Below are 57,330 nucleotides of genomic sequence, written 5' to 3' on the forward strand. Positions count from 1 at the left end.
AGACCCGCTTAGTCAGATTCGTGATTTAAAGCACCCGAACGTTGTGACAACAGGAGACAGTATCTTTAAAGTCATTAAAGATATTCAGCCGGGTTATATTATTCGCGTCGGTAACGCTGTTGTATCGAAAGCAATCAATCAATGGATTAAAACGCAGACAGCACCACAAATTTTAATCCAACCAAGAATTCAGCCTAATACATTTCCGAAAGTGCCGGACTTATTTATCGAAATTACTGCGAATGACTTCTTTAGACAAGTGGCAGAAGAGAAACCAGTCAACAATCAATCATGGATAAAATTCTGGCATACATTAAATGATTTAGTCATCAATCACATTATGCAGCACACACAGACAATATTCGACGAAGGTAGTGCGATGTATCAGATCTTTAAACAAATCAAGAAGAATGAAGTCATTTTCCTGGGCAACAGTATGCCGATTAGAGATTGTGATACATTCTTTACAAACTTTGAAGGTAAACCGTATTGTAATCGTGGGGCAAATGGTATTGACGGTGTAGTGAGTACGGCGCTTGGGATGTCTCGACATAAAAAGGTGACGTTGATAATTGGTGATATCTCATTCTTCCATGATATGAACGGACTTGTTATGCAGAAGATGTTATCAGAATATCACCATTCTCATATGATTAATATTGTAGTGATGAATAATAACGGTGGCGGTATCTTCAGTTATTTACCACAGTATGAAGATAAGAAGCATTTTGAACGTTTGTTTGGCACGCCGCTTAACCTCGATTTTGAACATACTGCAAAGTTGTATGACTTTAAATATAAGAAATTTAATGTATTTGATGACATTACATTACCGAAAGGAAACGGCCATATTATTGAAATCACATCTGATCGAGAAGAGAATTTGAAAGCACACAACGCATTAATTACGTCATTAAAGGCGAAACTCAATGCTGAAATATAAATATTTTAATAGTAATAATGAAAGTCTTATCGTGATGATTCATGGTTTCCTGGGTAGCAGTCAAACCTTTCTACCGGCAAAAGAAAGACTGTTGTATCATACGGATGTGTTATTAGTGGAATGTCCAGGACATGGAGCAGCTTTTAATATTAATGAAACGTGGTCATTTGATTCAATCGCAGCATCGCTTGCACAAACATTAACGCATTATCGAAATCAATATACCAAAATCATTCTGTATGGTTATTCGATGGGTGGTCGCATAGCGCTATATACTGCACTGCATTATTCAGAACTGATCGATAAGCTCGTTATTGAAAGTGCGACGCCTGGAATTGAAGATGAGCAATTAAGAAGAGAACGTATTCAGCAGGATGAAGAACGTAGTAGATGGATAGAATTGGATTACTCAGCTTTTATAGCGCACTGGGAAAAGCTCTCTTTATTTAAAACGTATCATCCGTTAACTGATGGACAACAAACAAGACAGCGTGATATAAGAATGCATCACGAACCAATTGGTATTGCTAAAGCTTTAAGAGAATATGGAACAGGCAGACAACCGAATCTCTGGCCGCTTTTACAAGATTTTAATAAACCAGTCTTATTGCTTACTGGAAGTTTAGATAAGAAGTTTGAATCAATCGCTAAACGTATGGTAGAAGAACTGCCGAATGCACGACATATGATAATTAAAGCGGGCCATACAATTCATGTGGAGAATTTAAAAATATTTGATACAATAATAGTATCGTTTATCAAGGAGGAAAATCATGACTAGAGTTTGGGAAACATTAAAAGAGTATAAAGAAATAAAATATGAATTTTTTGAAGGTATCGCGAAAATTACGATCAACCGTCCGGAAGTTCGTAATGCGTTTACACCGAATACAGTAATGGAAATGATCGATGCATTCTCTCGTGCACGTGATGATCAAAGAGTAGGTGCAATCATCTTAACAGGTGAAGGTGACTTAGCATTCTGTTCAGGTGGAGATCAAAAAGTACGTGGCCATGGTGGTTACGTAGGTGATGACAATATTCCACGTTTAAACGTATTAGATTTACAACGTTTAATCCGTGTTATTCCTAAACCAGTTGTAGCGATGGTTCGTGGCTATGCAATCGGTGGTGGACACGTATTACACATCGTATGTGACTTAACAATCGCTGCTGACAATGCACGTTTCGGTCAAACTGGACCAAAAGTAGGTTCATTTGATGCTGGATATGGTTCAGGTTACTTAGCAAGAATCGTTGGACATAAAAAAGCACGTGAAATATGGTACTTATGCCGTCAATATGATGCGCAGGAAGCATTAGATATGGGCTTAGTGAATACAGTAGTACCTTTAGACAAAATCGAGGATGAAACTGTACAATGGTGTAAAGAGATGTTACAACATTCTCCAACAGCATTACGTTTCTTAAAAGCTGCGATGAACGCTGATACTGATGGACTAGCTGGTTTACAACAATTCGCTGGTGACGCTACATTGCTTTACTACACAAGTGATGAAGCGAAAGAAGGTCGTGACGCATTTAAAGAAAAACGTCAGCCGAACTTCGATCAGTTCCCTAAATTCCCATAAGAAATGATATAAATAAAAATCAGAACAACCGATTGTATTGTACAAATACATCCGGTTGTTCTTTTTTGAGAAGTAATAATATATCAGTATGTTTAATATTTCTGCTATGATAATAGTAATACATAAATAGGACGTGAACGTATGCAGTGGTTAAAAGATGCAGCTGAAAAGTATCCTGAAAAGTTAGCAATAATCTATTCAAATCAATCGGTAACGTATCTAGATTTATTTCATAAAGCGTGTCAGGTAGCTTGCAAGCTTTCTGAGTTAAAATATAAAAGAATTGCGCTACAAGCAGAAAATACATTAGATGATTGTTACATGATCCATGGTGCAATACTCGCCGGTATTGAACTCGTAATGATTAATAAACACTTAACTGAAACAGAAATTCAAATACAAATGGATTCAGTAAATACTGAATTGTTAATTACAAATACTACATTTAAATCGATTCAAACGAAAACTAAATCTTTCATATTAAATAACTTAAATGAACAACCACTTTATCCTGTCGATAATCAACCAAATGATATACTTTCTATCATGTTTACTTCTGGCACGACTGGTGTTCAGAAAGCAGTACCACAACGCTTTATCAATCATTTAGCAAGTGCCGGGAATTGTAAAGCAACATTTACGTATGACCATAATTCAATTTGGCTGGATGTTCTGCCATTGTTTCATATAAGTGGTTTAAGTATATTATTACGTGCAGTGATTGATGGCTGCACTGTCGTATTGCATGAAAATTTTGATGCAAGGCAGATTATAGATGACATTAAAGAAAAAGAAATCACGCATCTCTCGCTTGTCCCTCAAACTTTAGAACGTCTCTTAAGACAAGGACTTAACCAGCAATATGCCCTTCAAGCCATACTGATTGGTGGCGCTAAATTAGATGATCGTTTACTTATTCAGGCACGAAGTGCAGCGCTACCTATTTATACATCGTTTGGTATGACTGAAACATGTTCACAGATGATTACAGCAACACCACAAGATATCGAGAAGTATCCGAAAAGTGTCGGCCAGGTAAATCAAAATATCCAATTATTTAATGTAGTGAATCAGGTCGGCGAAATTGGCGTACGTGGGGATAATGTGATGCACGGCTATCTCTATCCTGAAAGTGCAAATCAAGAAGTATTCATAGATGGATTTTTCTTAACAGGAGATATCGGGTATATCGAGGATGATTACCTGTATATATTAGACCGTCGTAAAGATTTAATTATTTCAGGTGGAGAAAACATATATCCTTCAGAAATTGAACAGGTCATATTAAGTCATACACCGGTGCATGCAGCTTGTGTCATTGGTATTGAAGATAGCAAGTGGGGCAGTGTCCCGGTTTGTTTATATGAAGCAGATTGTAATATGGAGGCAACTATTCAAGATGCATTAAATAATAATATCGCAAAATATAAGCATCCTAAACAATTTATTCGGGTAAATAATTTAAAACGAACATCGAATGGAAAAATATCACGTCATCAATGTAAGGAATGGTTTGTTCATGAATATCTCAAAGCTTAATATTTATTCATATGCTGCACCATTTAAAGCGCCGATTAAGACAAATCTTATTACTTTAAATGAGCGTGAGGTGCTTGTAGCAGGTGTCGTAATTGATGGTGTGGAATATTATGCGGAAGCAAATAGTTTTGAAACCCCGTGGTATCATTTTGAAACGATAGAAACGGTTTATCAATCACTCGTAAGTCAGTTTGAAATAATAAAAAATAGACCATTATCTTCAATAGAAACACTCAATGCTTTACTTGATCCTGAAAAACCGAATGCATCCAGTTGTTTTGATATCATTGCGTATCAATATTTTAATCAATTACAGCCAGTGACAGTGTTGATCGGTCAAACGCTACATCATGATGCACGTGCTATTCAACCAAACGCAGCACGTGTAAAATTAAAGATGCATAACAATATTTTAGAGCAGGTACAATTCATTCGTAAGACGAGTGATATTCAAATCGTCATCGATGCAAACGGGTTAATGGATGCAAATCATTTTGACTTGATCTGTAAACTTTCTGAGTATGACATTCTTTATTTTGAAGAGCCGTTCAGTTCTATTGAAGATTATCGTTCAATCCATCGCTTGAATCCAAAGATTAATCTTGCCATCGATGAAAGTGCGACTGATGCGCATACGATACAACAATTTTATAATATAGGCGTTAATACTGCTGTTATTAAATATAGTAGATTAGGTGGCGTGACTAGTGCACTTAAGATAAAAGAAAACTTACCAGAAATGAACCTCGTATCTGGAGGCATGTATGAATTCGGACTAAGTAAATATTTTACGGCGCTGCTCGGTGAAACATTTCAGACTGTACCAGACATTACGCCGAAAGGTACTTATTTTGCGCATGACTTTACTGAATATGATGAAATAAACGAAGGCAACCAACTGATTTTATCAGTACCAGAAGTAAAGAAATCTCATCTCACATTATTAGCTTCTTACGATTAATAAAGCTGTATAAATAAAAAGGAAATTCCATTTCGGAATTTCCTTTTTTAATGATGATGATGTTCTTTGTCTGGGACTGGGTCATAACCACCTGGATGAAATGGGTGACATTTAAGGATTCTTACTATCGTTAAATAGCTACCTTTTAGTGCACCGTGTGTTTCAATTGCTTCTAATCCATATTGTGAACATGTCGGTGTGAAGCGGCATGTGGGTGGCGTCATCGGTGAGATATAGTTTCTGTAAAACTTAATACCAGCTAATAATAGTTGTTTCATAATAATCTCCTAATCTATTTCATCTGCTTTATACATAGCAACATTTGTCTTATTAAAGGCCTTATAATGCGTTTCCTGTGTCATTAATATCGTAACAGGTTTATTTTTAATTTTAGCATTGACTTTGATATCGAATGACAATGTTTTGGGTAGCTTATTCACGGGTGATAATTCAACATCAAATGAACCACTTTGAATTTTAATATCTGTGAGATCATTAAATGTAGACACTTGATTCATGCTTGAGAAATCGACACCATAATCAAATAGATGCTTTAAATTCTGAGAGTTACCTTGATATTGAATTGTGCTATCCGTCGTTTTTATATTATCAACTTCTTTTTTGACGACATTTTGAACAATATCTGTTAAATTAACCATATTTGATTGAACACTTGAAAAGTACTGGATATCAGCATTGCGTGCGCGATAATTTAAATATTGAGGTTCAGGAAAAGCTTCGATATTACCATCATCCATATTGAATATAACAGACTTTACATGATATTTCGTGTTATTTGAATCAGCTTTAATAAGTAGCGCGCTTTTATTAATCGTATCAAATTGAGATGCGGTATCCTGTGTAAACTTTGTTGTGAACTTATCATATGAAATTGTTGTCTTATTAGTAGCATCGAGAGAAATGCTGTCTGTTGCTTTAATATTCTTCTGCATTCGAGCGATAATCTGGTCTTTCGTTAACGGTTTCTTTTTTTCTTGTGGTGCTGCACAACCGGTAATAATTAATGTTAAAATAATAAAAAGTACAGTTAATTTTTTCATAGTGACCTCTGGATAGATAATTTTGTGATGAATGGAGCAGATTAATGGTTTTTACAGATCATGTTGGCAATAAAGTAATCCTCGAAATAAAAGATAGGACCGATATTCCAAAAAGTAAACATGTACTAATGATAACAAACTTTAAGGGTAATATGCTACTTACGAATAATAAAATTCGGGGTATTGAATTTCCAGGTGGTAAGGTTGAGTATGGTGAAACACCTATTGAGGCAATGCATCGTGAATTATATGAAGAAACTGGTGGCGTAGTACGTAATTATGAGTTTATAGGCACCTATACCGTATATGATCAGACACCATTCAGTAAAGATGTCTTCTATGTAGAAGTAGCACATATTGACAAGCTTGAAGATTATATGGAAACAGATGGGCCGGTAATTGCAAAGGCTCTGGAAGATATTCAGACAGAAGATAAAAGTTTCCTGCTAAAAGATGATTGCATTCTGTACATATTAGATACACTAAAGGAGCGTTTTGATGTTCATTACGAGTAAAGTAATTCCAGCTTCTTATCAAGGTATAAGTTTTCAGGAGATAACTTATCAGTCTGACGCATTTGAAGTTAAAGGCTTATTATATGAGCCGAAACTTGTAGCGCGAATCGTTATATATCTTCGCGGTGGAAAAGGGCAGGTAGGGACGCTTAGACCAGCTGGACTGATGCGTTTTGCCTATCCGAATACACTTGTTGCAGCACCTTATTACCGTGGCACGCATCATAATGGTCAGGATGAGTTTGGTGGAAGTGACCGTGAGGATGTATATGCGCTTGTGCGTATATTAAGAAAAAAGTATCCAGATGTACCATTACATTTTATAGGTTTTTCACGCGGGGGTATTCAAGGACTCGTTACTTATCAGGATAGTGACGTGACATCCTTTATTACATGGGGTGGTGTATCGAGTATTTATTACATGTATGATGAGCGACTAGACTTGCGCAGCATGTTAAAGCGTATCGTCGGTCCTATTACAGATAAAGCCGCCTATGATAAGCGCGAAGGCATTGAACTGATAAAAGCAGACAGTCCTCCAATTATGATAATTCACGGAACAGAAGATAGGCAGGTTAATATTGCGCATGGTAGGATGCTTGAAGAAAGACTGAAATTACTAGGTGTAAAGCATAAAGCGATATACTTAGAAGGTGAAGCACACGTCCTTCGACCTGATAATGAACGCATGATACTTAAAGAAATATATAGATGGATGCTAGCAGTAGAATAAAATGAAGATGTGACTTAAATTTTAGTCCTTTTATGTTTAACAGCTTAAACGGCAGAACAGTAGTTGCCCCTACGACAAAAACCGAACAAAAACTATAAATCAAAGAGCGATTTATTAGTTTTGTTCGGTTTTTGCTTGTGGCAGAACACTTCAGTTCCAGCCTCTATTATTATCCTCTAAATATAAAGCCGCCTTTTTCTTCAATTTCAGCTGACTTTTCACCGAATTTCTTAAAGTTTTCCTGGAAGCGTAATGCTAAATCTTTTGCTTTTTCATCGTAAGCATCTTGAGATACCCAAGCGTTACGAGGCATTAAGATTTCTTTTGGAACACCAGCTACTGAATTTGGTACATATAATCCGAAGATAGGATCTTGAGTGAATTCAGAGTTTTTAATTTCTCCACTGATTGCACGACGGATCATAGAACGTGTATGTGTTAAGCTCATACGGCTACCTACACCATATTCTCCACCAGTCCATCCAGTGTTTACTAAGTATACGTCTGAACCATGCTTGTCGATTAATTCACCTAACATATTTGCATATACTGTTGCATGTAATGGTAAGAACGGAGAACCGAAACATGTTGAGAATACTGGTTGTGGGCTAGTTACCCCGCGCTCAGTACCCGCTAATTTAGATGTAAATCCACTTAAGAAGTGGTACATTGCTTGTTCTTTCGTTAATTTAGAGATTGGAGGTAATACACCGAATGCATCTGCAGTTAAGAAGATAATTGTTTTAGCATGACCAGCAATTGAAGGTAATACGATGTTATCGATATTTTCAATTGGGTATGCTGCACGTGTATTTTCAGTTAATGATTTGTCTTCATAGTCTGGGAAACCTTTTTCATCAACTTTAACGTTTTCTAAAATCGCACCGTAACGGATCGCATCATAGATTTGTGGTTCTTTCTCACGAGAAAGGTCGATTGTCTTCGCGTAACATCCACCTTCGATATTGAATACACCATTATCGTTCCAACCATGTTCATCATCCCCGATTAATTTGCGGTGAGGGTCGGCTGATAAAGTTGTTTTACCCGTTCCTGATAAACCGAAGAATAACGCAACGTCTTTATTTTCACCAACGTTTGCTGAACAGTGCATGCTCATTACACCTTGTGTTGGTAATAAGTAGTTCATTACACCGAAGATACCTTTTTTCATTTCTCCAGCATATTCAGTACCACCGATTAAGATAATTTTGTGTTTGAAACTTGTAATGATAAATGTTTCAGAATTTGTACCATCGATTTTTGGATCTGCTTTAAAGTGTGGCGCAGAAATGATTGTGAAGTCAGGATCGATTAAGATACCTTCATTGAATGTTTCAGGTCGGATAAACATTGTACGTGCAAATAAGTTATGCCATGCTAACTCATTGATTACGCGTAAATTTAATTGAGTAGCAGGGTCTGCACCTGCATAACCATTGAATTTATAAACTTTATCTTTTGTTCCTAAGTAGTCTAAAACGCGGTCTAATAATTTTAAGAAGATGTCTTCAGAGATAGGTTGGTTGACTGTACCCCAGTCGATTTGGTCTTTCGTTTCTTCTTCTTCAACGATAAATTTATCTTTTGGTGAACGACCTGTATATTTACCAGTTTCAGTTCTAACAGCACCTGACTCTGTTAATGCACCTTCACGATTTGCTAAAATTTCGTTGATTAACTGTGTTCTTGATAATTGATTTAATACGCTATCACTCTTTAATAAGTTATCTAATTTACCAAAGATTTGTTCGCTCATTAAAAGGTCCCCCAAGTTTATATTTCCTGCTGTTGTAAGCAGTTTCATGAAATAGTATAACATAAGGTTTTAAGTGTTACATTAAATATAAATAAAATTTTATAGATAAAATATTATTCAGAAAATTTGAGAATCAATTAGATATATTGACAGTGCACAAAAAGTTTAGTATTATCTAACTTGCGGATTCTCTTATCCAGAGTGGTGGAGGGACATGGACCCTTTGAAGCCCAGCAACCCTTAACTTCGTTGTTAAGTAAGGTGCCAAACCGTTTGCAGACAGCTGTCTGAACGATAAGAGTAGAATGGACTAATTATGTACAATTAGCCTTCTCTCTTAATAGGAGAGAGGGCTATTTTTTTTTATAGCTTGAACCGTGAAATTTAAATTAATAGGAGTGTTTATAAATGGCAGATCGTAAATTATTTACGTCAGAATCAGTAACAGAAGGACATCCAGATAAAATTGCTGACCAAATTTCAGATGCAATCTTAGATGCAATTCTTACAGGAGATCCAAAAGCACGTGTAGCGTGTGAAACATCAGTAACAACAGGTATGGCTTTAATCGCAGGTGAAATTACTACATCAACATATGTTGATATTCCTAAAGTAGTACGTGATACTGTAAAAGAAATCGGATATACACGTGCTAAATTCGGCTATGACTTCCAGACGATGGCAGTACTTACTGCAATCGATGAGCAGTCTCCTGATATTGCTCAAGGGGTAGACCGTGCATTAGAAGACCGTGGTAACTTATCTGACTCAGATATCGAATCAATCGGTGCTGGTGACCAAGGTTTAATGTTTGGATTTGCATGTAATGAAACTGAAAGCTTAATGCCTTTACCAATTTCATTATCACATGAATTAGCGCGTCGTCTGACTGCAGTGCGTAAAGATGGTACTTTAGATTACTTACGTCCAGATGGTAAGACACAAGTTACAGTAGAGTATGATGAAGCGGATAAACCGAAACGAATCGACACGATCGTTATTTCGTCTCAACACCATGAGAAGATTGAATTAGAACAAATTCAGGCTGACATTAAAGAACACGTTATTAAACCAGTTGTTCCAGCTGAACTAATCGACGAAGAAACAAAATATTTCATCAATCCAACTGGTCGTTTCGTAATCGGTGGACCTCAAGGGGATGCTGGTCTTACTGGCCGTAAGATTATCGTAGATACTTACGGAGGATATGCACGTCACGGTGGTGGCGCGTTCTCAGGTAAAGATGCTACTAAAGTTGACCGTAGTGGTGCTTATGCAGCACGTTATGTTGCGAAGAACATCGTTGCAGCAGGTCTAGCTGACAAATGTGAAGTACAATTAGCTTATGCTATCGGTGTAGCACAACCAGTATCTATTTCAGTTGAAACTTATGGTACTTCTGAATACACTGAACAACAACTTGTTGATGCAGTTCGTAAAACATTCGATTTACGTCCAGCAGGTATCATTCAGATGTTAGATCTTCGTCGCCCAATTTACAAACAAACAGCTGCTTACGGGCACTTCGGTCGCACAGATATTGATTTACCATGGGAAGCTACAGATAAAATTGAAGATTTAAAAGCAAATTTAAAGTAATTTTTTGGGCCTAAGTATTTATTACTTAGGCCCTTTAATATGAAAAAAGACTATCTCATGTGAGATAGTCAATTGGTAAATTGTATTATTCTTCTTCAGTTTCTTCTTCAGTCTCTTCTTCTGTAGCAGCATCGTCTTCAGTAGTCTCTTCTTCAGTTGTTGCTGCATCTTCAGTTTTTGCGTCGTCCGCTTTTTTCTCTTCATCTCCACAAGCACCTAATAATAATGCTGATGCGAAAGTACCTGCTAATAATAAACGTTTATACATTGCCATGGTATCATCCTCCGAGAAAATTTAATTTTTGTCCAAAAAATATTTTTAGGACACTTAAATTATTTCATATCATTATTAATTTAGAATTTATATTTTATTAAACTTTGTTAACCTTTGTTCAGAATATTAATTTCTTATTAATATTCTTAATTAGAGTAAACTTTCACAAATTACTTTCATATTTTCGATGAAGTTCTTCTGAAATTTCATTATAATAAAGGAAATAAGGTTAGAAAGGTGAATGATATGTCAGTAGAAGTAGGAAGTACTTTATTTTATGTGTTAATTGGTTTAGGTGTTTTGGCTTTATTGTTCTTCGTCTTATGGTTACTCGCATTATCGAGTAAGAAAAAATCAATTGCGCGTAAAGAAGAAGAATTTCGTAAGGCGCAGAAAGTAAGATCAGATGAGTATCACGATGAAAGTGAGAAGTCTCGTCTTCAATATAAAAAAGACTTAGCTGAACAAAAAGAAACATTACAAAAAACAATCGATGAGAAATCATCACATATTGAATCTTTAAAGATGTTCTCAAAAGACAAAGGTGAATATTTAACGGACCTTACTTTAATTCAGTTAAAAGAACAGTTCATTCGTGAAGAACGTATTCGTCCTGAAGATATGCACGTACTTGCTAATATCTATATTCCTGGTAAACGCGTGAAAAGCACTGATAAACTTGATCATGTCGTATTGACGAGAACAGGTATCTACCTGATAGATTCTAATTACTGGACAGGTCATATTTATCACGGTGTAAGTGAGATGCAGTTTGCTGGCGAACCGATGCTTGAAGGTGTCTTCAACATATTAAATCTTGATCCGAAGCTTGAACAGACAATTGTTCTGGATAAGAATAAAGACGGTAATGCTGAATTCAGAACATATAACCACTCGATTGAAGCATTGAAATTAAAAGCTGAACGTTTAGAAAAAGTATTTGAGTTACCATATCCGGTAACACCGATTGCGTACTATAATGCAGAAGGGGTAGGTAGTGAACACATCACTAACTATTCAAGAGATAATGGTGTGAAGGTGATTGTAGGAGAAGAAGAATTACAAACATTCTTCGAAAAATTTGTCTTCCATGGTAGATTCCAGTATAAAGTTGAAGAACTTGAAAATATTATGGACCAAATTGAACATTTAAATCCGTAGCAAAGATAAGAGGCTGAGACAGAAGTGTTCCGCCGTTTAAGCTGTTAAACAGAAGAGGGCTGAGACTTATGTCTCACCCTCTTATTTGTTATGCAGATTTACGTTTCACTAAATATAATCCTAGTCCTAATAATCCGATTGCAGCAGCGCCAGTACCAGCGGCTTCACCAGTAATCGGTAAGTGCTCAACCGTTTCAGTAATTTCAGGTTTGTTTGTATCATCTGCAACTTGTTCAGCTTGAAATGTCGTATCTAAATTTGTTTCATTTGTCTTAGCAACACTTTCAAATGGAATTACTTTATCATCTTTAGCAGCATTCGATGATTCTAATACGATAGGTTCTTCAGAAGAATCCTCTGGCTTGATGATGAAACCTTCACTACCATCTTCTTCTGTTGGTACGTCAATTTGAGGTTTTATAGTTTCGGTTGTCGGTCTTTCAGTCGTTGCTTCTTCTGTTGTAACTTCTTCAGTAGTCGGCGCTTCTGTTGTAGTTTCTTCAGATACAACTGGTTTATATGCACTCGCGTTACCTGCTAAGATACGTTGTAATGCTTCATTATTATAATAATGTATAAATGCTATAGTTATAATAATTTTAAGAAAAAATTACGCTAAATTTACAAAAAAATTATAAATGAAATGTATATGCAAATAAGTAGAGTAAAGGACCGAATATATAGGTAATCGTTATATAGAAAATACACCAGTTTTTATTCGTTTCGTATAACTTAACAATCTCAACATTCAGCGTAGAAAATGTTGTAAATGCTCCTAAAAATCCAGTACCAAGTAATAGCATCGTTGTCATATCAAATCGTGCAACGATACCTAACAACAATGCGCCTAATAAATTAATAAACAGTGTGCCATATGGAAAATTTCCATTCATCTTCTGACTGATATAATAACGTAACATTGCCCCGAATGGTGCACCGATTGCAATATAGATCAATTTCTGTCACCCCATTTCAACCCGATAGCAGCACATATGATACCACCAAAGATGCTAATGCTATAATAGATGATGAGTGAAAGATAATGATGTGCTAAATAGAGATCAGCAACATCCTTACTCAGCGCAGAGAATGTTGTAAAACTTCCTAGAAATCCAGTTGTAACGCCTGTTTTTATGAGGGCTGAGCAGGATAGGCGTTTAAAGTAAGTTGTACAATATCCTAAAGCAAATGCGCCGATGAGATTCACGATAATTGTATACATCGGTGCATGAAGCAATAAACTTATACTATATCTGCATAAAGCACCGAAGACACTCATACATGCAATACAAAGATAAATCATATAAAAACCTCCATAATAAAAAAGGATTGACGAATCAATCCTTAAATAATCCCAAATCTAAACAGAATACTAACAAGTTGTAAGACAATAACAACTAAGATGACCCATGGCCAAATTTTCGCGACCTTAAATAAACCGCTTGAAATATTTTCAGGCTGTTTCAAAGCTTTATCAATTAAGACGATACTAATAATAAGTAAGATACAGCTTACTAGTCCGGTAAACAGTATGATGGCATTGATTGAACCGAAAAGTATTGCCAGCACAGGATTATAACCGTTACAAAAGATACTTAATATCACAAAAAATATAGAGAAGTAAACATATTTGTTCGCTTTCATGATGTTCCTCCAATCATTAATCATTTTATTTTACCACATCAAATGACAACACAATATAAATTTATATAATGATATGAAAAGAATAGTAAATATATAAAAAATAGACAGGTATACTCAATCATTAGCAATATCAGTCATAATGTGATTATAATAAGTAGAAGTCTATACATTATATGTGGAGGAATAACAATGAAAAATTTAAATGTGCAAGTATTTGCTGATGGTGCGGATATCGAACAAATGAAAACAGCTTACCAAAACCAAACAGTTGATGGATTTACGACAAACCCATCACTTATGGCTAAAGCTGGTGTAGAAGATTATAAAGCTTTTGCTGAAGCGGCGGTTAAGGCAATACCAGATGCTTCTATCTCATTTGAAGTATTCGGCGATGATATGGAAACGATGGAGAAAGAAGCGGCAATCATTCAGTCATTCGGTGAAAATGTATTTGTTAAGATTCCTGTCGTGAATACAAAAGGCGAATCTATGATTCCATTGATCAAGAAATTATCTGAACAGGATATTAAATTAAATGTTACTGCGGTTTATACAATTGAACAGGTGACAGATATCGTGAAAGCAATTAAACCAGGTGTTGAAACATACGTTTCAGTATTTGCTGGTCGTATTGCAGATACTGGTGTAGATCCTATGCCATTAATGCGTGCTGCTGTAAAAGTTTGTCACGAAAAAGAAGGCGTGAAACTTTTATGGGCATCATGCCGAGAGCTTTATAACGTGATTCAGGCAGATGAAATCGGTTGTGACATTATCACTTGCCCAGGTGATGTTGTGAAGAAGATTCCAAACATCGGTCGTGACATCGATGAATTATCAGTAGATACAGTTAAAGGATTCGCTAAAGACATTCAATCAAGTGGATTAGGCATTTTATAAGACACCTTAGACCATTACACAATTTGTGTAATGGTTTAATCAATAATATATGATTTAGACAAAGTATGTACAATCATGCTTTGTCTTTTTTGTTAAATATTTCATGAATCACATCTAATCAAGTGATTAAAGAATCACTGTCTGTTATCAGCATATAAAATTTGCACATTTTCAAGCGATTATAAAAATGATACACTAGATATGACTAAAAATTAAGGCGGGGTATAAATTGGCATTCAGATATATGAAGCTATCAGATGAACATTATCGACATGTGTTATTAAGATTTGGCGACTTCTTTGAAGATTTCAGATGTTTTGTTGAGACAAGTAAAGAGCTTACTGAAGAATTAGGAATTACGCTGGATAGAGATGATTCATATACGAGATATTTAGTAAGATTGTTTGTTATTGCTGAAGAAACGACTGGTAAGAAGATTGATGACCCAAGATGTGACGAGACAATAGAAATGATTACTGAAGTGGTAAATGATAAGAACTTCAATCGCTATAACAGTGCTGAAAGCGGTGTACCAGGTAGAATGTACGAAGCATATCAAACATTCGTTGGTGAAGGACTTACAATAGATTAACTCAAACGAGATGAACATCTCGTTTTTATTTTGACTATAATATCAGAATATTCTGATGAATTCTTGAAGATAATCCCATATTTCTGTAAACTAAGGTTGTACTATAATAAAGGAGGAAATTATGGATTATATTTTAAAGTTTTCAGAATGGCTATGGGGTTATCCGTTAATCACACTATTATTTTGTACTAGTTTATTTTTAACCATCTATCTTGGGTTTATTCAGTTCAGACACTTTCCTTATATTATTAAACAGACGTTCGGTAGTATCAATAAAGCGCCAAAAGGTGAAGGAACGATAACACCGAGACAAGCTTTAACCTCTGCATTATCTTCTACAGTAGGTGCTGCAAATATTGTGGGCGTTCCAACTGCAATCATCATGGGTGGGCCAGGAGCAGTATTCTGGATGTTATTGATTGCATTTTTGGCAATGGCATTGAAGTATAGTGAAAACGTACTTGGAATACATTACCGTGAAAAAAATAAAGCGGGCGAGTTTGTAGGTGGACCAACGTATTATATGAAGAAAGGCTTTAAAAATAAAAAGCTTGGTATGATATTTGCTGTTATCTTTGCATTTATGCTGATGATAGAACTGATACCAAGTGTTATGGTACAAGGCAATTCAGTTGCAGATTCTATGCATGACACGTTTCAGATCAATCCATGGATAACAGGCGTTATCATGTCGCTCGTTACAGGAATCGTTGTTTTTGGTGGAATCCAACGCATCGCGACAGTGACAGAGAAGCTCGTGCCTTTAATGGTAGGTTTATACCTTTTATTTGGATTTATTATTATTGGTATGAATATAACACATGTACCCAGTGTGATAATGTTAGTGCTGGAGAAAGCATTTAAGCCAGAAGCTGCTGCCGGTGGTGGATTTGGTGCAGCACTTGCGACAACAGTAAGATGGGGATTTGCGCGAGGAGTGTATTCAAATGAAGCGGGACTCGGTACCTCTCCTATTGCACATGCCGCAGCAAAGACTGATCATCCAGTAAGACAGGCATTTTGGAGTATATCTGAAATTGTTGTTGATACAGTGATTATCTGTTCGACAACAGCCTTTGTAGTACTCGTGTCAGACGTACATCTGCATAAAGATGCGAAAGCAAATCCAGGAGCGTTAACAGCACGTGCTTATGAAGATGCGTTTGGCTTATTTGGAAGTGCACTTATTTCAATATCGCTGATCTTCTTTGTATTATCAACTATAATCGTCGTCGTATACTATGGATCGCGTATGGCAGAATTCCTGTTCGGTGAAACGATGGGAACGATTATGAAAGTAGTATATATCATATCCATTACGATAGGCTCAGTAGGATATGGTACACAATTATGGATACTATTAGACTTAGCGTTAGCGTTTATTTTAATCCCTAACGTGATCGCAGTATTACTCCTTAGTCCACAAGTTAAACGACTGACAAATGAGTTCTTTTCAGAATACAAATAGTTATAGAAACAGTACATGAAAATGTGCTGTTTTGTTATTTTCTTAAAATAGATCTGATTATTAAATAAGATGTATCATTAAAATAAAAATAAATGAAAAAATAGATAAAATAAAAAGAAAACGGGTAAAACAATGTATTATACATAGAAAAAGGTGAGACGATGGGCAGTGCATTCTTTTGGGGGGCAGTATCAGGATTTGCAGTATTGTTAGGCGCAATTGTAAGTATGGTCATAAAGATACCTAGAAAAGTATTAGGATTTATAATGGCATTTGGTGTAGGGATATTAATCGGAGCAGCAACATTCGAACTGCTGCAGGATGCGATGGAGAAAAGTCATATCATCAATACAGTGATCGGCTTTATCGCAGGAGCATTAACGTTTACGATTTTAGAAGCGGTAATTGCGCATCACGGTGGTAAACACAGAAAGCGTTCGAATCAGCATGAATTAGTGAAGGAAGAATCATCTAATCAAAATGATTCGGGGCTTGGTATATTTATAGGGACAGTTATGGATGCGATACCAGAATCGATGATGCTTGGGATGAGTTTAATCGGTGGGAAAGGTGTTAGTCTATTACTTCTTATTGCAATATTTATCAGTAATATACCTGAAGGATTATCGAGTACGACAGGGATGTTAAAAAGCGGACAATCAAAAGGGAAGATTATATTCCTGTTTGCAGTCGTAACAATCGTTGCAGGACTAAGTGCGTTATTCGGATATGTCTTCTTAGACAATGCAAGTCTAGGTGTAATTTCAATTATCTCAAGCTTTGCAGCGGGAGGTATTATTACGATGATCGGATCAACAATGATGCCGGAAGCATATGAAGAAGGCGGCGGACTTGTTGGACTAATGACAGCATTTGGTGTGATAACGTCGATATTGCTGGATCAGTTGGGGTAGTAATATGATTGTATACTATCAAACTTAAAAAGACACTATAGATTATAAAAAGTAACAAGCGTTTGGATAAAATCAAATGCTTGTTACTTTTTATGATATAAAATGTATTTTTTATATTTAAATGGTATTATAAGGATAAAATAAATGTGAAATGGTGGTGCTACATATGGAAACATTTTGGCTGATTATTTTTTATATTTTCTTATTCCTGATTGCGATTAAAATTGGCTTATCAATTAGAAGGATGATGGATAATCATATTAAGAAAACTGATAATAGGTTTGAATTAGAAGCGCTTAAAAAGAAAGAACTTGAGAAGAGGATAGAAGTATTGGAGCAACAGTTAGCTGAGAAAAAGAGCAATCATTAGACTAAATAAGTTAGCGTACATTCATATAAAGTAATCACATGATAAAGAACATCCCTAAAGTTGTAGTTAAAGGTTCAACTTTAGGGATGTTTTTTTTAAAACAGTAATTCACTTTCCTTAATATCCGTAATAAACATGTAACCAGGCGCATGAGTAATCATCAGTTCAGGTTTAACATTTAAACACACAGATTGAGGTGTAACACCACACCCCCAGAACACAGGAATCTCATCATCACGAATTTCAACAGCTTCACCAAAGTCGGGTTTACTAATATCCTTAATACCAATAGCTAGAGGATCGCCGATATGAAGCGGCGCACCGTGAGCACCTTCGCAGTGCGTTGTAATCTCAGTCACACGAATCGCCTGAGCCATCGACATTGGACGTATACTAACAGTAGTTGGACCGTGGAAGACACCACTTTGCTCAGTAGGAATATTCGTAATATACATCGGCACATTATGACCTTCTTCAAGATGACGAACAGGAATATCAGCATCCAGTAATGCATGCTCAAATGTAAAGCTACAACCAATAACAAAAGCCACCATATTCTTACCATATAAATCTTTAATATCATGACGTGTTTCTACATGGACACCGTCACGATAAACATAATATTCACCAACATCCGTACGAATATCGGCATCAGGACCGTACTTCGGAAAAGTAAATTTCCCAACCTCAGTGATATCCAGTAAAGGACAAGACTTTGAATTACGGTAACAGAACTTCATGAAATCATAGGCATAGCGCTCAGATAAGATCACAACATACGCCTGGATGTACCCCTTAGCCATACCAGACGTATGTTGAATGAGTTTGTTATTGCGAATTAAGTGGCGAATTTCAGATGGAAGAGCAGATTGTAAATTTATAGTAGCACTCCCTTTGAGATGGTTTATAATAAGTGTATAGAAAATATATAGAATTTTCAAAATTATTTTAAAATTTTTATGAAGATATTTTGTTTTGCTTGATATTAGCGGTTTTATCCTATAACAGCAATAAATAGGAACAGTAACAAATTAACAAAGAAAGTATTTACGAAGCTAGTTCAAACAATAGCAATAGGTTAAAAAAGGATGTTAAGCTAAATTGGCTGCATTATTGAATAAATTGATAGAAGAACTAAAAAGATTCCAGTGGCCATTATAAAGGAGGAGGTAAATATGACTCATTTTCATTTTATTGCGTCGAATATTGAAATTGAAAGTGAATATTTAGAGAAAAGTAAGGTAGATTGGGATGAAAAATTTGAAGGATCTAAGTATAAGATACAATATATGTTGGAATATAATCCTAGTGCAGAAGAGTTAGAAAAAGTTTATGAAGAATTATTAAATCATTTAGTAAATAATAAAAACCATGATTATATTATATTGGAGATTGCTTTTGCATTGGATGCAGAAGGAATACCATTACAAGTTATAAAACGGCACAAACTTGATATCGGGGAATTTCAAGTGAAGCATCTAATTGATTTAAGTATGGATGAAATGATAGTAATTGAAAGAAATAAGTGGATAGAGAGGCAATTTGAATGAAAATTTTAAGAGATTTGTGGGATCAATTTACGAATGATACAGCAAGTGCTGGAAGTTATCATGTTGGATATTATGAAGATGATTATGATATTGAAGCTATGGCAGTATCAAGATATGATGAATTAGAATTTGAGGATGATTACTGGGGTATTTATATCTTTGAAGATGAAGGTATAGATGAAAAGATTCTTAGAGAATATCAATATTTTGATGATTATGGGTATGAAATTATCAAAGTTGAAGCGGAAGAATTGGAGTTTGAGGAAGCAGTTAATTTATTTTATCAGTGGTTAGATGAAAATAACGTCATTCAATGATTTTATTGAATAACGTTATTTTTTAATATATTCTAATTGTATTAGATTCATATTACATATTAAGGGTGAATACGATGTCTTACTCTAATAAAAATAAGAATACTTACATATATGAAAGTCTAGAAAACTATCATGTTCTTTCTGAGGAAGTATTATTACATAAAAATAATTTGTCGAAAGAAGATTCTATTAAGTATTTTCTAAATAAAAACGAGTTAGAAATGTACGAGGAATTAAATAAGGAATTAGAAAATGAATACGGTAATATTTCTGAATATATTACTAATCGATCAAATAGTAAATACGAAAAATTTCCATTCCAAGTTTCATTAATAGGTAATAAGAGATTAGAGAAATATAAATACGAAATTCAAAAAGATTTTTCATTATTAGAAACAAAGTTAATTACAAATGACCATACTACTTACAACTATATGATCGATCAATTAAAGAACGAGTTATTAACTTGCGACAGTTTTGATATTATCGTGAGTTTTATTAGGGGTTCTGGTTTAAACATGTTAGTAAACACGTTAAATATATTAAGAGATTTAGGTGTAAAAGGTCGAATCATAACTTCAACGTATATGAATGTCACTCAACCAGAAGCATTAAGAAAATTGATGGAATATGAAAATATTGATGTGAAAGTCTATCAGAGTTCAAAATTAGATGATAGCTTCCATACTAAAGCTTATCTTTTCCATAGAATGAATAGTATGAGCTCCGTTATAATAGGATCTTCAAATATTACTAAAGCTGCACTAAAAACAGGGGAAGAATGGAATATTAGAACTTATGAAAAAGCGAGTGACTCTGTATATGTAAAAACTCAAGCGAGATATGACATGTTATGGGGGTCAGAAAAAGTTGTTGAATTGAATGAGTCACTTATTTCTAAGTATGAGAACTTTATTGAGATTAATAAAGTATTACGACCAATAAGTCAGTCATTCAATATAAATAAAACGGACGACGATGTATTCAAACCGAATTCTATGCAAAAAGAAGCAATTAAGAATTTATTATTATCTATTGAAAAAGGTCATAAACGCGGCATAGCAATTGCAGCAACGGGAACTGGAAAGACATTCTTATCTGCAATGGCTGCTGAAAAATTAGACCCAAGCAATGTACTATTTATTGCTCATAGAAATGAATTATTAGAAAGTGGAATTAAAACATTTAAAAAAATATTCAATAAGGAAAAAGAAAGTGAATTTGTAAAATATAAAGCAGATCAAAGAGTGATTAAAAAATTTACTTTTGCATCAATTCAAACACTCGTTAAAGATATTGAATTAATGCAAAAAGATGATTTTGATATCATAATCATTGATGAATTTCATCATGCAACCGCTACTAACTATATGAAAGTAATTAATTACTTCAAACCTCGTTTCCTATTAGGATTAACAGCTACACCGGAAAGAACAGATAGTGGTGATGTGTATGAATTAGCAGAATACAACGTTATAAGTGATGTTCGATTAAAACATGCAATAGAAAGTGAATTACTTGTACCATTTCAATATTACGGTATAAGTGATGAAACAGTTGATTTAGCTGATAGAGATGGTATTGATGTTGATGAAATAACAAAAAGATTAAGCACAAATAAACGTGTAAAATTCATAATCAAAAAGATAAACCAATATACTTTAAGCGGTCCGATGAAAGCGATAGGATTTTGCCAAAATATCAAACATGCATATTATATGAATGAAGAATTTAAGAAACGAGGTTATCATTCGATAGTTCTTACAGGGAGTAATAGTGATGAAGAGAGACAAGATGCCATTGAAGATCTACAAGATGACGACAAAGATTTAGAAATTATATTTACTGTAGATTTATTTAATGAAGGTGTCGACATTCCTCAAATAAATCTAATACTATTTTTAAGACCAACAGAGTCATCTATTATATTTACTCAACAACTCGGACGTGGATTACGAACACATGATGACAAAGAATATTTAACAGTTTTAGATTTTGTAACAAATGATAGAAAAAATTATTTAGTGCCTATAGCATTATCAGGAGATCAAAATTTTATTGGCAAAGAAAAACTTAAATCCTTAGTTGAAAACAATTTTAATAATCTTTCAGATAATGTCCATATTGAATTAGACTATAAAACAAAAGAAGAGATATTAAAAACGATCGATCATACTTCTTTCTATATAGCAGAAAATATAAAAAAAGAAGCAAAATTATTTTTAGAACAAATCAGATTAATTAATAAAGATAATGAAAGAAACTTAAAGATTATTGATTTTCATAATTATGAGAATGCTCCTGATTTGTTTATGATGTTTGGTGGAACATATAAAACACTGAGTGCACTAAACAGAGCTATAAAATGTGAAGATGAAATTGATAAAGAAATTAATAGTAATAAACAATATAGTTGGATAATAAAAGAACTTACTAAATTATTACCGATTAGGAGAATAATAGATTATATTGTTATTATTGAAACACTTAAAAATAAAACTATAAATTTCGATCAAATAGTAAATTTCATTGAAGATGCTCTACAAATTAAAGCAAGTAATTATTTAATTGAAAAAGTAGAGTACGCTTTAATAAGAACAGAAGAATTAATTTTTGATAAAAATAAAATTTTTGAATATGATCAAAATGCTCAAATAATTACAACAAAAATTAGTATTAGTGATTCATTCAAAGAAGAATTAAATCATTATCTAACATTTGGTTTATTATCTTTTCAAAAGGAATTTTCTAATGACATTTTAAATCAAGAAATTTCATTAGAGTTATACAAAGAATATTCTAGACATGAAATAGCAGCATTAATAGGCTATGATAAAACAATTTCTTCTTGGCGAGATGGTGTGAAACAATACAAAGGAAACCATTATATTTTTGTGAATTTGAAAAAAGATTCAGAAAAAGTTGAAGAGCATTTGTTATACGATGATTATTTTATTGATGAAACACATTTTCATTGGCAATCTCAAAATAAAACAAGTAGAAAATCTAAAACAGGACAACAATATATCAATCATGTTAAAGATAATAAAAAGATATTCCTATTTGTAAGAAGAGCAACAAACGAAGAAGGAATTGTATTACCTTTTTATTATATGGGAGAAATGGAATTTATAAACGCCAAAGGTGATAATCCTATTTCGATAGAATGGAAGCTAAAAAATACTGTACCAAAAAAATTATTAGATGAATTAACTTATTAAAAATGAAGGTCGCAATTAAGCGTCCTTCATTATTTTTTCTACTGCTTCAATGTCAGCAGGAGCCCATTCAATTGTATTTAATTCATTTGGAAATAGCCATTTCATATCAGCGTGTTCTTCAAGAATAATGTGATCATTAACCATTTCAGCATAAAATGTTGTTAATTCAATTGTAGCAAAATCATATTCATGAACTGTTGTTACTACTTTTTCACCAACATTGATTTCACATTGCATCTCTTCAATTAATTCTCTTTTTAGTGCATCTTCAGGTAATTCATTTTCTTCAATTTTCCCACCTGGGAATTCCCATAAGAGTGGAAGAGAAGTGTGTTCATTTCTTTGTGCACATAAGATTTTATCGTCTTTTTGAATAACAGCACCGACGACTTTGATATATTTTTTCATGATTTTCTCCTTAGTGTACTTTTAAATATATTCTATCATTTTGAAATTAATTGATAAAATTTTTATCTTTCTCTAAGAATAATTAAGGTAACTTTAAGGTTCTTATACCTTCCTTAAGATGTATAATTAATTTATACAGAGGAGGTATTTTATGGGAACTAAAGCGAGATGGATTTCAATTGTGATCATTGTATTAACTATAGTTGGTTTAATTGTATTATGGGAGTTGAATAAACCTGATAAACCTGATGTCTGGGGTTACTTTGGTTCTACTCCAGAATCGATGAAAGGGAAATATTTCAATTCGATTGATGAGGCGGTTGATGCGTTTGCAAAGGCATATGCAGAAGATGCGATGGTAAATCAGTATGATATATATTACTATGTGACAGATAAATTTAAAAAGCAGCACCAGATTCCTGGCGTTATTATGTTTAAAATGGCTGTAGATAATGAAAAGAATGAAATATTACATGCAGCACCTTTTTATATCAATGAAAAGGGTAACAAGTACTCTGTGATTGCTGAAGGTATTTCTGAATCTACAGAAAGAATAAAAGAATCACCGAAATATGTTTTTTTTACTCAGCCTATCGATAATTATGTGTATGATTTTATTATTTCTAAAGAGAAGAAATATTTACCGAGAACGGATACTGTTATTAATTTAAAAAACCATAAGTTATTTATCGCAATTGATTGCCACGATAGATTTCAAGAAGAAATAGAATAATAATTTTACGAATGAGTATTTTCTAAAAGTAGAGAATACTCATTTTTGTTGTCTTAAAAAACAACAACTATTGTTTAATTTGTTTGTTTTGTTTAAAATATAAACATAAAGTAAACAGAAAGGGCTTTTTATGAATAAATACGAACGATTAGATGAGATTGCAAATTTAGTTAATAAAAAAGGAACAATTCGAATAAAAGAGATTGTAGATTCTTTGAAAGTTTCAGATATGACTGTAAGGCGAGATTTAGCAGAACTTGAAGAGAAGGGGATATTAACAAAAATACATGGTGGTGCGAGGAGTAATTCTGCATTTCAATATACAGAAATGTCTCATAATGAAAAGCATACTCAGTGCGTGGAAGAGAAGAGACAAATTGCTAAAAAAGCTGCGGAACTGATAGAAGAGGGGAATACTATTTTTTTAGGTCCTGGCACGACTGTAGAGCTCTTAGCTGAAGAGATATCTAATACGAGAATAAGTATTATTACGAATTGTCTACCTGTATTTAATATATTATTCAGGAAAAAATCTGATAAGTTTAGAGTATATTTAATTGGTGGTGAGATGAGAGAACTGACTGAATCTTTTTCAGGTGATATGACTAATAGTACTTTAGAAAAGATGAGATTTAGCAAGATGTTCTTTAGTGCAAATGGTGTTAAAGGCTCTGATGTAATGACCTCTTCTCATGAAGAAGCATATACGCAGCAATTAGCGATTAAAAACTCGATTGAAAAGTATCTTCTAGTCGATTCCTCAAAGCTTGGTAAAGAAGACTTTGTTTCATTCTGCGATCTTAAGTCACTTACTGCAATTGTAATTGATGATAAAAATGTGAGTAAGGCTAAAGGATTAGAAATATTTACTGAGGTTATTATTTAGAAATATAGTGAGTACAAAGATCAAGTATAACTTAATTGTTATACTTGATTTTTTGTTTTTTAAATAAACAAAAACAAACAAATAATGTTGATTATTTGTTTGATATGTATTATAATTTAAACATAATCAAACATGTAAACGCTTATATTGTTTAAACGAACAAAAAACCATCGAAAGGATGAAGGAAATGAAAGTTGTATTAGGATCTGATAAAAGTGGACAAAGTTTAAAGAACAAGATTCATGAGTTTTTAACAGAAAAAGGTTATGACGTTATTGATACGTCAAATGAATCACATGAAGATTTCGTAGATGCTACTTTAGCTGTTGTTTCAAAAGTGCAAGAGGATGAAAGCAATTTAGGTATTATGGTTGATGCATATGGTGCAGGTAGTTTTATGGTAGCTACAAAAGTTAAAGGTATGATTGCAGCAGAAGTATCAGATGAAAGATCAGCTTATATGACTCGTGGACATAATAATGCTCGAATGATTACTATGGGATCTGAAATTGTTGGTGATGAATTAGCAATAAATATTGTAAATGCTTTTGTAACAGGTAAATACGACGGTGGAAGACATCAAATTCGCGTAGATATGCTAAATAAAATGGCTTAATTTTAGGGAGGACTTAGAAATGAAAATTGCAATTGGTTGTGACCATATAGTAACTGATACGAAGATGGAAGTTTCGAAATTTTTAAAATCTCAAGGACATGAAGTAATTGATTGTGGCACATATGATTTTACAAGAACGCATTATCCGATTTATGGTAAGAAGGTCGGTGAAGCAGTTTCAAGTGGCGAAGCTGATTTAGGCGTATGCATTTGTGGAACAGGTGTTGGAATAAGCAATGCAGCGAATAAAGTGCCTGGCGTGCGTTCAGCATTAGTTAGAGATATGACGTCTGCTTTGTATGCTAAAGAAGAGCTGAATGCTAATGTTATAAGTTTTGGTGGAAAGATAATTGGTGAATTATTGATGTGTGACATTATCGAAGCTTTTCTTGATGCAGAATATAAACCGAACGATAAAAATAAAGTATTGATAGAAAAGATTTCTAAACTAGACACAGCTGAGAATCAGCAAAAAGATCCTGCTTTCTTTGATGAATTCCTGAAGAAGTGGGATAAGGGTGAATATCATGACTAAGGAGTATAAGTAATGATCTTGACAGTTACTCTTAATCCTTCAGTTGATATTTCTTACAAACTGAATCAACTGGAAATTGATAATGTTAATAGGACAAGTTCGGTTAGTAAAACTGCTGGTGGCAAAGGCTTAAATGTGACTAGAGTATTGTTCCAGGCAAATTCGCCAGTCATTGCAACTGGATTTAAAGGTGGGTATCTAGGAGCATTTATTGAAGATGAATTAAATGCATCACAAATTAAAAATTCTTTCTATCCTATAAAAGAAGAAACTAGAAATTGTATAGCAGTGCTACATGAAGGAAATCAAACTGAAATATTAGAAAGCGGTCCATATATTTCAACAGATGAATTACAAGGCTTTATTAAACATTTTGAAGAATTAATGGATGAAGTGCAATTAGTTGTTTTCTCTGGAAGTTTGCCTGCTGGGGTTCCGGTCAATTATTATTCAGATTTAATTAAAATTTGTAATCATAAATCAATTCCGGTTATCGCTGACACGTCAGGTATAGCATTAACAACGTTATTAGAACGATCTAATAAACCTTTTGCTATAAAGCCTAATTTAGATGAACTATCACAGATACTCGGTTATACAGTTTCAGAAGATATAACAGAAATGAAGAATGCACTTAAACATGAAATGTTTAATGGAATACAATGGATATTTGTATCGTTAGGAGCAAATGGTTCTTTAGTAAAGCATGCTGATGAATACTATAAGGTAAATATTCCTAAGATTGGAGTAGTCAATCCTGTTGGTTCAGGGGATGCAACTGTAGCTGGGTTTGCATCAGCTTATAGTAAAGATAAATCTGTCATTGAGATTATTAAAACAGCAAATACTTTTGGTATGTTGAATGCAATGGAGCAACAAACAGGTTGTATTAACATAGATAAATTTGAAGGTTTATATAAGCAAATAAAAATTATAGAGGTGTAAAACATGATAAATACTGAAAATAAGAAAAGATTTTTAGAAAAAGTTAGTGATGAAAATGGAATTATTTCTGCATTAGCTTTTGACCAACGTGGTGCTTTAAAAAGAATGATGTCAGCATTTCAGGAAGAAGATCCAACTGTTGAACAAATAGAAAATTTAAAGTCATTAGTAGCTAAGGAACTAACTGAGTATGCCTCTTCAATTTTATTAGATCCTGAGTATGGATTACCTGCTTCTAAAGTAAAACATAAAGATGCAGGATTATTATTAGCCTATGAAAAAACTGGTTATGATGCTACAACGAAAGGAAGATTACCGGATTGTTTAGTTGAATGGTCTGCTAAACGTATTAAAGAACAAGGTGCAGATGCGGTTAAATTCCTACTTTACTACGATGTAGATGATGATAAATACATTAATGATCAAAAACAAGCTTATATTGAAAGAATAGGCTCTGAATGTGTAGCAGAGGATATTCCATTCTTCTTAGAAATATTAACATATGATGATAATATAGCTGATAACAGTAGTGTTGAGTTTGCTAAAGTTAAACCAAGAAAAGTAAATGAAGCAATGAAATTATTCTCAAAAGATCGCTTTAATGTTGATGTTCTAAAAGTAGAAGTTCCAGTAAATATGAATTTTGTGGAAGGATTTGCTGAGAATGAAGTTGTATATTCTAAAGAAGAAGCAGCTCAATACTTTAAAGAGCAAGAACAAGCAACTAACTTACCTTATATTTATTTAAGCGCAGGTGTTTCAGCTCAATTATTCCAGGAAACATTAAAGTTTGCAGCTGAATCTGGTGCGAAGTTTAATGGTGTACTATGCGGTAGAGCAACATGGTCTGGTGCGGTTAAAGTTTATATTGAACAAGGTGAAGAAGCCGCTAGAAAATGGTTACAATCTGAAGGATATAATAATATTAATCAATTAAACGAAGTATTAAAATCAACTGCAGCATCTTACAAAGAAAAAATATAAAAATATTGGAGGGAAATTGATATGAACAAAGAAGAAACTACAATGCTTGGATTTGAAATTGTTGCATATGCTGGGGATGCAAGGTCAAAGTTACTCGAAGCTTTAAATGCTGCTAAAAATGGAGAATTTGATAAGGCAGAACAATTAGTTGAAGAAGCAAATCAATGTATTGTTGATGCTCATAATGCTCAAACAAGCTTACTAGCTAAAGAAGCATCTGGTGAAGATATTGCATATAGTGTCACAATGATGCATGGGCAAGATCATCTAATGACTACATTATTATTAAAAGACATGATGAAGCATATGATTGAACTTTACAAAAGAGGGAGCTGAAAATAATGGATAAATTAATTGCGCAAATAGAGAAAGCAAAACCATTATTTGAAAAGCTATCACGTAATATATATTTGAGAGCGATTCGTGATGGATTTATTTCAGCTATGCCCGTAATACTATTTTCGAGTATATTTTTATTAATTGCTTATGTACCTAACGTTTTTGGATTTACATGGAGTAAAAATGCTGAAATGATATTGATGAAACCTTATCATTACACCATGGGTGTTATAGCATTATTAGTGGCAGGTACGACAGCTAAGTCATTAACAGATTCTTATAATAGAAAGCTAGATAGTACGAATCAAATTAATTTTTTATCAACAATGTTAGCAGCGATTTGTGGATTTTTATTTCTAGCGTCAGATGCTGTTAAAGTTGGAGGATTTTCAAGCGCATTTTTAGGCACAAAGGGTTTAATGACTGCTTTCTTAGCAGCATTTGTGACAGTAATTATTTATAATTTCTGTGTAAAGAGAAATATAACAATTAAAATGCCTTCAGAAGTACCACCAAATATTTCACAAGTATTTAAAGATATTTTTCCATTTTCATTTGTTATTTTAACACTATATGGATTAGATTTACTTAGCCGCGCAATCTTAAATACAAACGTTGCTGAGTCAATTGTTAAATTCTTTGCACCACTGTTCACTGCAGCAGATGGTTACGTTGGAATAACAATTATCTTTGGAGCATTTGCTTTATTCTGGTTTATTGGGATTCATGGTCCTTCAATTGTTGAACCTGCTATTGCAGCAATAACTTATGCGAATATTGAAACAAACTATCAATTATTACAAGCAGGCGAGCATGCAGATAAAATTTTAACATCTGGAACGCAAATGTTTATTGTAACAATGGGTGGTACAGGAGCAACATTAGTTGTACCATTTATGTTTATGTGGCTGACGAAATCTAAACGTAATAAAGCGATTGGTAGAGCTTCAGCAGTACCGACATTCTTTGGTGTTAACGAACCAATATTATTTGGTGCTCCTTTAGTACTGAACCCTGTGTTCTTTATTCCGTTTGTATTTGCACCAATTGCAAACGTCTGGATATTCAAGTTTTTCGTAGATGTATTAGGAATGAACAGTTTCAGTGTTAACTTGCCTTGGACAACACCTGGTCCGTTAGGGATTATAATGGGAACAGGTTTAGGTATGTGGTCATTTGTACTTGCTATCACATTAATAGTCGTGGATGTTTTAATTTACTATCCATTCCTAAAGGTTTATGACAAACAAATTTTAGAAGAAGAATTAGCTGGTGTTGATAATTCAAATAACTTAAGAGATAAAGTTAAAGAAAATTTTGATACAACAAAAGCCGATGGAATTTTAGAAAAGAATACAAATAATAAAGCAAATGTTATTAATACGGAAAATAATCTAAGTAATGATAGTGGATTAAAAGAACAAACAAATGTACTTGTATTATGTGCTGGTGGAGGGACAAGTGGTTTATTAGCAAATGCTTTAAATAAGGCTGCTCTTGAATTTGATAAACCGATTAAAGCTGCAGCAGGTAGTTATGGAGCACATATGGATATTATGAAAGAATATCAATTAGTGATTTTAGCACCACAAGTAGCATCAAATTATGAAGATATAAAAATCGATACAGATAGATTAGGTATTAAATTAGCGAAGACACAAGGTGCAGAATATATCAAATTAACTCGTGATGGTAAGGGTGCAGTTGAATTCGTTGAAGATCAATTCAAATCTTAGAGAGGAGATCTATTGTTTATGAAAAAGTTACCTGAAGATTTTATTTTTGGAGGAGCAACAGCAGCGTATCAAGCAGAAGGTGCGACAAATACTGATGGAAAAGGGAGAGTAGCTTGGGATACCTATTTGGAAGAGAATTATTGGTATACTGCTGAACCAGCAAGTGATTTTTATAATAAATATCCAATTGATTTAGAATTAAGTGAAAAATTTGGAGTAAATGGTATACGAATATCAATTGCATGGTCAAGAATTTTTCCACAAGGATACGGAGAAGTTAATGAAAAAGGCATTCAATTTTATCAAAATTTATTCGATGAGTGTTTAAAGAGAAATGTGGAACCATTTGTTACATTACATCACTTTGATACACCTGAAGTTTTGCATAAAAATGGTGATTTCCTAAATAGAGAAAATGTGAAACACTTTGTAGATTATGCTAAGTTTTGTTTCGAAACATTTACTCAAGTAAAATATTGGACTACTTTTAATGAAATAGGCCCTATTGGTGATGGACAGTATCTTGTTGGTAAGTTTCCTCCAGGCATAAAATATGATTTTGAAAAAGTATTTCAGTCACATCACAATATGATGGTAGCACATGCGAGAGCAGTTAAATTATTTAAAGATAATGGCTATGAAGGTGAGATAGGTGTCGTGCATGCCTTGCCAACAAAATATCCGTATGATCCAGAAAATCCAGAAGATGTACGTGCTGCTGAATTAGAAGATATTATTCATAATAAATTTATTCTAGATGCAACATATCTTGGTCAATATTCTGATCACACAATGGAAGGTGTCAATCACATTCTTAAAGTAAATGGTGGTAAACTGGAAATTTTAGATGAAGATTTAAAAGAACTAGATGCTGCTAAAGACTTAAATGATTTCTTAGGAATTAACTACTATATGAGTGATTGGATGAGGGGATTTGACGGCGAATCAGAAATCACTCATAATTCTAAAGGCAATAAAGGTGGATCTAAATATCAATTAAAAGGGGTAGGACAAAGAGAATTTGATATAGATGTCCCTAGAACTGATTGGGATTGGATGATTTACCCACAAGGTTTATACGATCAAATTATGCGCGTGAAAAAAGATTATCCAAACTATAAAAAAATCTATATCACTGAAAATGGATTAGGATATAAAGATGAATTTGTAGATGGAACTGTATATGATGATGCGCGAATTGATTATGTTAAAAAACATCTGGAAGTAATCGCTGATGCTATTGAAGACGGTGCTAATGTCAAAGGATATTTTATCTGGTCACTGATGGATGTATTTTCTTGGTCTAATGGATATGAAAAACGATATGGTTTATTCTATGTAGACTTTGAAACACAGGAAAGATATCCTAAAAAGAGTGCACACTGGTATAAAGAATTAGCAGATTCAAAAATGATAAAATAAAGATTCCGAAAGTTACAAATGGAGTTGTTAGGTAGGCAACGCCATTTGTCTTTTGATATATAAACATTAAACCAATAATCTATTTCCTCCTTCCTTGCTTCGTTATGATTTCGTCCATCGTCATATTAAATATTTTACTGATGTTATACAGATCAACAGCAGTAATATTACGTTCATCATTTTCTAACTTTGAGTATGTTGATAATCCGATATTTAATAGCTGTGCCATTTCTTTGGATGTATAATCTAGGTTTTCTCTATGGTATTTTATCGCTTTTGCTATGTCTGCGTTATTCAATATTTTCCACCTCTTTTTTAGGTGAAATTAACAAAGAATAAAATGAAAAAGTGGTTATTTTCCAACTCGGAAAATAACCACTTTTTTATGAAAATTTATATTATAATGTAAAGTTATTGTCTTTTGAATATTGCGTTTTGATAATGTCTTTTACTAAATTATTATATGCTTTCTCAAAAATTTTTGTGCGAATTTTCCAAATTAGAAATTTTTAATTGATGTATTAACTCCCATATTATGATTAATTTATCATGATACAAAGGAGGTGACGCTGTGGATTTTGAGCTTGGTCGCATACATAAGATTTTAGTAACATTAACTGATCACCCAGATGCAGACTATTACGGTCACTTTAAAGAAGACGACATCATATTCATCCTACTTGAGATGGGCTTAGTGGAATTCAGGTTCAATGTCTTAATCGATGATAATGTGTTCAAAACTTTACTTAATGTTGAAGTAACTAAAAAGGGATTACTCTTTATGACTGCATATAACAATCAGATGAAATACTAAAAAAAGCGCCTATCGCTTGATAGGCACTTTCATTAATACTGCGGTTCTACTGTTACTTTATAACCGTTAATAACAAATTCAATTTTTCGATTTTCATTATTAATCGTTGGTTCTTCAGGTTTTGATTCAAATGTAGAATGTGCTGCATCTAATTCATTTAATTCACTTTTAAGCTGAGAGATTCTACCAGTTCTTGCCATACTTGATGACCAGCTGTTTGGTTTCTTCATTTGTACCTCTACGAGTTCTGCTAATACGTCTGCTCTTGTTCTCATTATAAACACTCCTTAAATCGTTTTTACAATAAAAATAAGCTCATCTTAAAGAAAGAAGAGCTTAAGTAAGAACTTCTTATCTTTCAAGACATCATCTTGTTGGAATTAGCACAGTGCATAAGCCTGTTGCTGAGGTTTCATAGGGCCAAGTCCCTCCACCTACTCTGAATAAGATACGAGCTATTTTTTTGTAAGTTAATTATAACATACTTTTTTATTCAGAACCCTTTGAAATCATTTTGTAATAATTTTTGAGTCATATTTTTAAGGTAAGTTTAAGGTCAAGTACATGGATTGAGATAGTATAATAAAAAGAAAATGAGGAGATAAAAGTAATGAAATCATGTTATAAACTTTTTCTAGGTGCAGTGCTCTGTATTACAGGATTTATATTCATCGGGTATGCTTTAATTTATGATATTAAACCAGATAGTTTTCATGGACTCATTGCAGGGATACTGCTAATGATCGGTATGCCGATGTACTTTAAGAATTTAGCGACACATATTGAGAACGGAAGACAGTCGTAACGATCTGAAAGAATACTGTATCTATTAATGCACAGCATTATGGGTTAGGAAAGATTATTGATATCAAAAGGTACAATGAGTATATCGTCTATAATGAAGAATTAAAGAAGGGTTTTACGCATATTAGTATTAAAGGATTACCGTTAGAAGATGCGATCAATTACGTGAGATATCATAAAAGGAAAGAAAAGATGCCATTTTTTAGTTATCTGTATAATGATAAAACATTTATTCGATTAAGTCCGTTTTTCATTGATGTCATTTCTGAAGATACAGCGCTTATTGCGTGGATTAAGCAGGAATTTAAATATGATTATGCGCATGACTTTGATGATGAGCTAAATTAATGAATCATTTTATAAGAACTGTTAGGAAATCTCATTTATTTATAGTGATGAATAGACTAATGGTATTATTAATTTTAAATTCTTCTTCTCTATGATATATTATGAGATGAAATACAATTTGTGATAATTTAGGAGGAAGCCCTTTTGGAATGGTATTTTTGGATCATCATTATGCTGCCTATTTTATTCTTAGTCCTATTCCCAGTCACAAATAAAAAGAAAGATAAGTAACGTAAGGCAGTCATAGCAATATGGCTGCCTTATTTTTTAAAAATTGTTAGTTTCTTAGAAAAAAAGTGATTTTTTTATATTATTTTTCATACCAATCAATCGCATGTTCCTCTAATTCTTTTACGAGATCATTTTTGCCTTCTATATATGCTTCTATGTCAGTGGCATTTTGATTAACTAACGCTTTTTTTCTCTGCATATCGATTGGCTTGTTCTGGATGTGCGATTAAATAATCCCGAAATGCAATATGTCTTGTAATATTAAAGTCATCCAATTCATAGATGTGCAGATGATTGTTCTATTATCCCCACCTTTTTGAAAATATCGTCGCTTAGGGAAGCCATTTTCTCCTATGGAAGTAGTATTATTGAACTTCAATCAACAAAGGCGATAAGTGAATTAGACAAGTGTATAGATGTAACTGAATGAATAAATAATGAACCAAGTAAGCAGAACTTTATATATGGTGGTGTAAAATATAAAGCTTTCAAAGTGTTAAAACAATGTTTTATGTAAATTTAATAACCGGATCAAATACTTTAATAATTTGATCCGGTTATTAATTTTGTTTCAATAATTATCAAGTATCTAATTTCGCTTTCTTCGGCCAAATAAAGTAGCTCATTGTGATGATAAAATCGATGATGAGGACAATCTTCCATATACGTATTACGCCCATTAAATTATTCAGAGAAGACGGATTGTTTGCAACAACCTGCATCAGGTAGATAAGCCCATATGCGATAAGAAATGCAATGATGTGTTTAAAAAAACTCTTTAAGTATTGCTTTGCATATTGGTTTCCGTATATTTTTTGGCGAGGTGTTTCTTTTAAGTATAATACTTTAAATTTTTCATCTGCCCAATTGATAAAGTCTTTACCAAATACAATTGAAATAGCAATGTATACAGCAGCGATACCATGTGCAATTTCTGCTGTTCCACCTTGGTATAGATTGAATGTTGTAGCGATAATTAAAAATAGGTCAACTAGTATTGTACATGATAATAATAACATACTGAATTTTTCTTTATGAAATATATATCTTGTTACTAATCCGAGAACTATGAATACCCAAAATAGAATTTCAGCTGCAATGATTAATGTTATGATGATACTCACTTTACTCACTCCATCCATGACTGAATTTCTTCCGTTATGATTTGTTCTACTAAAGTGTTTGATAATTGTTTCGGCTGATAAAGTTTATGTAACGCTAATCCATCAATTAAAGCATGCAGTTTTGTGATGGCTTTTTCTTTGTCGATTGAAAGCTTTATTTTATTATTTTGATGCAGGAGTTCAAATGATTTTTGTACTAATACGTAGATTTCATCACTCATCGTGTTTTCATCAATTGTGCTATTTTCTTCTTGTACCGCTAACCACACAAGCATATCCGCAGTCCTTTTCTTATCGAGCGGCATTGTTAGTAATATCGCATCGACAATGCGTTTTTCAAGAGGTATGTTTCGGTCCATAAATATTGCTTTGATATTTGATTCAATTGATTCAGTAAGCATATTTAGTATTTCTGAAAGTAATGCAGACTGATTAGGAAAGTAGTATCTGATTTGGCCAGGTGTCATTTTCGCCGCACTGGCTATACTTCTAACAGATGTGCCTTGTTTACCGAGTTCCTGTATATTATGATAGGCAATTTCTAATATTAGTTGCTTTTTAGCTTCATGATTTACTATTTTCGGCATTGTCAATCTCCTTTTTAATACACATGTATTAAATAATATAATCTTATTTTAATACATGTGTATTAAAAAAGAAAATAATATGATATGGAGTTCAGTTGAATTATGTTTTTAAGAGTAGGTATTGATGTACTTTCGATGTGATAGATACTAATAAGTTCATCTTTCAGAATTTGAGCTAATGATATCTTTTCATTTTGGAACATGTTTGGCCATTCAGAATTATACGGGACAACCTTTAGTTTGCGCATTGGAGATCTCCAACTTAAAATTGATTTAATATTATAATACAGCAACATTTATCAAAAACAAATCGCAGGTAACAGTTACAATATTTATGAGGTGATACATATTGAGTCAGGATAATATCAATCAGATTATTGAACTTGTTGAGGAAAACTTACTAGAACATTATACGTTAGAAGATTATGTAAAGCGCACAGGTTATTCAAAGTTCCATTTGATGAGAATGTTCAAGAGAGCGACTGGTTATACATTTTATGACTATATTTTAAGTAGGCGTATTGCTTATGCTTCACAATATTTATTGTATACCGATATTAGCATTATCGATCTGGCATTTGTACTGAACTTTCAATCACAGGAAGCATTCTCGAGAAGGTTTAAATCAGTGTACGGCTTACCACCAGGTAAATATCGAAAATTGATGAGTGGATTAACAAATGCTAACAAGGAGGAAGAAGTGATGACTTCAGAAAATATTAAGGGATGGATTATGACTGGGACGGCACCTCATCTTTACGAAACAAGATTGGATGCAAAAGTATTTCATAGTGGCCAAAAATCAGCTTTATTATGTTCAATAAATGATAATGCAACATTTAATGAGAATACTTTTGGTACATTAATGCAAAGTATCTCTGCAAAATCTTTTATTAATAAGCGTGTGAAATTCTCAGCATTTATTAAGACAGAAGTGGTTGATAAATGTGGCGTCTGGGCTAGAATTGATGATGCAAAATACGATATACTGCAGTTTGATAATATGATGGATAGAGCAATTATCGGTACAAATGAATGGAATTATTATTCTGTCGTACTCGACGTTAGTGAAAGTGCAGCATCAATGCATTTTGGTGTAATGCTATTAGGTAATGGTAAAGTATGGATCGATCAGTTTAAGGTAGAAGAAGTAGATCTATCTATACCTAGTACAGACACATTAACTAAGCCACAAGATTTGCCTTCAATACCAATAAATCTGGATTTTGAGGAGAGTTAATATGATTAGAAACTTTGAATTGAAATTTATCAATTTTTGTATTGGTTTAATTTATATAATTCTCCTATCAAAGTTTATATATTGGTTAGGTCACTATATATTTGATTATGACTTGAAAATTTTTGAAGTGATAGATTTGCTCTATGCTAATACATTTATTACGGTAACATTCGTTGGACTTGTTGTTTTTCTCGAGATTTATGGAGAAACAAAAGAAAGTAAAAAATAAGTATAAATGGTTATTTACATCACCTAATAAATATGTTTACATATAATTAACATATATATGTAATTATAGTACAGACAGGGGATAAAACATGAAGACTTTTAAAGTATTATCATCAATTGCTTTATTATCAGTAGCCTTACCATTTTCACAAATTGATACTGTAAATGATTCTCATACAGTAAAAGCAGCTACAAAGGCTGGATACCCAACTTCTAAATATAAAAAAGGTGCACCTTTAAAGTTCGGTAAATGTAAAGATTTGAATAAATATTATCCATACGGTGTGACATACAATCATAAATCATACCGTCCAGGGTTAGATCGTGATAAAGACAAAATGGCATGCGAAGCAAAAGATATGGTATTTAAAGCTTGGATGGCAAAAAACTAATATTAAGTCCTGCAAATGCAGGGCTTATTTATTTTTAATATATTTTAGATAAGCAGTAACAATAATAAATAGCATTAAGAATAATCCGATTTTCATCCAAAAATTAAAATAAAAACTAAGGATCGTTACGCATATAACACTATAGATTATATGGATGAAAATATAGTTATAGTAATCTTTTGATAATAAAGTTTGTTTTTTCTTTTCGTCAGAGAACAAAAATGCTGCAAAGAGGTTACTCATGATCAAATGGAACATAATATCGGATCCGTTTTCTTTTATGAAAAAACCAAGGAATAAGTTTAAGGATAATATTAAAAATAGATAAAATGGATTCATTATTACCACCTCATAGTGTTGTTATATTTTTATTTTGATGGTAAAAAATAGATTTGTAAAGTTTATATACAATCAATATATTCAAGGTTAGAGTAGAATTTGATGGTAAGAAGATAGACTTATACCAGCACGTTAATTATTGCAACCTGTAAAGGGTGTTTTTTTATTTATGTCGAAAATAATCACAATTTTAACTATACTTTGCACATATTTATACATATTTATTGTGGTCCGAATAAAATTTCTATAATATATAAACTATCACGTGATGGTTTGGATGGAGGAGAGCTAATTGGGAAGGATATATTAAAAATAGGCGAACTTGCTAAATTAGCAGGTGTAACAAATAGAACAGTGGATTATTACACCAATCTTGGATTATTAGAATTTAATAGAAGTGAATCGAACTATAGATATTATTCAAGGGGCATGGTGGATAGGATTAAAGAAATTGAACGGTTTAAGCAAGAAGGTATGCATTTAAATGAAATTAAAAATAAATTTACATCACATGAAGTCATAGATATTCAAGATTTAAGATTAAAGATGAATCAATTAGAACATGATATTAAACATATTGCACAATCAGAAGATATAACTGAAGCAAGATCTTTAGCCAAGAAAGATTTAGCTTTGATTAAAGCATTACTATTATTTATACAAAATTAATGGAGGTGAGTATTCTGTCATTTGACAGAATATATTATTGGAAACAACTATAAATTTAATTATATTTACGATACTAATCATTTTAACCGCATTTTTCGTCGCAACAGAATTCGCAATCGTCAAGGTAAGACATTCAAGATTAAATCAGCTTGTTAATGAAGGCAAGCCAGGCGCTTTATCTGCTAGTAAAGTAGTAAATCATTTAGATGAATATTTAAGTGCTTGTCAATTAGGGATTACAATTACAGCATTAGGTATAGGTATGGTTGGGGAAAAGACTTTTGAATTTATCCTTCATCCTATGTTTGAGATAATGGGTATACCAACTGATTTAATTCATATCTTTACTTTAGTTGCTGCATTCATTATCGCTACTTTTTTACATGTAGTTGTGGGTGAGTTAGCTCCGAAAACAATTGCGATACAGAAAGCAGAAGCAGTGACATTAGCGTTTAGTAAACCGATAATGTTCTTCTATAGGATACTTTATCCGTTTATTTGGTTATTAAATGGTTCAGCAAGATTATTATTGAAAGTAATCGGTATTAAACCAGTAGGAGAACATGAATTAACCCATACTGAAGAAGAATTACGTATGTTACTTGCAGATAGTTATCAATCTGGTGAAATCAATATCAATGAGCTTAAAGTAATTAATAACGCATTTGAGTTTGATGATAAAGTTGCTCGAGAAGTAATGACACCAAGAAATGAAATTATTGCGATTGATATAAATGATAATATTATTGACGTCATAGAAATGATACAGCACGAACGTTATACAAGATATCCGGTATATGAAATTGATAAAGATAATATTGTAGGTTATGTTCATATAAAAGATTTTATTGATTTAACATTACAAGATATTAAGATTATACAAGAGAAGCAATTAACTGATTATATCCATCCAGTTATGAGAGAAATTGAAACAGTAGCTTTAACTAAACTTCTACATAAGATGAAAGCAAATCGAGTACACTTAGCAATTCTAATGGATGAATATGGTGGTACAAGTGGATTGGTTACTATAGAAGATATCATCGAAGAGCTTGTCGGAGAAATCCGTGACGAATTTGATGCTGATGAGAAAGAAAAGATAATTAGAATGGATGATAATCATTATAAGATGCATTCTAGTGTATTGATTAGTGATGTAGAAAAACTTTTAGGTGTTCAATTTGATGTAGATAATGTCGACACTATCGGTGGCTGGATGTTATCATTTATCAGTGAAAATAAAGATGAGATTTATCATGATAACTATCTATTTAAAATTATTAAAAGAGATGGTAATCATATAGAGGAAATTGAAGTTTTTAAATCAGATGAACCAATAGAATAGTAGTAAATTAACGGTACTTATTTTTAAGTACTGTTTTTTTTTTAGAAATATTTACCCCAATTACAAATAAATCATATATACTTACTTTAAGTAGATTATTTCATTTGGGGGAATTTTTATGAAAGTGTTAAAAATGTTTATTGCAATAATTTTATTATTTATCCTCGTTCCACAAAAAGAATCACAGGCATTGTCATCGAAATACAATGTCCAATACGTTTCAGTGGTTGATGGTGACACAGCGTACGTAAAACTTGGTAAAAAGACGATTAAGATTCGTATGTTACTCATTGACACACCAGAATCAAAGGATCCGAGAAAACCTGTTCAACCTTATGCGAAAGAAGCAGCAAAATATTTAGAGAATTATATAAGATACGGGAAACTCCAAATTCAGTATGACAACAGCCAGAAGTTAGATAAGTACGGTCGTCATCTTGTATATCTTTATGCAAACGGCAAATTAGTTAATAAAGAAATGGTGCGTTATGGTTATGCGCGTGTGGGTTACGTATATACACAGAAATATTACTTAAATTTATTAAAGACAAATGAATCTTATGCGAAACAGAAGCATTATAAAATATGGTCAATTAAAGGTTATGTAAATCCATTAGGTGAAGGGTTTGTTTATAAAGAGGGGAAGGCAAGTGCTAGTGGCTCAAATTTAGTCAGTACACCAACCAAGCCTGCCGTAAAGAAAGCACCAACACCATCTCGAGTTGGGTATCCAACTTCTCGCTATAAAGCTGGTGCTCCTAAAGTGCTAGCTAATTGTACGGCGGTGAAAAAATATTATCCATATGGTATTACGGATAGTCATATTTCATATCAACCAAAGTTTGATCGTGATAAAGATAGAATGGGTTGTGAAGCATCAAGTATTAAGTATCAAAGCTGGATGGCAAATAACTAGAAAGAAGGTATCTGAAATTATTCAGATACCTTCTTTTCATTAATGATAATATCACCAGGCTGACAATCAAGATAATCACATATTGCTTCTAAAGTACTGAAACGCACTGCTTTTGCTTTTCCGGTCTTTAAGATTGAAAGATTTGCAATGGTAACATCAACTGCATTTGATAACTCTGTTAAAGAAACATTACGTTCTTTTAAAACTTCATCTAACTTTATTTTGATCATCGTGTACACCTATATCGTTAAGTCATGTTCTTCTTTAATTTTACTTGATGCTTCATAGATAAATAATGAGGTAATAATGACGATACCTAAGATAAATAATAACAGATTTGTTTCTACCGTAGTATCTAATAATATTAAATATTCTACCGGTACGTTCAGGTATTTCTTAACCAAATTAAATGCACCAAATGATATTGTTAATGTCGCAATAAGGAATAACTTATCATGATTGATCGTATTAAAATAATCTGCAACGTCAACTTTTTTCATAAGCTGGTATGTATTTATTAATATTGTTAATAACATTATACATTGAGTAATATAGACCAAAAAGTAGTATAAACCACGATTTGTAAAGGTCCATAGATCAGTACTAATGGGGCTTGATAAGAAATCTGTAATTGTCAGAAATGTTGTTAGAAGTGTGATGAAAATTGTGAATAGAACGAAATACTTTGTAAATTTTAATGATGCAATGCTTTTATTCATATCAATCTCTCCTTTATCGTTTTACAATAAAAATATAACATTAAATTTATCGAATAACAATAAAAATTATCGTTTTTCGATAAATGATATTTACATTTTATGTTTTAATCTCTTTTTATGGTATAATATATTTGAGAGATATATCTTATTTGTAGTGGAGAATGTGTTATGACTGAGAAGAATAATAACTGGCCACCGAAACATCATGGTGAACACAATTCTGCAGGTCGCACAGGCAATACGAATTTTGATACACCAGGCTTAAAAGGTAGAGAAGATGATACTTATGCAAAAGCTGCCTTTGGTGGAGCGGACTTTAATAACGATATATTAGGCAGAATCGCAAATATATTCATCAATAGAGACGAAGGAAGAAATCCGAAGAAATAGAAAAAGAAGAACCACCGTTCGATTATGTGGGATTCCTCTATTTTTATGTCTAAATTAAAAGTAAAAATTAAATATCAATCCAGAAACGTTCAACATCAATATCATCATATTCATCATGAACAACGGATTCAAATTTCCCGCCGTTCGCGAGTATCGTATTTCTGCTACCAATATTATCGACATCACATGTAATTAACGCACGCTCAACTTCTTTTTCAGCTAAGAACTTTAGACTTTCTTTAAGCATCCATTTTGCGATACCTTTTCTTCTTTCATCTGGTCGGACAGAATAACCGACATGCCCACCAATTTGTAATAAATATTCATTGAGGTAGTGTCGGATATTTACCATGCCGACTATTTTATTATCTTCATGTATACATAAGAATTGTGTTGCAGGTACCATGCCATGAGGAATACGTTCGAGGTTATCACTGTTTTGTACTTTATTAAACCACTCGTCGAAATCGTTAAACTTATGGAGTGACGACGAACCGTGGATCACTTCTTTTGTTGCATTAAATTCTTGCTGATATTTTAAGATATCTTCTTTATATTGTAGTGTAGGTCGAACGAGTTTGAGTTTAGACAAGATGATAATCTCCTTTTATTATTTATGATACAAAAGATAATTAGAAATATAAACAGATAAATTGAATTTTGTATTGTGTGCTGTACAATGGGGGTACAAATTCGAAAGGGTGATTTTTAGTGAACACATTAATTATCGGAGCAAATGGACAGGTAGGTAAACAACTTGTTGAGAAGTTAGCGAAGAATAGTGATGTAACACCTATCGCGGTCATTCGTAAAGAGGAACAAAAGCCATATTTTGATGGATTAAATGTCGAAACGAGAATATTAGATTTAGAAGATGATCTTCCGGTATATGAAAGTGTATTTAAAGATGTCGACAGCGTAATATTTACAGCAGGTTCTGGTGGAAGTACAGGTGCTGATAAAACAATGCTGATAGATCTTGATGCTGCTGTTAAAACGATAGATACAGCTAAGAAAGTTGGTGTCAAACGTTTTGTAATGGTAAGCTCGTTTGATACAACACGCAAAGCAATTCAAGAAGCTGATTCTGATTTCAGACCTTATGTTGTTGCAAAGCATTATGCAGATAACGTATTAAGAGATGCTGGTTTAGATTATACAATTGTACATCCGGGTATCTTATCCGACGATGTTGAAATTGGTAATGTTAAAGTTGCGAAAACAGTAGAAGTGGCTAAGATTACAAGAGCAGACGTTGCCGAAGTCTTGAAGACGGTTATTGAGAATGACAATACAATCGGTAAAGAGTTTCAAGTGGTTAATGGAGATACAGCGATTGCGGATGCGATTGCTAGATTATAAGGTGATAGCAATTCTGTGGTAAATATAGTAAATTATTGCCCACTTCGTTTTGGAGGTGGGCACTAATTGTATAAAAAAGTAAACAACTCCATGAAATCTCGCGCAGCAAAAGTAAGAATCTAACAAAATTTGCGCGAACCAAACCGAACGCGCGCAGTAAAAGTAATAAACTACCATCCAGTCAATCAATAACACAAAACTAACTAAAAAATAAGAATTTTCAGAATTGTTGTTGACAAATAAAACTATCGTTCTTATAATGTGTATTAATTCAATAATTACAAAACGTACAGAGGAAAGTAAACTTACGAATTTCTACAGCGAGCTTCAGGTGGTGAGATGGAGTGTTTGAACTAAGTTGAAAATGGCCTCTTTAGTTGCATGCTGAACGTATTCTAGTAGGTTATGTCCGAGAATTGGCGCTCGTTATCAACGTCAGAGTATTATTTGTACTCATTGAGGTATCGTCAGTGATGGCGATATGAATAAAGGTGGTACCGTGGGAAACCCCTCACCCTTTACTAAAGTGTAAAGGAGTGTGGGGTTTTTTATTATGGCTGATAGTGATATGTACGACATGCAAGTATATATAAACAAAAAATTAAACTTACCGGAGGATGATCAATATGACAAATACAATCAAACAACCAAAATTCGATTACGTAGGGAGTTTCTTAAGACCTGAAGCATTAAAAGTGGCGCGTGAAAAATTTAAAAATAACGAAATTACGCAAGATGAACTGACAAAAGTTGAAAATGAAGAAATCATAAAGTTAATTCAAAAAATAGATGAGTTAGGTTATGAAACAGTGACGGATGGTGAGTTTAGACGTAGCTACTGGCATCTGGATTTCTTCTTTGGATTCAATGGCATCGAACAACAGATTCTAGATCATGGTTATCAGTTTAACAATATAGAAACGCGTAGTGATTCAGTAAAGTTCATTGATAAAATTAACGGTAAAGATCATCCGTTCGTTGAGCATTTTAAATTTGTAAGAGATAACGCACCGAGTCATTTAACGGTAAAGCAAACGATTCCTGCACCTGCGCAATTACTCGTTGAATTAACAAGACCTGGTGTAAAAGAGACAGTAGATGCTGTCTATCCAGACAAAAAAGAGCTATATGATGATATCGTTTCAACATATAAACAGGTAATCGATGACTTACATAAAGAAGGATTAAAAGTTTTACAGCTGGATGACTGTTCCTGGGGCATTCATATTTCAAAAGAAATCCGTGACAAAATTCATGGACAAGGTGGTGGTACGGATAAATCTAGCGAAGCGTTGATTCAGGAAATCTTAGAGATTAATAACCGCGTCATAGCCAATGGTCCTGATGATTTAATCATAAATACACACGTCTGTCGTGGTAATTATAAATCTGATTATGCATCAAGTGGACCATATACAGCAGTAGCTGAAGAACTATTTGGTAAAGAAAATGTCGATGGCTATTATTTAGAGTACGATACAGAACGAGCAGGTGGATTTGAGCCGTTAAATAAAGTAAGTGGAGAAAAGAAAGTGGTATTAGGTCTTATTACTTCGAAATTTCCAGAGCTTGAAGATAAAGAAGTAATTAAAGAAAGAATTAAGGAAGCAACGAAATATATCCCTCTTAAACGTTTAAGTTTAAGCCCTCAATGTGGTTTCGCTTCTACAGAGGAAGGTAATCTTCTTACAGAAGAAGATCAATGGAAGAAACTGCAGCTGATAAAAGAGATTAGTGAAGAGGTGTTTGCTGATTCTTTAGTTAAATAAACCTATATAATAACCTAAGCCTATGCTTAGGTTATTATTATGGCGATAGATATTATTGACAACTATAATATAATAGAAGAAAAAACAAAGAAGGTTTAGCAATGTACAAATATATTCTATTTGATATAGATAATACGTTACTTGATTTCAGCAAAGGTGAAAGAGAAGCGATTCGTGCTGTGTTTCAATCTGAAGGCATTGAAGATAGTGAGGAAAACTTTAAACGTTATTCAGAGATTAACAAATCGATGTGGGGGTTACTTGAAGAGGGTAAGCTTGTAAAGCAGGAGGTACTGACGAAACGTTTTGAAGTGTTCTTTAGTGAGAAAGGGATTAAAGTAAATCCTCAGGAGAAAGAGGATATTTTTAGAATCGGTATCATTGAAAATCATCAGCTTGTGCCACATGCAGTTGAAATTCTTGAGTACGTAAAGTCGAGAGGTTATGCGATTTGTTCAGCAACAAACGGTGTGTTACATACTCAGATGCGTCGCATGACGGATGCAAATATTATTTCATACTTCGACCATCAATTTATCTCTGAAGCAGTAGGATACGAGAAACCACAAAAAGCGTTTTTCGATGTGATTATAGCATCATTAAATATTACAGATTTATCAGAAGTGCTTATGATAGGTGATACTGAAACTTCAGATATTAATGGTGCCATCATTGCTGGTATTGATGCCTGTTATTTCGGTCCGAATAAAGATAGTAAGGCGAAATATAGTATCCAGAATTTATTAGAGCTTAAAAATATTATTTAATTCTTCTTAGGTGTGCTTCCAAGTTTTGTTTCATAATAAGTTGTTATGGGAATAGTAAGTTAACAGAATGCTTGGGAGGAGATTAATGTGAAATTTGTAGATGCTTTCACGAGTGAACAACCTTTACATGGCAAGATTGAACAGTTAAGAGAAGAAGGCATTGATACGCGTGATTTATTTATCGTTTCTAAAAGTAAGATAGACGGGCTGGCATTAATTGATCAGGATGTTAACTATATTGGTGCTGATGGTAATATGCCGGACAAGATTAAAGCATTTTTTACAGGTAAAGATGTTTCCAGTCATCACTATGAAGCAGAAAATTTATCTAATATCTCAAAGATTGATTACAAAAGAGCACTCGATGCAGGACAGATGTTACTATTTATTAAATCACTGGGGGAAAAATAATGTCTCGTGAGGATAAACGATTTTCAAATGTTAAAGATGGTTCAGATAAAGGTTCAAAAATGATGAGTACTTATATCATTACGGATGAACAAACAGGTGTGCAGTATTTGTACGCTGCTATGGGTTATGGTGCCGGTTTAACACCGATATTGGATAGTGAAGGTAAACCTGTACTTGCGCCTGGCTATCCAAAATAGAGAATGGATGAGGCTTAGGTCTCATCTTTTTTATATGTGTTTAATTTCACAAAAAGAGTCATAGTATAATAAATAATTAAATAGAATAAATTAGGAGTGCGCGATGGCGAAAATTACTAAACGACAGGAAAAAAGAAATAAAATGATATTGTTATTGATACTTTGCGGCATTGCATTCATCATTTATTTAATGATAGGTTATTTGATTAAACAATACGAAAGAAAGATGATGAATTATAAAGTTGAAATGCCACATTCATATCAATTTGCATTGAATCAACAGATGAAAAGTGCAGCTCAGTTCTCTAATGGCGTCGTGTGGAAAAATGCGACGAAAAAACAGATTGATAATTATTTAAATCCTAAAAAATACTATCACCATCCTGAACAGCGTTACCAGTTCTTAAATCTAGGCATGAGTCAGAAAGTGTCTGCTGCTAAATTAAATACCTTACTTAAAGGGAAAGGAACTTTAGATGGCCTCGGTACAACATTTGCTAAAGCGAGTCGTATTGAAGATATCAATGAAATATATCTGGTTAATCATGCGTTACTTGAAACGGGTAAAGGTAAAAGTGAGCTAGCTCGTGGTGTTAAAGTCGATGATAAAGGACGCGTTGGTAAAGGGGATAAAAAATATTATAATTTCTTCGGTATTGGCGCGTATGATCATGATCCAGTAAATGAAGCGGCGAAGTTTGCTTTTAAAGAAGGATGGGATACACCTGAGAAAGCTGTGATGGGTGGTACTAAATTCATTAAGGATGAATTTATATCTAAAGAGCATCAAAATACTTTATACGGCATGCGTTTCAATCCATTACATCCTGGTGAACACCAGTATGCAACAGATGTACGCTGGGCACATCATAACGCACGTGGTATCGCAAAGGACTATCAAAGATTAAAATTAGAAGGCAAATATTTTACACGTTATTATTACAAACAGTAAGCTTAAGCTTGCTGTTTTTTTATGCATAGAAATTTATTTTAATAAAAGATTGAATTATCAGAATTTTTAATATAAAATAAGTTTAAAGTTAGTACTTCATTCATTTAGGGGGAGAAAGCATGAGGAAGAATTATTCATGGTTAATTGCATTTGTATTAGTATTATCAAGTATTCTCGCTGCATGTAGTGGGGGCAGCGGCGAGAAAGACAGTAAGGGGAAACAAGTATTAAATTTAGTATTATCATCTGATATTCCATCGATGAACTCAGCACTGGCTACTGATCTGGTAAGTTTCGAGATGTATGAGAACGTTATGGAAGGATTATATCGTTTAGATAAAGATACTAAGCCAGTTCCAGCATTAGCTGAAGGAGATCCAAAAGAAACTGATGGTGGTAAGACATGGACAATTAAATTACGTAAAGATGCAAAATGGTCGAATGGAGATCCTGTTACAGCGAACGACTTCGTCTACGCATGGAGAAACGTTGTAGATCCTAAGACTGCTTCAGAATATGCTTTTATTATGTATGATATTGAGAATGCTCAGGAAATTAACAAGGGTAAGAAAAAACCTGAAGAACTTGGTGTTAAAGCAATCGATGATAACACACTTGAAATTAAACTTAAAAATAATCAGCCATATTTCAAAGGACTACTTGCATTCGGAACTTATAAGCCTAAAAATGAAAAGTTTGCAAAAAAATTAGGGGATAAATATGGTATCGATGCAAAATCAACGTTATACAACGGTCCATTTAAAATAGCAGAGTGGAAAACAGAAGAAAGCGTAAAACTCGTTAAGAACGATAAATACTGGGATAAAGATAAAGTGAAGTTAGATGAAATCAACTATAAAGTGATTAAAGATGCGCAAACTGGATTAAACTTATATGAAACAGGTAAAGTGGATTCAGTTGGTGTATCTGCTGAAAACGTAGAGAAATATAAATCAAATAAAGACTTTAAAACTGAATTATCTGCTGCACAATCATTCTTCAGAATTTCATATAAAGGTGATCATAAGAAAGAATTATCGAATAAAGATTTACGTTTAGCATTAGCGAAATCTATTGATAAAGATAAGTACGTGAAGAATAATTTAAATAACGGTTCTGTAGCGTCAAATCAATTAACGCCAAAAGATGTCTATAAAGGACCAGATGGCACAGATTTCTCTGAAATTGCTGGTGGAGAAAACTTAAAATTTGACAGAGAAAGTGCTAAAGAAAACTGGAAGAAAGCAAAAGACGCTTTGGGCATCGATAAGTTAGAGTTAGAGTTATCAACTGTTGATATCGATACAGCGAAGAGAGATGCTGAATATTTTAAAGAACAATTAGAATCAAACCTGGATGGATTAACTATCAAGATTAAACAACAACCGTTTAAACAAAAGTTAGACTTAGAGAGAAAAGGCCAGTATGATATTTCTTACGGTAACTGGTTCCCGGATTATGCAGATCCAATGACATTCCTGGATTTATTCTTATCTACTGAAGGGAATACTGGATATAACAATCCGGCTTACGATAAGTTAATTGAAGATGCAAAAGGTCCGTTACTGAAAGATCCTGAAGCGCGCTGGAAAGCATTAGGTGAAGCAAGTACGATGTTATTGGATGACGCAGCTCTAATTCCAGTAATTCAACGTGGATCAGCATATATGGATAAACCCTATGTGAAAGGCGTTGTCGTAAACAGCTCTGAAATAAACAGCTATAAAGAAGCTTACATTGAAGGCAAGAAATAAGTAAAGCTACCTTGAGGGAAAACCTCAAGGTAGTTTTTTTGTGTATTATTTTGCTTCAGTTGATGTTTCAGTAGAAGAACTGTTCATTTTGTCCTGCATTTCTTTTTGATATTGTTCATACGTTTTAGCATTTTTTACATCGGCAGGAATATTGATATTTTCAATTTTATTAAAATTATCATAACTGATATCCGTTATATTTTTTATAACTTTATCTTTAATTGTCATTTCAATATCTCTTTTAGAGGATTTCACTAAGTGATTCTTGTCAAAATATATTGTTTCAGAACCTTTAATATCTTTCAATTGTTTCTCAATTGATTTAACTAAGTCATCCGCACCAATATCTTTGGCAACTTTTTTATAATCTTCTATATTTTTATAAGTCATTGCTAAAGAGTATCCATCTTTTGTTTCTTTATATTGTGCATTTTTATAAATATCTAATGAGTTTACAAATGATTTGTACTCAACTTGTTCAATTTGTTTTTTGACTTCCTTACCCATAATTTTAGTAACATCAATAAATTGTTTACCATCTTGATTAACAATAACTTTATCATCAAATAAGTACATTAAAGATTTTTGGTTATCATTAGTATTTTCAACTTTAGTCACTTTGTTACTATCTGAAGTAAAATCAATCATTGCATTATTTTTAGTTCCATCTGATTCCATTGCTGCACTTAAAGAGGAGTGATAGCTCTTAATATCTTTACCTGCATCTTTTGCTTTTTCAATTAAGTCTACAGCATCTTTGTTTTCTTTAGTAGTTTCTATTGTGTCAGAGGTAGTTTCTTTACTTTCAGTTGTTTTAGCTTCTTCAGTTGCTTGATTATCAGTATTAGATTTTGTTTCTTCAGTCTTAGCTTTATCTTCAGTTTTATCTGCAGAATCATTGCCACACGCTGCAAAAATTAAAGTCGTGCTAAGTAATGCTGATAATAAATGTTTTGATTTCATAGAAAAATCCTCCTTAAGTCATTAAATAAATCATAGCACAAAACTTTAATTTATTAAAATAAGACTTAAGAAGGAAATTATTATCTGTCTTGTGGTGCTTGTTTCAACACTTTATTACGTTTTATCGGATCGAGACGTCGCTCTATAAATCCTAAAATGATATCAGCTAATACAGCCATAATAGCAGTAGGTAATGCACCAGCTAGTATGATTGAAGTACCATTTGTTGCATTCGTACCGCGGATGATGATATCACCAAGACTCGGTGCACCGATAAATGAACCGATTGCTGTTACACCAATTGCGATAACAAGCGCTATACGAATACCTGCAATAATGACAGATAGACTTAATGGCAGTTCGACCATTGTCAGTAACTGGCGTTTTGTCATACCCATCCCTTTACCTGCATCAATTAAATGTGTATCAACAGATTTAATACCTGTGTACGTATTCTTGATGATAGGAAGTAGTGAGTATAGGAATACAGTTGTAATGACAGTCGTCTTACCTAACCCTAACACTAACATCAACAAGGCGAGTAGGGCGATCGCTGGAACGGTCTGTATAATGTTTGCTATAGCAATAACGGGAGCTACTAAACGTTTATGACGAGCAATCCATATACCGATCGGAATACCAACAAGTGCGCCAAGTAATACACCATAAATACTTATTAAGAAATGATCGATAAACAATTGAAATACATAACCAGCATTATCCTGGAAGTAATGGATGAGTTGTTCGAATGCATTCATTTTTTCCATCTTATTTACCTCCTTCAAAGTAGTTATGCTTTTTCAGATACGCTTCAGCGACAACAGCAGGTTCTTTTAAGTTGTTATCTACTTCGTAGTTTAGCTTCTGCATTTCTTCTGTTGAGATTTTATTTTTCATTGATTCTAATATTGATTTGATTTCAGGATGTTTCTTTAATAATGCATTACTAGCTACAGGATTAGCGTCGTAAGGTGGGAAGAAATGAAGATCATCTTCTAACATTTGGAGATCATAACTTTGAATTCGACCGTCAGTTGTATAACCCAATACAACGTCCATCTTGTTTGCATTAACTGCTTCGTATACGAGACCGATTTGCATCGGCTTAGTATTCTGAAAGTCAAAGCCATATTTCTTTTTAAATCCTTCGTAACCGTCACCTTTACGTTTCATCCATGAAGAATCGACACCAGCTTTAAGCTTAGAAGCCACATTCTTTAAATCACTGACTTTTTTAAGATGATACTTTTTAGCTGTTTCTTTCGTTACCATAAATGCGTACGTATTTTCAAAACCATATGAATCAAAGTAGTGCTGATCAAAATCTTTCTCAAAAGCTTCTGTTACGACTTCTCTTGCTTTCTTGGGATCAGTGATAGGATCTTTACCTAAAGCACCAGTTAAATCTGTACCTGTATATCGTCCTGCTGATACGTTCGCATCTCCACGAACCATCGCTTGATGTACAACAGTACCAGAGCCTAGATTATTGATTATTTCTACAGGAAGATCTGTATCTTTTTCTACAAGTTTCTTTATCATATGTGCTAATATTTGATTTTCAGTTGTATAAACTGAAGCAATTTTAACTTTGTCTGTATCATTTTTATTAGAACAAGCTGTGAGTACAATGATAATTACCATTGCACTTAAAATCAGTCCGATATTTTTAAACTTTAATTTCATATTATAAATCCCCCTTTGATACTTTTAAGCCTTTTGGGGTCGTGTAGTTTTCAATTACTGCAAGAATTAAATCTGTTACTAGCGCTAACAACGTTACCAGGACAGCTCCGGCAATAATTAATTTGGGCTGGAATAAGTTCAACCCATTAAAGATAAAGTCTCCAAGTCCACCTGCACCGATATATGATGCGAGTGTTGCCCAACTGATCGCGTAGACTGCTGATAACCTGATACCACTCATAATGACTGGTACTGCAAGCGGTAATTCTACCATTCTGAGAATTTGGTTAGATGTCATTCCCATCGCACGTCCAGCTTCTTTCGCATCTTTTTTTACAGACTGTATACCTAAATATGTGTTATTTAAGATAGGTAGTAATACATATAGGAACAACGCGATCACTGCGGGTAATGTTCCGATACCGAAGAATGGAATCATCATTGCAAGTATCGCAAGTGATGGTACGGTCTGTAATACACTTGTGATAGAGAGTACAACTTTCGCTAATTTATCAGACTTCGTAAGTAAGATGCCAAGTGGTACGGCAACGATTATTGCTGCGAGTAGGCTCAGTAATGATATTGAGATATGTTCGATCGTCTTTGTAAAGAGTTCGGCTTGATTTTCCTTTAAAAATTCAATCATGTTTATGCCTCCTCTTCCTCGTCACCCCAGATTGTGTCATACACGATATCTACTAGGTTGGCACGTGTAATGACACCTAATAATTTATCTTGTTTATCCAGTACAGGGATGACGCGTATGTTTCTTTTCAGTATCGTTCGAACAGTATCCTGAAGGTAAACCCCGGTACGTACGAAATATACATTGTGGTTCATAATGCGCGATAAACTTAAATGTTTTTTATGTGCTTCTGATAAGTCTTCAATATCAACATAACCGACAAGCACATTTTGTTCATCTACAATAAACAGTGTATCTACACGTTTTGTTCTCATAAGATTAATCGCTTCGCCTATTGATTTTTCTGGTGTGATTGATATTGGCTTATTCATTGCTTCATCAACGGTTTTAATATTTGGTGTTGTTTGGATTAATCTATTTTCTCCGATGAAATCTTTTACGAAATCATTTGCCGGATTGCGTAATATATTATTTGGCGTATCAATCTGAATGACTTCACCATGGCTCATTATAACGATTCTATCCGCAAGTTTAATCGCTTCGTCCATATCATGCGTTACCATAATAAATGTTTTATTAAATTTGACTTGCAGTTCTTTTACTAAATCCTGAAGGGTATCTCGGGTAATAGGGTCTAATGCGCCAAAAGGTTCATCCATTAAAATGATTTCCTGATCTGCAGCGAGTGCGCGGATTACACCGATACGTTGTTGTTGTCCACCTGACAGTTGTGATGGATACATGTCGAGATAAGATATGGGGAGGTCTACAAGTTGAATCAGTTCTTCTGCTTTTTTATTTTTGTCTTCTTCTGACCATTTGAGAAGTTTTGGAACAAGGGTAATATTTTCACGGATAGTCATATGGGGGAGTAAACCAATTTGCTGAATAACATAACCGATATTTCTGCGTAATTGTACCGGGTTCATGTCTTTAATGTTCTTTCCGTTCAATACAATTGAACCACTTGTCGGTTCAATCATGCGGTTAATCATACGCATTGCGGTTGTTTTACCAGAACCAGAAGTCCCGATAAAAGCGATAAATTCACCTTTCTCGATCGTCATGTTTAGTTTGTTGACTGCTTTCTTTCCGCCTCGATACACTTTCGAGACATTGTTGATTTCTAACATAATGTCACCTCTAATTGTTGTTTTTTGCAAGATAAATATATTTGTTTATGACTAAATAACGCTCATTAAGTTTGTATACCCTATTGTTTGATAATATATATATAAAAGGAGGAACTTTTTATGAAAATTGCTATAGTTGGTACAGGCGTGGCAGGTGTAAATGTTTTGAAATACTTATCAAAAAGTAAACTGGATGACTTTAAAGTGATTTGTTTCGATGATCAGAAATATTTAGGAAGCGGCCGTGCATTTCAATATGACGATCCGGAGTTACTCATGAATTATCCAGGTAATTTAATTAGCATGAAGCCGAACAAACCGGATGATTTTGTGAAGTGGATTGCCAAAAATGAAGATGTGATTCAGTTAGAGGTACATAAAGAAGATAATGAAAATGTATCTCAGAACCAATATTATTCAAGACAGTTATTCGGTAAATATATGACAGATCATTTCGAGAAATTTGCTAAGAAGAAGCATGTTAGGATTGTCAGTAATCATGTAAGAAATATTGAGCAGATTGATAACGGTTATCTCGTATCAACACAGGATGAAACATATAAAGTCGATGCTGTGTTCTTATCACCAGGTCAGTTCGGACCGATGGATCCGTATCAATTGATGGATACACCGAATTATTTCAAATGGCCGTATCCGTTAAATCGCATAGAGATTGAACCGGAAAAAGATTACGCTGTAATCGGTTCAGGATTATCTGCTGTTGATATAGTTCGATATTTCACTCCGGAATTAAAAACGAAGCTTTATCTGGTGAGTAGAGATGGTAAAGTACAATCTGTTCGCGGTGAAATGACAGATATAAAATTTAAATATATAACCTTATCTAAATTAGAAAAGATAAAATCAAAGCATAATGGATTTCTGCCTTTAACAGAATTAAAAGCTTTATTTGACAAAGAAGTTGAACATCTTGGGATTAACTCAGATAAATTATTTAATGTAAGTCGCGTAAATCCTATGCGTGCAATGACATTTGATTTAGCAAATCCAAAAGAAGTCGGGTATTTACAATCATTCGTCTTAGAATTAACAAGAACAGCGCCTTTAATCTGGCCGTTTATGACAAAGTCGGACAAACAATATTATAAGGATCATTACGCTGATGTGATTACTGCATATTCTAATCCGATGCCTGAAGCAACCGCAGAAGCGATGATTGAGGGCATCAACAACAATAGGATTGAAATATTAAGTGATATGACTTCAGTTGAATATAAATATAATAAATACAGGATTTATACGAAGAAAGAAGAAATTCGTGTACATTATGTGATTAATGCAACAGGACCAGCGAAAAATTATAAAGATGCGATTGAACCTAATCCTTTAATTGAAAATCTTGTCGATCAAAACTTGCTGATTACGCATCCTGATGGTGGTTTTTATGTGACACCAGTCAATAATGAAGTGATAAGTGCCAAAGGTAAGTTAGAACATTTCTACTTACTGGGTCAAAAATCAGGCGGTGTCAATATTTATAACAACGGTATCATTGAACTTGCTGAAGAAGCGAAACGTGTTGTTCAAGGCTTTGTTCAGCAATCAAAGGGGGGATAATAATGTACACAAAGGGCGATGAAAATTTATGGACCGGCAGAATTGATGACACTGAAAATAGCGCGCATTTTAGAAATTTTCAGGTTGTGGATGTCGTTGATCTTGAAGAAATAGATGATAATCGTGAAAATGAACAAATAGAAGATCATACACCTCAATATGATGTCGGTATACTTGGATATGCGGTTGACCGTGGCGTGTACTTAAATCAAGGTCGCATTGGAGCAAAGCAGGGGCCGGATGCAATAAGAGGAAAATTTGGCAATTTGGCTTTGATAGACGATATAACTATTGGTGACTTCGGTAATATATCAACAGATGAAAACGATGTTGAAAATGTACAAAATGAATATGCCGATATGATAGAGAAAACGCATCCTCTTGCGAAGTTTCATATGTTATTAGGTGGCGGTCATGATATTTCGTATGCACATTACAAAGGATTGAGACAGCTCTATCCGCATCAATCCATTGGTGTGATTAATATTGATGCGCACTTCGATTTACGTGATGCAAACCAGGCTACAAGTGGCACAGGGTTTAAGCAAATTATTGATGAAGATCCTGATGCAGGCTATCTCGTTCTTGGTATACAACAAGCAGGAAACACACAGCATCTGTTTAATATTGCTAAAGAGCGCGGAGTGGAATATGTGCTCGCCGAACATATTGATCAGGACAGTACAAACGAAAGCATTGGATCATTTATTGATAAATATGATGTCATTATGCTTACGTTATGTCTCGATGTGATTGATAGCGCCTATGCACCAGGCGTCAGTGCACCTTGTAGCTTTGGATTAAGTCCTAAGCAAGTTTTACGTTTAATATTAGAAGTATTAAAGCATGATAAAACACAACATATAAGTATCGCAGAAATGAATCCGGAATATGATATTGACGGACGTACAGCAAAAATGGTCGGCCACATTATGTTTCGTATGCTGCATCGAAATTCCAATATTGAATAAACCTATCAATTAAAGAAAGTACTCTGGATGAGTGCTTTCTTTTTTGTGATAGTTGATGTAAATCGTACGATTAATTGTAGGCTCTATTTTATGTGTAGTAAGTTGATTAGTATTAAACGATTGATAATATATTTTAGGGACAACTGCATATCCTAAACCGTCATGAACAAAATTTGAAGCTGTTTCAAAGCGATCGACTTCCATTACAATATTTGGTCGTATTGCATGACGATTAAAATAATCGTTTAAATGTTGTCTGACCTGAAATGATTCATTCGGTAATATTAACGGCAGATGGTCTAATGTGACTACTTTACTGGCCTGATTTTTTATATTTCCTAAAATAATATATTCCTCAGTGTATAGTGGCATGGATTCGATCGCCTCGTCATTTATCAACTCATTTGTAATTGCAATATCCACATCATAGTTCATCAGTGCGATTAAAGAATCTTTGACTGAAAGGATTTCTTTTATTTGATAACGCTGAGATTCAAATTGATTTGCGTGATTTTTGACGACTTGTGACACCCAACGATTTGTTGACTCTAATATAGCGATCTTTATTTTAGGGAAATCACTCTCGTTCAAATCATACATCTTCTCAACAGTATGGTGATAAGCTTTGACAATTTCTTTGGAATATTGATAAAACAATATCCCTTTTTCGGTAATTTTGATTGCTTTTGTCGAACGTGTAAGAAGCGCATATCCTAATTCATGCTCTAATTTTTTGATGGCGGTAGTTAGTGAAGGCTGAGCAATGTGAAGATATTCAGCTGCACGAGTGAAACTATTGTGCTCTACAACAGCAATAAAATATTCAAAATGCAGGATTTTCATATAATCTCCTTTTATTAATAGATTGAAACTATTAATTATTAGTTTATTGATATTATATATCTATATGATAACAAATTATAATGAAAATGTAGATAGAATATTCAGAAAATGAGGGGATGTAGATGTGGCGGTTTTATGTTTATAGCATCATAGGAATTTTTTTTCTGTAGTACATTGGTTATCACTTTTATAGTGACTGCAATCACTGTACATATTCCGCCGATAAGATTTGAATCGAACAAGACATATAATGATATTCCTTATAAAGATGAGATTAGTAAAGGGATGCCTTTATTGAAATGTTATTACCGGAAGCAATATGACAGGATGTAGATTTAATAACGAGATTTACAACAGGTGTTGTGAGTATTTCGGCAATAATTTTCTTCTCAAGTGTAGTACTAGTTATCATTTCTACTGATATTAAGATTCCAA

Annotated in this window: 68 protein-coding genes, 2 pseudogenes and 2 riboswitches (2 of these 72 cut by a window edge); of the genes and pseudogenes, 46 read left to right on the plus strand and 24 right to left on the minus strand. The window is 33.4% G+C overall.

The annotated features are described in order from the left end of the window. From menD to BHX94_RS01010, 5 genes are all read left to right on the plus strand, one after another. Positions 1-943: the 3' portion of a 2-succinyl-5-enolpyruvyl-6-hydroxy-3-cyclohexene-1-carboxylic-acid synthase gene (gene menD / locus BHX94_RS00990; RefSeq protein WP_170120716.1), read on the plus strand. The gene continues 731 nt to the left of window position 1, outside the view; the window shows 943 of its 1,674 coding nt (coding positions 732-1,674); the start codon falls outside the window, past its left edge; the stop codon is at positions 941-943. Further along, positions 930-1,724, plus strand: a complete 795-nt coding sequence (gene menH / locus BHX94_RS00995) for a 2-succinyl-6-hydroxy-2,4-cyclohexadiene-1-carboxylate synthase (RefSeq protein ID WP_111744547.1) — start codon at positions 930-932, stop codon at positions 1,722-1,724. The genes menD and menH overlap by 14 nt, the downstream gene beginning before the upstream one ends. Then, on the plus strand, positions 1,714-2,535 hold the full coding sequence (menB, locus tag BHX94_RS01000) for a 1,4-dihydroxy-2-naphthoyl-CoA synthase (protein WP_199798134.1): 822 nt from the start codon (positions 1,714-1,716) through the stop codon (positions 2,533-2,535). The genes menH and menB overlap by 11 nt, the downstream gene beginning before the upstream one ends. A gap of 141 nt (positions 2,536-2,676) precedes the next feature. After that, complete coding sequence (gene menE, locus BHX94_RS01005; RefSeq protein WP_111744549.1) at positions 2,677-4,074, plus strand: o-succinylbenzoate--CoA ligase; 1,398 nt, start codon at positions 2,677-2,679, stop codon at positions 4,072-4,074. Beyond that, a complete protein-coding gene (locus BHX94_RS01010) occupies positions 4,055-5,035 on the plus strand; it encodes an enolase C-terminal domain-like protein (RefSeq protein ID WP_170120717.1) in 981 nt (326 codons plus the stop codon). The genes menE and BHX94_RS01010 overlap by 20 nt, the downstream gene beginning before the upstream one ends. Positions 5,036-5,082: 47 nt before the next feature. Here BHX94_RS01010 and yidD read toward each other — a convergent pair whose 3' ends face one another. Continuing rightward, entirely contained in the window at positions 5,083-5,313 is a 231-nt protein-coding gene (yidD, locus tag BHX94_RS01015; RefSeq protein WP_199798128.1) for a membrane protein insertion efficiency factor YidD, read from the minus strand. Between the two features lie 9 nt (positions 5,314-5,322). Beyond that, positions 5,323-6,096 carry a hypothetical protein gene (locus BHX94_RS01020; protein WP_111744551.1) on the minus strand — a complete coding sequence of 258 codons (774 nt, stop codon included), beginning with the start codon at positions 6,094-6,096 and terminating at the stop codon, positions 5,323-5,325. Between the two features lie 44 nt (positions 6,097-6,140). Between BHX94_RS01020 and ytkD the strand changes: the two genes are divergently transcribed. Beyond that, positions 6,141-6,611 carry an RNA deprotection pyrophosphohydrolase gene (ytkD, locus tag BHX94_RS01025; RefSeq protein ID WP_111744552.1) on the plus strand — a complete coding sequence of 157 codons (471 nt, stop codon included), beginning with the start codon at positions 6,141-6,143 and terminating at the stop codon, positions 6,609-6,611. Next, a complete protein-coding gene (locus BHX94_RS01030) occupies positions 6,595-7,344 on the plus strand; it encodes an alpha/beta hydrolase family protein (protein ID WP_111744553.1) in 750 nt (249 codons plus the stop codon). The genes ytkD and BHX94_RS01030 overlap by 17 nt, the downstream gene beginning before the upstream one ends. Positions 7,345-7,513: 169 nt before the next feature. Here the strand turns inward: BHX94_RS01030 and pckA are convergent, their stop codons facing one another. Continuing rightward, positions 7,514-9,103 carry a phosphoenolpyruvate carboxykinase (ATP) gene (pckA, locus tag BHX94_RS01035; protein WP_111744554.1) on the minus strand — a complete coding sequence of 530 codons (1,590 nt, stop codon included), beginning with the start codon at positions 9,101-9,103 and terminating at the stop codon, positions 7,514-7,516. Positions 9,104-9,292: 189 nt separating this feature from the next. Next, positions 9,293-9,404, plus strand: a riboswitch (SAM riboswitch). 107 nt (positions 9,405-9,511) lie between these two features. Between pckA and metK the strand changes: the two genes are divergently transcribed. Next, positions 9,512-10,702 (plus strand): methionine adenosyltransferase, encoded by a 1,191-nt coding sequence (gene metK / locus BHX94_RS01040; protein ID WP_111744555.1) that lies wholly within the window; start codon positions 9,512-9,514, stop codon positions 10,700-10,702. 85 nt (positions 10,703-10,787) lie between these two features. Here the strand turns inward: metK and BHX94_RS01045 are convergent, their stop codons facing one another. After that, positions 10,788-10,976: a hypothetical protein gene (locus tag BHX94_RS01045; protein WP_111744556.1), complete on the minus strand. Its 189-nt coding sequence runs from the start codon at positions 10,974-10,976 to the stop codon at positions 10,788-10,790. 246 nt (positions 10,977-11,222) lie between these two features. Here BHX94_RS01045 and BHX94_RS01050 point away from each other — a divergent pair, with 246 nt between their 5' ends. After that, positions 11,223-12,137, plus strand: coding sequence for a nuclease-related domain-containing protein (locus BHX94_RS01050; protein WP_111744557.1), 915 nt, complete (start codon positions 11,223-11,225; stop codon positions 12,135-12,137). 68 nt (positions 12,138-12,205) lie between these two features. After that, entirely contained in the window at positions 12,206-12,379 is a 174-nt protein-coding gene (locus BHX94_RS12755) for a hypothetical protein (protein WP_170120718.1), read from the plus strand. A 390-nt stretch (positions 12,380-12,769) separates the two neighbouring features. On the opposite strand, the gene BHX94_RS01055 is transcribed toward BHX94_RS12755, so the two are convergent. Genes BHX94_RS01055 through BHX94_RS01065 form a run of 3 tightly spaced genes read right to left on the minus strand, consistent with a single transcriptional unit; the run spans position 12,770 to position 13,781 of the window. After that, a complete protein-coding gene (locus BHX94_RS01055) occupies positions 12,770-13,093 on the minus strand; it encodes a fluoride efflux transporter FluC (RefSeq protein WP_242446632.1) in 324 nt (107 codons plus the stop codon). Further along, positions 13,090-13,440: a fluoride efflux transporter FluC gene (locus tag BHX94_RS01060; RefSeq protein WP_111744558.1), complete on the minus strand. Its 351-nt coding sequence runs from the start codon at positions 13,438-13,440 to the stop codon at positions 13,090-13,092. Before BHX94_RS01060 ends, BHX94_RS01055 begins: the two co-directional genes overlap by 4 nt. 41 nt (positions 13,441-13,481) lie before the next feature. Continuing rightward, positions 13,482-13,781: a hypothetical protein gene (locus BHX94_RS01065; RefSeq protein WP_111744559.1), complete on the minus strand. Its 300-nt coding sequence runs from the start codon at positions 13,779-13,781 to the stop codon at positions 13,482-13,484. A gap of 189 nt (positions 13,782-13,970) precedes the next feature. Here BHX94_RS01065 and BHX94_RS01070 point away from each other — a divergent pair, with 189 nt between their 5' ends. The 5 genes from BHX94_RS01070 to BHX94_RS01090 all read left to right on the plus strand — a co-directional run bounded on the left by BHX94_RS01070 (position 13,971) and on the right by BHX94_RS01090 (position 18,025). Next, positions 13,971-14,681, plus strand: a complete 711-nt coding sequence (locus BHX94_RS01070; protein WP_111744560.1) for a transaldolase — start codon at positions 13,971-13,973, stop codon at positions 14,679-14,681. 229 nt (positions 14,682-14,910) lie between these two features. Next, positions 14,911-15,273, plus strand: a complete 363-nt coding sequence (locus BHX94_RS01075; protein ID WP_096076034.1) for a hypothetical protein — start codon at positions 14,911-14,913, stop codon at positions 15,271-15,273. Between the two features lie 121 nt (positions 15,274-15,394). Then, the gene (locus BHX94_RS01080) at positions 15,395-16,741 is read left to right on the plus strand and encodes an alanine/glycine:cation symporter family protein (protein WP_111744561.1); all 1,347 of its coding nucleotides are present in this window, start codon (positions 15,395-15,397) and stop codon (positions 16,739-16,741) included. 161 nt (positions 16,742-16,902) lie between these two features. Then, the gene (locus tag BHX94_RS01085; protein WP_096076036.1) at positions 16,903-17,655 is read left to right on the plus strand and encodes a ZIP family metal transporter; all 753 of its coding nucleotides are present in this window, start codon (positions 16,903-16,905) and stop codon (positions 17,653-17,655) included. A gap of 151 nt (positions 17,656-17,806) precedes the next feature. Beyond that, the gene (locus BHX94_RS01090; protein ID WP_111744562.1) at positions 17,807-18,025 is read left to right on the plus strand and encodes a hypothetical protein; all 219 of its coding nucleotides are present in this window, start codon (positions 17,807-17,809) and stop codon (positions 18,023-18,025) included. 95 nt (positions 18,026-18,120) lie between these two features. On the opposite strand, the gene BHX94_RS01095 is transcribed toward BHX94_RS01090, so the two are convergent. Further along, a complete protein-coding gene (locus BHX94_RS01095) occupies positions 18,121-18,906 on the minus strand; it encodes a putative hydro-lyase (RefSeq protein ID WP_111745069.1) in 786 nt (261 codons plus the stop codon). A gap of 294 nt (positions 18,907-19,200) precedes the next feature. Here BHX94_RS01095 and BHX94_RS01100 point away from each other — a divergent pair, with 294 nt between their 5' ends. From BHX94_RS01100 to BHX94_RS01110, 3 genes are all read left to right on the plus strand, one after another. Then, the gene (locus BHX94_RS01100) at positions 19,201-19,575 is read left to right on the plus strand and encodes a hypothetical protein (RefSeq protein ID WP_111744563.1); all 375 of its coding nucleotides are present in this window, start codon (positions 19,201-19,203) and stop codon (positions 19,573-19,575) included. Beyond that, entirely contained in the window at positions 19,572-19,892 is a 321-nt protein-coding gene (locus BHX94_RS01105; RefSeq protein ID WP_111744564.1) for a DUF3986 family protein, read from the plus strand. The genes BHX94_RS01100 and BHX94_RS01105 overlap by 4 nt, the downstream gene beginning before the upstream one ends. A 74-nt stretch (positions 19,893-19,966) precedes the next feature. Further along, entirely contained in the window at positions 19,967-23,113 is a 3,147-nt protein-coding gene (locus BHX94_RS01110; protein WP_111744565.1) for a DUF3427 domain-containing protein, read from the plus strand. 15 nt (positions 23,114-23,128) lie between these two features. On the opposite strand, the gene BHX94_RS01115 is transcribed toward BHX94_RS01110, so the two are convergent. Beyond that, positions 23,129-23,521 (minus strand): (deoxy)nucleoside triphosphate pyrophosphohydrolase, encoded by a 393-nt coding sequence (locus BHX94_RS01115; RefSeq protein ID WP_111744566.1) that lies wholly within the window; start codon positions 23,519-23,521, stop codon positions 23,129-23,131. A gap of 151 nt (positions 23,522-23,672) precedes the next feature. Here BHX94_RS01115 and BHX94_RS01120 point away from each other — a divergent pair, with 151 nt between their 5' ends. The 9 genes from BHX94_RS01120 to lacG all read left to right on the plus strand — a co-directional run bounded on the left by BHX94_RS01120 (position 23,673) and on the right by lacG (position 31,717). Beyond that, on the plus strand, positions 23,673-24,254 hold the full coding sequence (locus BHX94_RS01120; RefSeq protein WP_111744567.1) for a hypothetical protein: 582 nt from the start codon (positions 23,673-23,675) through the stop codon (positions 24,252-24,254). Positions 24,255-24,384: 130 nt separating this feature from the next. Beyond that, positions 24,385-25,140 (plus strand): DeoR/GlpR family DNA-binding transcription regulator, encoded by a 756-nt coding sequence (locus BHX94_RS01125; RefSeq protein WP_111744568.1) that lies wholly within the window; start codon positions 24,385-24,387, stop codon positions 25,138-25,140. Positions 25,141-25,327: 187 nt separating this feature from the next. Further along, on the plus strand, positions 25,328-25,756 hold the full coding sequence (gene lacA / locus BHX94_RS01130) for a galactose-6-phosphate isomerase subunit LacA (protein WP_111716405.1): 429 nt from the start codon (positions 25,328-25,330) through the stop codon (positions 25,754-25,756). A gap of 19 nt (positions 25,757-25,775) precedes the next feature. Then, positions 25,776-26,291 (plus strand): galactose-6-phosphate isomerase subunit LacB, encoded by a 516-nt coding sequence (lacB, locus tag BHX94_RS01135; protein WP_111744569.1) that lies wholly within the window; start codon positions 25,776-25,778, stop codon positions 26,289-26,291. A gap of 12 nt (positions 26,292-26,303) precedes the next feature. Next, positions 26,304-27,236 (plus strand): tagatose-6-phosphate kinase, encoded by a 933-nt coding sequence (gene lacC / locus BHX94_RS01140; RefSeq protein ID WP_111744570.1) that lies wholly within the window; start codon positions 26,304-26,306, stop codon positions 27,234-27,236. A gap of 3 nt (positions 27,237-27,239) precedes the next feature. Next, entirely contained in the window at positions 27,240-28,220 is a 981-nt protein-coding gene (gene lacD / locus BHX94_RS01145) for a tagatose-bisphosphate aldolase (protein ID WP_111744571.1), read from the plus strand. A gap of 21 nt (positions 28,221-28,241) precedes the next feature. Continuing rightward, positions 28,242-28,556, plus strand: coding sequence for a PTS lactose/cellobiose transporter subunit IIA (locus BHX94_RS01150; protein WP_111744572.1), 315 nt, complete (start codon positions 28,242-28,244; stop codon positions 28,554-28,556). Positions 28,557-28,558: 2 nt separating this feature from the next. Then, positions 28,559-30,295: a lactose-specific PTS transporter subunit EIIC gene (locus tag BHX94_RS01155; RefSeq protein ID WP_170120761.1), complete on the plus strand. Its 1,737-nt coding sequence runs from the start codon at positions 28,559-28,561 to the stop codon at positions 30,293-30,295. Between the two features lie 18 nt (positions 30,296-30,313). Then, the gene (gene lacG / locus BHX94_RS01160; protein WP_111744574.1) at positions 30,314-31,717 is read left to right on the plus strand and encodes a 6-phospho-beta-galactosidase; all 1,404 of its coding nucleotides are present in this window, start codon (positions 30,314-30,316) and stop codon (positions 31,715-31,717) included. Between the two features lie 79 nt (positions 31,718-31,796). Here the strand turns inward: lacG and BHX94_RS01165 are convergent, their stop codons facing one another. Continuing rightward, a complete protein-coding gene (locus tag BHX94_RS01165; protein WP_133354547.1) occupies positions 31,797-32,015 on the minus strand; it encodes a helix-turn-helix domain-containing protein in 219 nt (72 codons plus the stop codon). A gap of 273 nt (positions 32,016-32,288) precedes the next feature. Between BHX94_RS01165 and BHX94_RS01170 the strand changes: the two genes are divergently transcribed. Then, a complete protein-coding gene (locus BHX94_RS01170; protein ID WP_111744576.1) occupies positions 32,289-32,531 on the plus strand; it encodes a hypothetical protein in 243 nt (80 codons plus the stop codon). 32 nt (positions 32,532-32,563) lie between these two features. Here BHX94_RS01170 and BHX94_RS01175 read toward each other — a convergent pair whose 3' ends face one another. After that, positions 32,564-32,806 (minus strand): hypothetical protein, encoded by a 243-nt coding sequence (locus tag BHX94_RS01175; RefSeq protein WP_096076057.1) that lies wholly within the window; start codon positions 32,804-32,806, stop codon positions 32,564-32,566. 73 nt (positions 32,807-32,879) lie between these two features. Then, positions 32,880-32,981: riboswitch (SAM riboswitch) on the minus strand. 160 nt (positions 32,982-33,141) lie between these two features. On the opposite strand from BHX94_RS01175, the gene BHX94_RS01180 reads away from it, so the two are divergent. Continuing rightward, positions 33,142-33,336: a hypothetical protein gene (locus BHX94_RS01180; RefSeq protein ID WP_111744577.1), complete on the plus strand. Its 195-nt coding sequence runs from the start codon at positions 33,142-33,144 to the stop codon at positions 33,334-33,336. Between the two features lie 191 nt (positions 33,337-33,527). Continuing rightward, positions 33,528-33,683 (plus strand): hypothetical protein, encoded by a 156-nt coding sequence (locus tag BHX94_RS12760; protein ID WP_170120720.1) that lies wholly within the window; start codon positions 33,528-33,530, stop codon positions 33,681-33,683. A gap of 404 nt (positions 33,684-34,087) precedes the next feature. Here the strand turns inward: BHX94_RS12760 and BHX94_RS13155 are convergent, their stop codons facing one another. From BHX94_RS13155 to BHX94_RS13160, 4 genes are all read right to left on the minus strand, one after another. Continuing rightward, positions 34,088-34,189 carry a GrpB family protein gene (locus tag BHX94_RS13155; protein WP_170120721.1) on the minus strand — a complete coding sequence of 34 codons (102 nt, stop codon included), beginning with the start codon at positions 34,187-34,189 and terminating at the stop codon, positions 34,088-34,090. Positions 34,190-34,495: 306 nt separating this feature from the next. After that, entirely contained in the window at positions 34,496-35,038 is a 543-nt protein-coding gene (locus tag BHX94_RS01190) for a hypothetical protein (protein ID WP_242446633.1), read from the minus strand. Positions 35,039-35,043: 5 nt separating this feature from the next. Next, positions 35,044-35,625, minus strand: coding sequence for a TetR/AcrR family transcriptional regulator (locus BHX94_RS01195; RefSeq protein ID WP_111744580.1), 582 nt, complete (start codon positions 35,623-35,625; stop codon positions 35,044-35,046). Between the two features lie 62 nt (positions 35,626-35,687). Continuing rightward, complete coding sequence (locus tag BHX94_RS13160) at positions 35,688-35,921, minus strand: GrpB family protein (RefSeq protein WP_111744581.1); 234 nt, start codon at positions 35,919-35,921, stop codon at positions 35,688-35,690. Positions 35,922-35,974: 53 nt separating this feature from the next. Here BHX94_RS13160 and BHX94_RS01205 point away from each other — a divergent pair, with 53 nt between their 5' ends. From BHX94_RS01205 to BHX94_RS01235, 5 genes are all read left to right on the plus strand, one after another. After that, positions 35,975-36,865 (plus strand): helix-turn-helix domain-containing protein, encoded by an 891-nt coding sequence (locus tag BHX94_RS01205; protein WP_242446634.1) that lies wholly within the window; start codon positions 35,975-35,977, stop codon positions 36,863-36,865. Positions 36,866-37,182: 317 nt separating this feature from the next. Continuing rightward, positions 37,183-37,485: an excalibur calcium-binding domain-containing protein gene (locus tag BHX94_RS13165; protein ID WP_111744583.1), complete on the plus strand. Its 303-nt coding sequence runs from the start codon at positions 37,183-37,185 to the stop codon at positions 37,483-37,485. A gap of 612 nt (positions 37,486-38,097) precedes the next feature. Next, positions 38,098-38,493, plus strand: a complete 396-nt coding sequence (locus tag BHX94_RS01225) for a MerR family transcriptional regulator (RefSeq protein WP_199798129.1) — start codon at positions 38,098-38,100, stop codon at positions 38,491-38,493. Positions 38,494-38,530: 37 nt separating this feature from the next. Further along, positions 38,531-39,838 (plus strand): hemolysin family protein, encoded by a 1,308-nt coding sequence (locus BHX94_RS01230; RefSeq protein WP_111744585.1) that lies wholly within the window; start codon positions 38,531-38,533, stop codon positions 39,836-39,838. 118 nt (positions 39,839-39,956) lie between these two features. After that, positions 39,957-40,754: a thermonuclease family protein gene (locus tag BHX94_RS01235; RefSeq protein WP_111744586.1), complete on the plus strand. Its 798-nt coding sequence runs from the start codon at positions 39,957-39,959 to the stop codon at positions 40,752-40,754. 17 nt (positions 40,755-40,771) lie between these two features. On the opposite strand, the gene BHX94_RS01240 is transcribed toward BHX94_RS01235, so the two are convergent. Beyond that, complete coding sequence (locus tag BHX94_RS01240) at positions 40,772-40,984, minus strand: helix-turn-helix domain-containing protein (protein ID WP_111744587.1); 213 nt, start codon at positions 40,982-40,984, stop codon at positions 40,772-40,774. 9 nt (positions 40,985-40,993) lie between these two features. Beyond that, complete coding sequence (locus tag BHX94_RS01245) at positions 40,994-41,473, minus strand: hypothetical protein (protein WP_111744588.1); 480 nt, start codon at positions 41,471-41,473, stop codon at positions 40,994-40,996. Between the two features lie 168 nt (positions 41,474-41,641). Between BHX94_RS01245 and BHX94_RS01250 the strand changes: the two genes are divergently transcribed. Next, positions 41,642-41,863: a hypothetical protein gene (locus tag BHX94_RS01250; RefSeq protein WP_111744589.1), complete on the plus strand. Its 222-nt coding sequence runs from the start codon at positions 41,642-41,644 to the stop codon at positions 41,861-41,863. A gap of 67 nt (positions 41,864-41,930) precedes the next feature. Here BHX94_RS01250 and BHX94_RS01255 read toward each other — a convergent pair whose 3' ends face one another. After that, positions 41,931-42,455 carry a GNAT family N-acetyltransferase gene (locus BHX94_RS01255; RefSeq protein ID WP_170120723.1) on the minus strand — a complete coding sequence of 175 codons (525 nt, stop codon included), beginning with the start codon at positions 42,453-42,455 and terminating at the stop codon, positions 41,931-41,933. Between the two features lie 119 nt (positions 42,456-42,574). Here BHX94_RS01255 and BHX94_RS01260 point away from each other — a divergent pair, with 119 nt between their 5' ends. From BHX94_RS01260 to BHX94_RS01290, 7 genes are all read left to right on the plus strand, one after another. After that, entirely contained in the window at positions 42,575-43,225 is a 651-nt protein-coding gene (locus BHX94_RS01260) for an SDR family oxidoreductase (protein ID WP_111744591.1), read from the plus strand. Between the two features lie 626 nt (positions 43,226-43,851). Then, positions 43,852-44,994, plus strand: a complete 1,143-nt coding sequence (locus BHX94_RS01265) for a 5-methyltetrahydropteroyltriglutamate--homocysteine S-methyltransferase (protein ID WP_111744592.1) — start codon at positions 43,852-43,854, stop codon at positions 44,992-44,994. A 101-nt stretch (positions 44,995-45,095) separates the two neighbouring features. After that, positions 45,096-45,761: a YjjG family noncanonical pyrimidine nucleotidase gene (locus tag BHX94_RS01270; RefSeq protein WP_111744593.1), complete on the plus strand. Its 666-nt coding sequence runs from the start codon at positions 45,096-45,098 to the stop codon at positions 45,759-45,761. A gap of 87 nt (positions 45,762-45,848) precedes the next feature. Next, positions 45,849-46,172 carry a general stress protein gene (locus tag BHX94_RS01275; RefSeq protein WP_157742161.1) on the plus strand — a complete coding sequence of 108 codons (324 nt, stop codon included), beginning with the start codon at positions 45,849-45,851 and terminating at the stop codon, positions 46,170-46,172. Further along, positions 46,172-46,369 carry a DUF6440 family protein gene (locus BHX94_RS01280; RefSeq protein ID WP_096076080.1) on the plus strand — a complete coding sequence of 66 codons (198 nt, stop codon included), beginning with the start codon at positions 46,172-46,174 and terminating at the stop codon, positions 46,367-46,369. The genes BHX94_RS01275 and BHX94_RS01280 overlap by 1 nt, the downstream gene beginning before the upstream one ends. 103 nt (positions 46,370-46,472) lie before the next feature. Next, positions 46,473-47,321, plus strand: coding sequence for an N-acetylglucosaminidase (locus tag BHX94_RS01285; protein ID WP_111744594.1), 849 nt, complete (start codon positions 46,473-46,475; stop codon positions 47,319-47,321). A 119-nt stretch (positions 47,322-47,440) separates the two neighbouring features. Beyond that, positions 47,441-49,075 (plus strand): peptide ABC transporter substrate-binding protein, encoded by a 1,635-nt coding sequence (locus tag BHX94_RS01290; protein ID WP_111744595.1) that lies wholly within the window; start codon positions 47,441-47,443, stop codon positions 49,073-49,075. Positions 49,076-49,120: 45 nt separating this feature from the next. On the opposite strand, the gene BHX94_RS01295 is transcribed toward BHX94_RS01290, so the two are convergent. From BHX94_RS01295 to BHX94_RS01315, 5 genes are all read right to left on the minus strand, one after another. Next, positions 49,121-50,038, minus strand: a complete 918-nt coding sequence (locus tag BHX94_RS01295; protein WP_111744596.1) for a DUF6612 family protein — start codon at positions 50,036-50,038, stop codon at positions 49,121-49,123. A gap of 80 nt (positions 50,039-50,118) precedes the next feature. Then, positions 50,119-50,805, minus strand: a complete 687-nt coding sequence (locus tag BHX94_RS01300) for an ABC transporter permease (RefSeq protein WP_111744597.1) — start codon at positions 50,803-50,805, stop codon at positions 50,119-50,121. Between the two features lies 1 nt (position 50,806). Then, positions 50,807-51,724, minus strand: coding sequence for an osmoprotectant ABC transporter substrate-binding protein (locus BHX94_RS01305; protein WP_111744598.1), 918 nt, complete (start codon positions 51,722-51,724; stop codon positions 50,807-50,809). A gap of 1 nt (position 51,725) precedes the next feature. Then, complete coding sequence (locus BHX94_RS01310) at positions 51,726-52,370, minus strand: ABC transporter permease (protein ID WP_111744599.1); 645 nt, start codon at positions 52,368-52,370, stop codon at positions 51,726-51,728. A 2-nt stretch (positions 52,371-52,372) separates the two neighbouring features. Then, a complete protein-coding gene (locus BHX94_RS01315; protein ID WP_111744600.1) occupies positions 52,373-53,503 on the minus strand; it encodes a betaine/proline/choline family ABC transporter ATP-binding protein in 1,131 nt (376 codons plus the stop codon). A gap of 120 nt (positions 53,504-53,623) precedes the next feature. On the opposite strand from BHX94_RS01315, the gene BHX94_RS01320 reads away from it, so the two are divergent. Together BHX94_RS01320 and hutG are read left to right on the plus strand one after the other, a co-directional pair. Continuing rightward, positions 53,624-55,081 carry an FAD/NAD(P)-binding protein gene (locus tag BHX94_RS01320; protein ID WP_111744601.1) on the plus strand — a complete coding sequence of 486 codons (1,458 nt, stop codon included), beginning with the start codon at positions 53,624-53,626 and terminating at the stop codon, positions 55,079-55,081. A 2-nt stretch (positions 55,082-55,083) separates the two neighbouring features. Continuing rightward, entirely contained in the window at positions 55,084-56,052 is a 969-nt protein-coding gene (gene hutG, locus BHX94_RS01325; protein WP_111744602.1) for a formimidoylglutamase, read from the plus strand. Here hutG and BHX94_RS01330 read toward each other — a convergent pair. Then, a pseudogene (locus BHX94_RS01330) lies at positions 56,012-56,895 on the minus strand (LysR family transcriptional regulator). The gene hutG and the pseudogene BHX94_RS01330 sit on opposite strands and share 41 nt — an antisense overlap. A gap of 341 nt (positions 56,896-57,236) precedes the next feature. On the opposite strand from BHX94_RS01330, the pseudogene BHX94_RS12965 reads away from it, so the two are divergent. Then, positions 57,237-57,330: pseudogene (locus BHX94_RS12965) on the plus strand (YjiH family protein) (its annotated part continues 83 nt past the right edge of the window); the annotation flags it as partial.

The organism is Macrococcoides bohemicum, assembly GCF_003259675.1.
Classification (GTDB): Bacteria; Bacillota; Bacilli; order Staphylococcales; family Staphylococcaceae; genus Macrococcoides; species Macrococcoides bohemicum.

Excerpts from the sequence above, each read along its gene's own strand:
- menH (WP_111744547.1), top strand. The coding sequence starts at position 930 with ATGCTGAAATATAAATATTTTAATAGTAATAATGAAAGTCTTATCGTG.
- menE (WP_111744549.1), top strand. The coding sequence starts at position 2,677 with ATGCAGTGGTTAAAAGATGCAGCTGAAAAGTATCCTGAAAAGTTAGCA.
- BHX94_RS01010 (WP_170120717.1), top strand. The coding sequence starts at position 4,055 with ATGAATATCTCAAAGCTTAATATTTATTCATATGCTGCACCATTTAAA.
- yidD (WP_199798128.1), bottom strand. The coding sequence starts at position 5,313 with ATGAAACAACTATTATTAGCTGGTATTAAGTTTTACAGAAACTATATC.
- BHX94_RS01020 (WP_111744551.1), bottom strand. The coding sequence starts at position 6,096 with ATGAAAAAATTAACTGTACTTTTTATTATTTTAACATTAATTATTACC.
- ytkD (WP_111744552.1), top strand. The coding sequence starts at position 6,141 with ATGGTTTTTACAGATCATGTTGGCAATAAAGTAATCCTCGAAATAAAA.
- BHX94_RS01030 (WP_111744553.1), top strand. The coding sequence starts at position 6,595 with ATGTTCATTACGAGTAAAGTAATTCCAGCTTCTTATCAAGGTATAAGT.
- pckA (WP_111744554.1), bottom strand. The coding sequence starts at position 9,103 with ATGAGCGAACAAATCTTTGGTAAATTAGATAACTTATTAAAGAGTGAT.
- metK (WP_111744555.1), top strand. The coding sequence starts at position 9,512 with ATGGCAGATCGTAAATTATTTACGTCAGAATCAGTAACAGAAGGACAT.
- BHX94_RS01045 (WP_111744556.1), bottom strand. The coding sequence starts at position 10,976 with ATGGCAATGTATAAACGTTTATTATTAGCAGGTACTTTCGCATCAGCA.
- BHX94_RS01050 (WP_111744557.1), top strand. The coding sequence starts at position 11,223 with ATGTCAGTAGAAGTAGGAAGTACTTTATTTTATGTGTTAATTGGTTTA.
- BHX94_RS12755 (WP_170120718.1), top strand. The coding sequence starts at position 12,206 with ATGTCTCACCCTCTTATTTGTTATGCAGATTTACGTTTCACTAAATAT.
- BHX94_RS01060 (WP_111744558.1), bottom strand. The coding sequence starts at position 13,440 with ATGATTTATCTTTGTATTGCATGTATGAGTGTCTTCGGTGCTTTATGC.
- BHX94_RS01065 (WP_111744559.1), bottom strand. The coding sequence starts at position 13,781 with ATGAAAGCGAACAAATATGTTTACTTCTCTATATTTTTTGTGATATTA.
- BHX94_RS01070 (WP_111744560.1), top strand. The coding sequence starts at position 13,971 with ATGAAAAATTTAAATGTGCAAGTATTTGCTGATGGTGCGGATATCGAA.
- BHX94_RS01080 (WP_111744561.1), top strand. The coding sequence starts at position 15,395 with ATGGATTATATTTTAAAGTTTTCAGAATGGCTATGGGGTTATCCGTTA.
- BHX94_RS01085 (WP_096076036.1), top strand. The coding sequence starts at position 16,903 with ATGGGCAGTGCATTCTTTTGGGGGGCAGTATCAGGATTTGCAGTATTG.
- BHX94_RS01090 (WP_111744562.1), top strand. The coding sequence starts at position 17,807 with ATGGTGGTGCTACATATGGAAACATTTTGGCTGATTATTTTTTATATT.
- BHX94_RS01100 (WP_111744563.1), top strand. The coding sequence starts at position 19,201 with ATGACTCATTTTCATTTTATTGCGTCGAATATTGAAATTGAAAGTGAA.
- BHX94_RS01105 (WP_111744564.1), top strand. The coding sequence starts at position 19,572 with ATGAAAATTTTAAGAGATTTGTGGGATCAATTTACGAATGATACAGCA.
- BHX94_RS01110 (WP_111744565.1), top strand. The coding sequence starts at position 19,967 with ATGTCTTACTCTAATAAAAATAAGAATACTTACATATATGAAAGTCTA.
- BHX94_RS01115 (WP_111744566.1), bottom strand. The coding sequence starts at position 23,521 with ATGAAAAAATATATCAAAGTCGTCGGTGCTGTTATTCAAAAAGACGAT.
- BHX94_RS01120 (WP_111744567.1), top strand. The coding sequence starts at position 23,673 with ATGGGAACTAAAGCGAGATGGATTTCAATTGTGATCATTGTATTAACT.
- BHX94_RS01125 (WP_111744568.1), top strand. The coding sequence starts at position 24,385 with ATGAATAAATACGAACGATTAGATGAGATTGCAAATTTAGTTAATAAA.
- lacA (WP_111716405.1), top strand. The coding sequence starts at position 25,328 with ATGAAAGTTGTATTAGGATCTGATAAAAGTGGACAAAGTTTAAAGAAC.
- lacB (WP_111744569.1), top strand. The coding sequence starts at position 25,776 with ATGAAAATTGCAATTGGTTGTGACCATATAGTAACTGATACGAAGATG.
- lacC (WP_111744570.1), top strand. The coding sequence starts at position 26,304 with ATGATCTTGACAGTTACTCTTAATCCTTCAGTTGATATTTCTTACAAA.
- lacD (WP_111744571.1), top strand. The coding sequence starts at position 27,240 with ATGATAAATACTGAAAATAAGAAAAGATTTTTAGAAAAAGTTAGTGAT.
- BHX94_RS01150 (WP_111744572.1), top strand. The coding sequence starts at position 28,242 with ATGAACAAAGAAGAAACTACAATGCTTGGATTTGAAATTGTTGCATAT.
- lacG (WP_111744574.1), top strand. The coding sequence starts at position 30,314 with ATGAAAAAGTTACCTGAAGATTTTATTTTTGGAGGAGCAACAGCAGCG.
- BHX94_RS01175 (WP_096076057.1), bottom strand. The coding sequence starts at position 32,806 with ATGAGAACAAGAGCAGACGTATTAGCAGAACTCGTAGAGGTACAAATG.
- BHX94_RS01180 (WP_111744577.1), top strand. The coding sequence starts at position 33,142 with ATGAAATCATGTTATAAACTTTTTCTAGGTGCAGTGCTCTGTATTACA.
- BHX94_RS12760 (WP_170120720.1), top strand. The coding sequence starts at position 33,528 with ATGCCATTTTTTAGTTATCTGTATAATGATAAAACATTTATTCGATTA.
- BHX94_RS01195 (WP_111744580.1), bottom strand. The coding sequence starts at position 35,625 with ATGCCGAAAATAGTAAATCATGAAGCTAAAAAGCAACTAATATTAGAA.
- BHX94_RS13160 (WP_111744581.1), bottom strand. The coding sequence starts at position 35,921 with ATGTTGCTGTATTATAATATTAAATCAATTTTAAGTTGGAGATCTCCA.
- BHX94_RS13165 (WP_111744583.1), top strand. The coding sequence starts at position 37,183 with ATGAAGACTTTTAAAGTATTATCATCAATTGCTTTATTATCAGTAGCC.
- BHX94_RS01235 (WP_111744586.1), top strand. The coding sequence starts at position 39,957 with ATGAAAGTGTTAAAAATGTTTATTGCAATAATTTTATTATTTATCCTC.
- BHX94_RS01240 (WP_111744587.1), bottom strand. The coding sequence starts at position 40,984 with ATGATCAAAATAAAGTTAGATGAAGTTTTAAAAGAACGTAATGTTTCT.
- BHX94_RS01245 (WP_111744588.1), bottom strand. The coding sequence starts at position 41,473 with ATGAATAAAAGCATTGCATCATTAAAATTTACAAAGTATTTCGTTCTA.
- BHX94_RS01250 (WP_111744589.1), top strand. The coding sequence starts at position 41,642 with ATGACTGAGAAGAATAATAACTGGCCACCGAAACATCATGGTGAACAC.
- BHX94_RS01265 (WP_111744592.1), top strand. The coding sequence starts at position 43,852 with ATGACAAATACAATCAAACAACCAAAATTCGATTACGTAGGGAGTTTC.
- BHX94_RS01270 (WP_111744593.1), top strand. The coding sequence starts at position 45,096 with ATGTACAAATATATTCTATTTGATATAGATAATACGTTACTTGATTTC.
- BHX94_RS01280 (WP_096076080.1), top strand. The coding sequence starts at position 46,172 with ATGTCTCGTGAGGATAAACGATTTTCAAATGTTAAAGATGGTTCAGAT.
- BHX94_RS01285 (WP_111744594.1), top strand. The coding sequence starts at position 46,473 with ATGGCGAAAATTACTAAACGACAGGAAAAAAGAAATAAAATGATATTG.
- BHX94_RS01290 (WP_111744595.1), top strand. The coding sequence starts at position 47,441 with ATGAGGAAGAATTATTCATGGTTAATTGCATTTGTATTAGTATTATCA.
- BHX94_RS01295 (WP_111744596.1), bottom strand. The coding sequence starts at position 50,038 with ATGAAATCAAAACATTTATTATCAGCATTACTTAGCACGACTTTAATT.
- BHX94_RS01300 (WP_111744597.1), bottom strand. The coding sequence starts at position 50,805 with ATGGAAAAAATGAATGCATTCGAACAACTCATCCATTACTTCCAGGAT.
- BHX94_RS01305 (WP_111744598.1), bottom strand. The coding sequence starts at position 51,724 with ATGAAATTAAAGTTTAAAAATATCGGACTGATTTTAAGTGCAATGGTA.
- BHX94_RS01310 (WP_111744599.1), bottom strand. The coding sequence starts at position 52,370 with ATGATTGAATTTTTAAAGGAAAATCAAGCCGAACTCTTTACAAAGACG.
- BHX94_RS01315 (WP_111744600.1), bottom strand. The coding sequence starts at position 53,503 with ATGTTAGAAATCAACAATGTCTCGAAAGTGTATCGAGGCGGAAAGAAA.
- BHX94_RS01320 (WP_111744601.1), top strand. The coding sequence starts at position 53,624 with ATGAAAATTGCTATAGTTGGTACAGGCGTGGCAGGTGTAAATGTTTTG.
- hutG (WP_111744602.1), top strand. The coding sequence starts at position 55,084 with ATGTACACAAAGGGCGATGAAAATTTATGGACCGGCAGAATTGATGAC.